The 57,671-nt window shown below is 46.7% G+C and carries 54 protein-coding genes (2 of these 54 cut by a window edge); 26 read left to right on the top strand and 28 right to left on the bottom strand.

All coding sequences use genetic code 11. The features are described from left to right. The 10 genes from ugpQ to K9N75_RS21250 all read right to left on the bottom strand — a co-directional run. On the bottom strand, window positions 1-336 hold the 5' portion of the coding sequence (gene ugpQ / locus K9N75_RS21205; RefSeq protein WP_008815656.1) for a glycerophosphodiester phosphodiesterase. It extends 408 nt beyond the left edge of the window; 336 of the gene's 744 nt are visible here — the first part of the coding sequence; it begins with the start codon at window positions 334-336; its stop codon lies off the left edge, out of view. Window positions 337-370: 34 nt separating this feature from the next. After that, on the bottom strand, window positions 371-1,447 hold the full coding sequence (locus tag K9N75_RS21210; protein ID WP_008815657.1) for a sn-glycerol-3-phosphate import ATP-binding protein UgpC: 1,077 nt from the start codon (window positions 1,445-1,447) through the stop codon (window positions 371-373). A 4-nt stretch (window positions 1,448-1,451) separates the two neighbouring features. Next, a complete protein-coding gene (gene ugpE, locus K9N75_RS21215) occupies window positions 1,452-2,297 on the bottom strand; it encodes a sn-glycerol-3-phosphate ABC transporter permease UgpE (protein ID WP_008815658.1) in 846 nt (281 codons plus the stop codon). After that, the gene (ugpA, locus tag K9N75_RS21220; RefSeq protein WP_008815659.1) at window positions 2,294-3,181 is read right to left on the bottom strand and encodes a sn-glycerol-3-phosphate ABC transporter permease UgpA; all 888 of its coding nucleotides are present in this window, start codon (window positions 3,179-3,181) and stop codon (window positions 2,294-2,296) included. The genes ugpE and ugpA overlap by 4 nt, the downstream gene beginning before the upstream one ends. Window positions 3,182-3,261: 80 nt before the next feature. Next, window positions 3,262-4,584: a sn-glycerol-3-phosphate ABC transporter substrate-binding protein UgpB gene (gene ugpB, locus K9N75_RS21225; RefSeq protein WP_008815660.1), complete on the bottom strand. Its 1,323-nt coding sequence runs from the start codon at window positions 4,582-4,584 to the stop codon at window positions 3,262-3,264. 275 nt (window positions 4,585-4,859) lie between these two features. Then, window positions 4,860-5,567: a high-affinity branched-chain amino acid ABC transporter ATP-binding protein LivF gene (gene livF, locus K9N75_RS21230; RefSeq protein ID WP_191278979.1), complete on the bottom strand. Its 708-nt coding sequence runs from the start codon at window positions 5,565-5,567 to the stop codon at window positions 4,860-4,862. A 45-nt stretch (window positions 5,568-5,612) separates the two neighbouring features. After that, complete coding sequence (gene livG, locus K9N75_RS21235) at window positions 5,613-6,383, bottom strand: high-affinity branched-chain amino acid ABC transporter ATP-binding protein LivG (RefSeq protein WP_004090666.1); 771 nt, start codon at window positions 6,381-6,383, stop codon at window positions 5,613-5,615. After that, window positions 6,380-7,651 (bottom strand): high-affinity branched-chain amino acid ABC transporter permease LivM, encoded by a 1,272-nt coding sequence (locus tag K9N75_RS21240; RefSeq protein WP_224452081.1) that lies wholly within the window; start codon window positions 7,649-7,651, stop codon window positions 6,380-6,382. The genes livG and K9N75_RS21240 overlap by 4 nt, the downstream gene beginning before the upstream one ends. Next, entirely contained in the window at window positions 7,648-8,574 is a 927-nt protein-coding gene (gene livH, locus K9N75_RS21245) for a high-affinity branched-chain amino acid ABC transporter permease LivH (RefSeq protein ID WP_004090669.1), read from the bottom strand. The genes K9N75_RS21240 and livH overlap by 4 nt, the downstream gene beginning before the upstream one ends. 297 nt (window positions 8,575-8,871) lie before the next feature. Next, window positions 8,872-9,984 carry a branched-chain amino acid ABC transporter substrate-binding protein gene (locus tag K9N75_RS21250; protein ID WP_008815663.1) on the bottom strand — a complete coding sequence of 371 codons (1,113 nt, stop codon included), beginning with the start codon at window positions 9,982-9,984 and terminating at the stop codon, window positions 8,872-8,874. 417 nt (window positions 9,985-10,401) lie between these two features. Here K9N75_RS21250 and panM point away from each other — a divergent pair, with 417 nt between their 5' ends. Next, window positions 10,402-10,815: an aspartate 1-decarboxylase autocleavage activator PanM gene (gene panM, locus K9N75_RS21255; RefSeq protein ID WP_008815664.1), complete on the top strand. Its 414-nt coding sequence runs from the start codon at window positions 10,402-10,404 to the stop codon at window positions 10,813-10,815. Between the two features lie 3 nt (window positions 10,816-10,818). On the opposite strand, the gene K9N75_RS21260 is transcribed toward panM, so the two are convergent. From K9N75_RS21260 to K9N75_RS21270, 3 genes are all read right to left on the bottom strand, one after another. Further along, entirely contained in the window at window positions 10,819-11,955 is a 1,137-nt protein-coding gene (locus tag K9N75_RS21260) for a glycerate kinase (RefSeq protein WP_008815665.1), read from the bottom strand. Window positions 11,956-11,965: 10 nt separating this feature from the next. Then, window positions 11,966-13,234, bottom strand: coding sequence for a GntP family permease (locus K9N75_RS21265; RefSeq protein WP_114445445.1), 1,269 nt, complete (start codon window positions 13,232-13,234; stop codon window positions 11,966-11,968). A gap of 154 nt (window positions 13,235-13,388) precedes the next feature. Next, window positions 13,389-14,516, bottom strand: a complete 1,128-nt coding sequence (locus tag K9N75_RS21270; protein WP_008815667.1) for a sugar diacid recognition domain-containing protein — start codon at window positions 14,514-14,516, stop codon at window positions 13,389-13,391. Between the two features lie 380 nt (window positions 14,517-14,896). Between K9N75_RS21270 and K9N75_RS21275 the strand changes: the two genes are divergently transcribed. The 11 genes from K9N75_RS21275 to K9N75_RS21325 all read left to right on the top strand — a co-directional run bounded on the left by K9N75_RS21275 (window position 14,897) and on the right by K9N75_RS21325 (window position 27,170). Further along, window positions 14,897-16,918, top strand: a complete 2,022-nt coding sequence (locus K9N75_RS21275; RefSeq protein WP_224452082.1) for a type VI secretion system Vgr family protein — start codon at window positions 14,897-14,899, stop codon at window positions 16,916-16,918. Between the two features lie 2 nt (window positions 16,919-16,920). Then, the gene (locus K9N75_RS21280) at window positions 16,921-17,202 is read left to right on the top strand and encodes a PAAR domain-containing protein (protein ID WP_004090690.1); all 282 of its coding nucleotides are present in this window, start codon (window positions 16,921-16,923) and stop codon (window positions 17,200-17,202) included. A 20-nt stretch (window positions 17,203-17,222) separates the two neighbouring features. Beyond that, window positions 17,223-18,539: a DUF4123 domain-containing protein gene (locus K9N75_RS21285; protein WP_224452083.1), complete on the top strand. Its 1,317-nt coding sequence runs from the start codon at window positions 17,223-17,225 to the stop codon at window positions 18,537-18,539. Beyond that, window positions 18,539-21,544, top strand: coding sequence for a toxin VasX (locus tag K9N75_RS21290; RefSeq protein ID WP_224452084.1), 3,006 nt, complete (start codon window positions 18,539-18,541; stop codon window positions 21,542-21,544). Before K9N75_RS21285 ends, K9N75_RS21290 begins: the two co-directional genes overlap by 1 nt. A gap of 1 nt (window position 21,545) precedes the next feature. Beyond that, window positions 21,546-22,526, top strand: a complete 981-nt coding sequence (locus K9N75_RS21295; RefSeq protein ID WP_224452085.1) for a hypothetical protein — start codon at window positions 21,546-21,548, stop codon at window positions 22,524-22,526. 1 nt (window position 22,527) lies between these two features. After that, window positions 22,528-23,457 carry a hypothetical protein gene (locus tag K9N75_RS21300; protein ID WP_224452086.1) on the top strand — a complete coding sequence of 310 codons (930 nt, stop codon included), beginning with the start codon at window positions 22,528-22,530 and terminating at the stop codon, window positions 23,455-23,457. A gap of 1 nt (window position 23,458) precedes the next feature. After that, window positions 23,459-24,439, top strand: a complete 981-nt coding sequence (locus K9N75_RS21305) for a hypothetical protein (protein WP_224452087.1) — start codon at window positions 23,459-23,461, stop codon at window positions 24,437-24,439. Next, window positions 24,436-25,179: a hypothetical protein gene (locus K9N75_RS21310; protein WP_224452088.1), complete on the top strand. Its 744-nt coding sequence runs from the start codon at window positions 24,436-24,438 to the stop codon at window positions 25,177-25,179. The genes K9N75_RS21305 and K9N75_RS21310 overlap by 4 nt, the downstream gene beginning before the upstream one ends. A gap of 92 nt (window positions 25,180-25,271) precedes the next feature. Continuing rightward, window positions 25,272-25,589, top strand: a complete 318-nt coding sequence (locus tag K9N75_RS21315; protein WP_156518146.1) for a hypothetical protein — start codon at window positions 25,272-25,274, stop codon at window positions 25,587-25,589. Window positions 25,590-25,669: 80 nt separating this feature from the next. After that, window positions 25,670-26,242 (top strand): hypothetical protein, encoded by a 573-nt coding sequence (locus K9N75_RS21320; RefSeq protein ID WP_224452089.1) that lies wholly within the window; start codon window positions 25,670-25,672, stop codon window positions 26,240-26,242. 1 nt (window position 26,243) lies between these two features. Beyond that, the gene (locus tag K9N75_RS21325; protein ID WP_224452090.1) at window positions 26,244-27,170 is read left to right on the top strand and encodes a hypothetical protein; all 927 of its coding nucleotides are present in this window, start codon (window positions 26,244-26,246) and stop codon (window positions 27,168-27,170) included. 93 nt (window positions 27,171-27,263) lie between these two features. On the opposite strand, the gene rpoH is transcribed toward K9N75_RS21325, so the two are convergent. From rpoH to ftsY, 4 genes are all read right to left on the bottom strand, one after another. Next, complete coding sequence (gene rpoH / locus K9N75_RS21330) at window positions 27,264-28,115, bottom strand: RNA polymerase sigma factor RpoH (RefSeq protein ID WP_004090699.1); 852 nt, start codon at window positions 28,113-28,115, stop codon at window positions 27,264-27,266. A 277-nt stretch (window positions 28,116-28,392) separates the two neighbouring features. After that, complete coding sequence (gene ftsX / locus K9N75_RS21335; protein WP_224452091.1) at window positions 28,393-29,370, bottom strand: permease-like cell division protein FtsX; 978 nt, start codon at window positions 29,368-29,370, stop codon at window positions 28,393-28,395. Next, complete coding sequence (gene ftsE, locus K9N75_RS21340) at window positions 29,363-30,031, bottom strand: cell division ATP-binding protein FtsE (protein ID WP_004090701.1); 669 nt, start codon at window positions 30,029-30,031, stop codon at window positions 29,363-29,365. Before ftsE ends, ftsX begins: the two co-directional genes overlap by 8 nt. A gap of 5 nt (window positions 30,032-30,036) precedes the next feature. Beyond that, window positions 30,037-31,848, bottom strand: a complete 1,812-nt coding sequence (ftsY, locus tag K9N75_RS21345; RefSeq protein ID WP_096080136.1) for a signal recognition particle-docking protein FtsY — start codon at window positions 31,846-31,848, stop codon at window positions 30,037-30,039. A 210-nt stretch (window positions 31,849-32,058) separates the two neighbouring features. On the opposite strand from ftsY, the gene rsmD reads away from it, so the two are divergent. Together rsmD and K9N75_RS21355 are read left to right on the top strand one after the other, a co-directional pair. Beyond that, a complete protein-coding gene (gene rsmD / locus K9N75_RS21350) occupies window positions 32,059-32,640 on the top strand; it encodes a 16S rRNA (guanine(966)-N(2))-methyltransferase (protein WP_008815670.1) in 582 nt (193 codons plus the stop codon). A 15-nt stretch (window positions 32,641-32,655) separates the two neighbouring features. Then, the gene (locus K9N75_RS21355; RefSeq protein ID WP_004090705.1) at window positions 32,656-32,928 is read left to right on the top strand and encodes a DUF1145 family protein; all 273 of its coding nucleotides are present in this window, start codon (window positions 32,656-32,658) and stop codon (window positions 32,926-32,928) included. Window positions 32,929-32,967: 39 nt separating this feature from the next. On the opposite strand, the gene K9N75_RS21360 is transcribed toward K9N75_RS21355, so the two are convergent. Continuing rightward, window positions 32,968-33,327 (bottom strand): DUF2500 domain-containing protein, encoded by a 360-nt coding sequence (locus tag K9N75_RS21360; RefSeq protein ID WP_008815671.1) that lies wholly within the window; start codon window positions 33,325-33,327, stop codon window positions 32,968-32,970. Beyond that, complete coding sequence (locus tag K9N75_RS21365) at window positions 33,324-33,644, bottom strand: DUF1820 family protein (protein ID WP_224452092.1); 321 nt, start codon at window positions 33,642-33,644, stop codon at window positions 33,324-33,326. The genes K9N75_RS21360 and K9N75_RS21365 overlap by 4 nt, the downstream gene beginning before the upstream one ends. Window positions 33,645-33,926: 282 nt before the next feature. Between K9N75_RS21365 and K9N75_RS21370 the strand changes: the two genes are divergently transcribed. Then, the gene (locus tag K9N75_RS21370) at window positions 33,927-34,553 is read left to right on the top strand and encodes a lysoplasmalogenase (RefSeq protein ID WP_035502535.1); all 627 of its coding nucleotides are present in this window, start codon (window positions 33,927-33,929) and stop codon (window positions 34,551-34,553) included. A gap of 197 nt (window positions 34,554-34,750) precedes the next feature. Here the strand turns inward: K9N75_RS21370 and dsdA are convergent, their stop codons facing one another. Further along, on the bottom strand, window positions 34,751-36,082 hold the full coding sequence (dsdA, locus tag K9N75_RS21375; RefSeq protein WP_224452093.1) for a D-serine ammonia-lyase: 1,332 nt from the start codon (window positions 36,080-36,082) through the stop codon (window positions 34,751-34,753). Window positions 36,083-36,094: 12 nt separating this feature from the next. After that, window positions 36,095-37,432 (bottom strand): D-serine transporter DsdX, encoded by a 1,338-nt coding sequence (gene dsdX, locus K9N75_RS21380; RefSeq protein WP_039186129.1) that lies wholly within the window; start codon window positions 37,430-37,432, stop codon window positions 36,095-36,097. Between the two features lie 223 nt (window positions 37,433-37,655). On the opposite strand from dsdX, the gene dsdC reads away from it, so the two are divergent. Beyond that, window positions 37,656-38,603, top strand: a complete 948-nt coding sequence (dsdC, locus tag K9N75_RS21385) for a DNA-binding transcriptional regulator DsdC (protein WP_008815676.1) — start codon at window positions 37,656-37,658, stop codon at window positions 38,601-38,603. On the opposite strand, the gene yiiM is transcribed toward dsdC, so the two are convergent. Beyond that, on the bottom strand, window positions 38,600-39,271 hold the full coding sequence (gene yiiM / locus K9N75_RS21390; protein WP_039186130.1) for a 6-hydroxyaminopurine reductase: 672 nt from the start codon (window positions 39,269-39,271) through the stop codon (window positions 38,600-38,602). The two genes, dsdC and yiiM, sit on opposite strands and share 4 nt — an antisense overlap. A gap of 127 nt (window positions 39,272-39,398) precedes the next feature. Further along, window positions 39,399-40,025 carry a superoxide dismutase [Mn] gene (gene sodA, locus K9N75_RS21395; protein ID WP_166713612.1) on the bottom strand — a complete coding sequence of 209 codons (627 nt, stop codon included), beginning with the start codon at window positions 40,023-40,025 and terminating at the stop codon, window positions 39,399-39,401. A 569-nt stretch (window positions 40,026-40,594) separates the two neighbouring features. Between sodA and K9N75_RS21400 the strand changes: the two genes are divergently transcribed. Next, window positions 40,595-41,488 carry a DUF2167 domain-containing protein gene (locus tag K9N75_RS21400; protein ID WP_224452094.1) on the top strand — a complete coding sequence of 298 codons (894 nt, stop codon included), beginning with the start codon at window positions 40,595-40,597 and terminating at the stop codon, window positions 41,486-41,488. A 175-nt stretch (window positions 41,489-41,663) separates the two neighbouring features. On the opposite strand, the gene fdhD is transcribed toward K9N75_RS21400, so the two are convergent. Further along, the gene (gene fdhD, locus K9N75_RS21405) at window positions 41,664-42,470 is read right to left on the bottom strand and encodes a formate dehydrogenase accessory sulfurtransferase FdhD (RefSeq protein WP_040012421.1); all 807 of its coding nucleotides are present in this window, start codon (window positions 42,468-42,470) and stop codon (window positions 41,664-41,666) included. Window positions 42,471-42,763: 293 nt separating this feature from the next. Here fdhD and fdnG point away from each other — a divergent pair, with 293 nt between their 5' ends. The 8 genes from fdnG (at window position 42,764) to ghrB (ending at window position 52,879) form a co-directional block, all read left to right on the top strand. Beyond that, a complete protein-coding gene (fdnG, locus tag K9N75_RS21410; RefSeq protein WP_105375229.1) occupies window positions 42,764-45,814 on the top strand; it encodes a formate dehydrogenase-N subunit alpha in 3,051 nt (1,016 codons plus the stop codon). Between the two features lie 12 nt (window positions 45,815-45,826). Further along, window positions 45,827-46,765: a formate dehydrogenase subunit beta gene (gene fdxH / locus K9N75_RS21415; RefSeq protein WP_004090733.1), complete on the top strand. Its 939-nt coding sequence runs from the start codon at window positions 45,827-45,829 to the stop codon at window positions 46,763-46,765. Then, window positions 46,762-47,394 (top strand): formate dehydrogenase cytochrome b556 subunit, encoded by a 633-nt coding sequence (gene fdoI / locus K9N75_RS21420; RefSeq protein ID WP_008815682.1) that lies wholly within the window; start codon window positions 46,762-46,764, stop codon window positions 47,392-47,394. The genes fdxH and fdoI overlap by 4 nt, the downstream gene beginning before the upstream one ends. A 234-nt stretch (window positions 47,395-47,628) precedes the next feature. After that, entirely contained in the window at window positions 47,629-48,558 is a 930-nt protein-coding gene (gene fdhE, locus K9N75_RS21425; RefSeq protein WP_008815683.1) for a formate dehydrogenase accessory protein FdhE, read from the top strand. A gap of 288 nt (window positions 48,559-48,846) precedes the next feature. Further along, window positions 48,847-49,599 carry a sugar phosphate isomerase/epimerase family protein gene (locus tag K9N75_RS21430; protein ID WP_064572436.1) on the top strand — a complete coding sequence of 251 codons (753 nt, stop codon included), beginning with the start codon at window positions 48,847-48,849 and terminating at the stop codon, window positions 49,597-49,599. A 1-nt stretch (window position 49,600) separates the two neighbouring features. After that, complete coding sequence (locus K9N75_RS21435; protein WP_224452095.1) at window positions 49,601-50,542, top strand: sugar kinase; 942 nt, start codon at window positions 49,601-49,603, stop codon at window positions 50,540-50,542. 63 nt (window positions 50,543-50,605) lie between these two features. Beyond that, on the top strand, window positions 50,606-51,901 hold the full coding sequence (locus K9N75_RS21440; protein WP_004090740.1) for an MFS transporter: 1,296 nt from the start codon (window positions 50,606-50,608) through the stop codon (window positions 51,899-51,901). Window positions 51,902-51,904: 3 nt separating this feature from the next. Continuing rightward, the gene (gene ghrB, locus K9N75_RS21445; protein WP_224452633.1) at window positions 51,905-52,879 is read left to right on the top strand and encodes a glyoxylate/hydroxypyruvate reductase GhrB; all 975 of its coding nucleotides are present in this window, start codon (window positions 51,905-51,907) and stop codon (window positions 52,877-52,879) included. 132 nt (window positions 52,880-53,011) lie between these two features. Here ghrB and hemN read toward each other — a convergent pair whose 3' ends face one another. Both hemN and yihI read right to left on the bottom strand, forming a co-directional pair. Continuing rightward, a complete protein-coding gene (gene hemN / locus K9N75_RS21450) occupies window positions 53,012-54,385 on the bottom strand; it encodes an oxygen-independent coproporphyrinogen III oxidase (protein ID WP_008815687.1) in 1,374 nt (457 codons plus the stop codon). Window positions 54,386-54,567: 182 nt separating this feature from the next. Continuing rightward, complete coding sequence (yihI, locus tag K9N75_RS21455) at window positions 54,568-55,107, bottom strand: Der GTPase-activating protein YihI (RefSeq protein ID WP_008815688.1); 540 nt, start codon at window positions 55,105-55,107, stop codon at window positions 54,568-54,570. A 750-nt stretch (window positions 55,108-55,857) separates the two neighbouring features. Here yihI and yihA point away from each other — a divergent pair. Next, window positions 55,858-56,508 carry a ribosome biogenesis GTP-binding protein YihA/YsxC gene (gene yihA, locus K9N75_RS21460; protein WP_008815689.1) on the top strand — a complete coding sequence of 217 codons (651 nt, stop codon included), beginning with the start codon at window positions 55,858-55,860 and terminating at the stop codon, window positions 56,506-56,508. A 233-nt stretch (window positions 56,509-56,741) separates the two neighbouring features. On the opposite strand, the gene spfP is transcribed toward yihA, so the two are convergent. Further along, window positions 56,742-56,789 (bottom strand): small protein SpfP, encoded by a 48-nt coding sequence (gene spfP / locus K9N75_RS22905; protein ID WP_071892919.1) that lies wholly within the window; start codon window positions 56,787-56,789, stop codon window positions 56,742-56,744. Between the two features lie 163 nt (window positions 56,790-56,952). Further along, window positions 56,953-57,671, bottom strand: partial view of a DNA polymerase I gene (polA, locus tag K9N75_RS21465; RefSeq protein ID WP_130974511.1) — the 3' portion only. 2,083 nt of this gene lie beyond the right edge of the window; only the last 719 of its 2,802 coding nucleotides appear in the window; its start codon lies off the right edge, out of view; it ends in the stop codon at window positions 56,953-56,955.

Genomic DNA, 57,671 nt, shown 5'->3' on the forward strand with positions numbered 1-57,671 from the left:
CGCTGATAAGCCAAGCTCAAGGCAACGATCGGCCACCTGAGAAAGCAGAGGCAATGGTTCATCGCGAAACTCTCGCCCATACCATCCTCCCGCATCTAGGCTGACCAGTTTTTCCCACGGTAAATCGCCAGCAACGCCCCAACCATTGGTGGTGCGTTCTAGGTTGTCATCATGTAATAGAAAAATCTCACCGTCAGCACTCAACTTAGCATCAAACTCAATCATTTTATGGCCATACTCAGCGCCAATATCAATAGCCGCTAACGTATTTTCTGGTGCTAATTTACCACCGCCACGGTGGGCAACGATTTTTGGATAAGGCCATTTTATTGTCATGTTTTACTCCGCTACCGAGGGCTTCACTGCTCGCTTATGGTTCAATACGTAAGCCCGTCGTTATATCGAAAAAGTGTAGATTTTCATGAGGTAGCACGACCTGTAGAGAACAACCTAACTCAGGTAAATCCTGATGCGGTAATCGCAGAATCACACCATGATCCCCCCAGCGACTATGCGCCAAGTTATCAGCGCCCAATAGCTCGAGTTGATTAACCATAAACTCGCTTCCGGACTCATGCTCTGCCGCTCGACGCAGGTGCTCAGGGCGAATACCTAGCGTGAGCGTTTGACCCGCTAATGCAGAGATCGGCTGTTCGAAGCGTAGCTGTGGACCATCGTTAATCTGAAAAAACAGGCCATCTGTACTAATACAACCATCCAGCAGATTCATCGCGGGAGCGCCCATAAAGCCCGCCACAAAACGACTAGCAGGACGATGGTAGATCTCCGTTGGTGTTCCAATCTGCTCAGCAACGCCCTTATTTAGCACAATGACGCGCTGCGCTAAGGTCATCGCCTCTACCTGATCGTGAGTCACATACAGGCTGGTCGTTTTTAGACGACGGTGCAACTGCTGTAACTCAAGTCTCATCTGAACGCGCAGTTTTGCATCAAGGTTGGACAAAGGCTCATCAAACAAAAACACCGCGGGCTCGCGCACGATAGCACGCCCCATCGCCACCCGCTGACGCTGCCCGCCGGACAACTCACTAGGCTTGCGATTAAGCAGCGTCTGTAACTCCAAAATGGCTGCGACTTCCTCCACTTTGGCACGGATAAGTTCTTTGCCCAGCCCGCGAATCTTCAGCCCATAAGCCATATTGTCGAACACGCTCATGTGCGGATAAAGTGCATAGTTTTGAAACACCATTGCTACGCCACGATCTTTAGGCTCTTTGTGAGTTACACGGTCATCACCAATATAAATATCACCACTCGTCGTTTCTTCTAGGCCAGCAACCATGCGGAGTAAGGTCGATTTACCACAGCCGGACGGCCCCACCATAACGATAAACTCACCGTCGGCAACATCCAGATCGATACCTTTAATAATTGCGTTTTTGCCGTCATAGCTTTTGCTGACGGTCTGTAATTTTAAACGTGCCATTGTATTATTTCTCGCTATCAACCAGACCGCGGACGAACCAACGCTGCATCCCTAAGACCACCAGCAATGGCGGTAACAGAGTCATCAGCAGTGCGGCCATCACCAGTTGCCACTGCGTTGCGCTTTCTCCGCTTGAGATGGCGCTTTTAATCCCAGCTACCGCCGTTCCCATCGCCGGATCGCTCGTGATCAGCAATGGCCATAAATATTGGTTCCAACCATAAATAAACGTAATCACAAACAACGCCGCTAAATTCGTTTTAGACAGTGGGAATACCACATCGCGGAAAAACCGCATTGGACCAGCACCGTCAATGCGAGCGGCCTCCAACAGTTCATGCGGCAGCGTCATAAAGAACTGACGGAATAGGAACGTTGCCGTAGCCGAAGCCATGAGCGGCAGAGTGAGTCCAGTATAACTATCCATCAGGTTTAAATTTGCCATCACCTCAACGGTAGGAAATATACGGACCTCAACGGGCAGCATCAGGGTAATGAATATCAGCCAAAAGAATAAGTTACGTAATGGAAAGCGAAAGTAGACAATCGCAAACGCCGATAACATCGACACCGCAATTTTCCCAACAGTAATCACCAACGCCATAATAAAGCTATTCATTAACTGAATACCAAATGGCGCACCTGCGCTACCAACCCCTTGCTGCCAAACCTGCGTTATGTTGTGCCAGAGCTGGGAGCCTGGAATGAGCGTCATCGGCACATCAAAGACCTGTTGCTTATCCAGCGTTGCTGCCACAAACGCCACATACAGCGGAAACAAAATCACGATCACACCCAAAATCAGCATAATATGGCAGAACATATCCAAGCCTTTACGGTTCTCAATCATTGATAACGTACCTTACGCTCAACATAGCGGAACTGAATCATAGTTAATGCAACCACAATCAACATCAATACGACCGACTGTGCCGCCGAACTGGAAAGATCTAGCCCCGCAAAACCTTCACGATAGATTTTATAAATCAGCGTAGTGGTCGATTGTCCCGGTCCACCGCCGGTTGCTGCATCGATAACCGGAAACGTATCGAAAAACGCATAGACCAAATTGACCACCAGCAGGAAGAAACTCACTGGAGAAATCAGGGGAAGGACAATATGAAAGAAACGCCGAATCGGCCCTGCGCCATCAATGGCAGCAGCCTCAAGCAGCGACTTGGGGACTGACTGTAACGCCGCAAGGAAAAACAGGAAATTGTAGCTCACCTGTTTCCAGACTGAAGCCAGAACTACCAGAAACATCGCCTGTCCGCTATTTTGAGCATGGTTCCAGCTATAGCCCATCACACCGAGAAAGTGCGAAACCAAACCCAGCCCAGGGTTAAAGAGAAACATCCACAGCACAGCAGCGATTGTGGGAGCCACGGCATAGGGCAGAATGAACAAAGTTTGATAGAAACGGCGGCCCCGTAAAATATGATTTACCAACGCCGCAAAAAATAGCGACAGTACTAGGCCAAAAAATGTCACCAAACCGCTAAACCACAACGTGGTGCGAAACGCGCTTAAGTAGTAGGGATCATGCCATAGAGTGATAAAATTCTGCCAACCAACAAACTCGCTGGAAAGACCAAAAGGATCGAGGCTCTGCACCGAATACCACAGTGCTTCGCCTGCGGGCCACAAGAAGAAAATGGCGGTGATCAAAAGCTGTGGAGCAACCAGCGCATAGGGCAACCAGCTGCGTTTAAATGCGGGAGTTCGGGAACTCATAACACCTCAAATTTGCTACAGAGTACAAATACCTCACCAACCGCCCTTTGGGTTGAACGGCTGGAGAGGTAGAACCGATATTACTTAGCTGATTTTTCGAAACGCTCTAGCAGTTGATTGCCACGCGATACCGCTTCATCCAGCGCTTGCTGTGGCGTTTTCTTACCTGTCCATACGCCTTCCAACTCTTCATCCACCACGGTACGAATTTGCGGCATATTGCCTAGGCGAACACCTTTAGTGAAGGCTAATGGCGGCTTATTTAGCATTTGGCGAGTCGCAACGTCAGCGCCCGGATTTTTGTCGTAAAAACCCTGCTGTTTAGTCAACTCATAGGCTGCGGTCGTAATGGGCAGGTAGCCCGTTTTCTGGTGCCACTCAGCGGCAATTTCTGGTTTAGCCAAGAACTGGAAGAACTCAGCTACGCCCTTGTAGGTTTCAGGTTTTTTACCGTTCATCACCCACAGACTAGCCCCACCGATAATTGCATTTTGCGGGGCATTTTTAGCATCAGCGTCATACGGCATGAAAGCCACGCCATAGTTGAATTTTGCATACTGTTTGATATTGGCCAGCGAGCCAGAAGAGCCCGTCATCATGCCGCAGTCACCGTTATAGAATTTAGCGGTTGGCTCATCCTTACGGCCAAAGTAGCTAAAATCGCCTTTTTTGAGCATGTCTGACAGCAGCTGAATATGCTTAACCTGTAATGGCTGGTTAAACTCTAAACGCGCTGACGGGCCACCAAATCCGTTGTTTTCGGTAGCAAAAGGAACACCATTCCACGCACTAAAGTTTTCTAACTGCACCCAGCCTTGCCAACCTGACGCATAGCCACAACTCATACCGCTTGCGCGTAGCTTAGCCGCATCGGTAGCCAGCTCCTGCCAAGTTTTTGGTGGCTCATCAGGATTTAAACCCGCTTTCTTAAAGGCATCTTTGTTGTAATACAGAACGGGTGTAGAACTGTTGAACGGCTGGGAAAGGAGTTGGCCCGTGGCGTTGTCGGCGTAGTAGCCCGCCACAGTGGGAACAAACTGGGATTCATCAAAAGGGATACCGGCCTCTTTAAATACCTGATACACAGGCTTCACGGCCTGTTTAGCTTGCATCATGGTTGCAGTGCCGACCTCATACACCTGCAAAATAGCGGGCGCCTTACCCGCACGGAAAGCGGCAATACCCGCAGCGAGACTTTGTTCATAATCACCTTTATAGACAGGTACAATTTTGTACTCATCTTGTGATTGGTTAAAACGCTGCGCGAGACTATCAACTTCCGTACCTAGCTCGGCTTCCATCGAATGCCAAAATGGAATTTCAGTCACCGCTAATGCAGGTGCACTGAAGCAAAATATCACTGCTAAACTGCACATGCTGCGCTTTATTGTCATATTCATCATGCCAAATCCCCGTCAAATGAGTGTTATCACCGTAAACGTTGAGTGATAAAGAACGTCTTATTTTCGGGATGTACCATGACATGCGCGTATGACAGAAAAATAACCAGCAGATGAAGGAATTATGACGAAAGAATGACGCAGGGCACGCGACGCGTTAGTTAGATAAAGAAACTATAGCGGCCTAAATATCAGCGAGTTAGGAAGGGATACAAAACATTATCTCCCATTGAATTATCACAAATAGTGGCATCCATGCCGCTATCGTCATGACAGGCTTAACCGCCTAAATAAGCACTACGCACTGCGCTATTAGCCAGAAGAGCTGCCCCGCTATCTTCCAGCACAACATGACCGTTCTCCAACACATAGCCTCGATCCGCCAACTTAAGCGCCTGATTGGCATTTTGCTCTACGAGAAAGATCGTCATGCCTTCTTCGCGCAGCTGTTGGATGGTATCGAAAATTTGCAGAATGATGATAGGCGCCAGCCCCAGAGACGGCTCATCCAGCAGTAATAACTTAGGCTGACTCATCAGAGCGCGACCTATCGCTAGCATCTGCTGTTCTCCGCCGGACATGGTTCCTGCGCGCTGAACACGACGCTCATGCAAGCGGGGAAATAAATCGTAAACTCGAGCGATACGCTCTTGATACTGATGACGATCGGCGAAAAATCCCCCCATCGCCAAATTTTCTTCCACGGTCATACGCGAAAATACGCGGCGGCCTTCCGGCACAATAGCAATCGCCTCACGCATGATGCGTGCGGTTTGCCAATCGGTAATATCCTGCCCAAGAAAGTGGATACGGCCTGCGGTAGCTCGAGGTTCGCCGCATAGCGTTCCCAGCAGCGTGGTTTTTCCAGCGCCGTTAGCACCAATCAGCGTCACAATTTCACCCTGCTGAATATGGATGCTAACGTTATGCAGCGCCTGAATTTTTCCGTAGTGGGCTGAGACGTTTTCTAATGTCAGCATGAACATGGCCCTCGTTCAACATGACAACGGGAGTAGTTAAATAGCATAGATTTACGCCTCTCCTAGATAAGCACGGATAACATCAGGATTATTGCGTACCTCTTCCGGCGAGCCTTGCGCCAACGGCGTCCCCTGATTAACCACGTAAATCCGATCGGAAATATCCATCACCAGCTTCATATCGTGTTCAATCAACAGCACCGAAACCTGATGATGACGGCGTAAGTCAGCGATGAGTTCGTTGAGTTCATCGGTTTCTTTTGGATTAAGACCGGCCGCTGGCTCGTCTAGCATCAGCAGCTCAGGCCGTGTCACCATGCACCGTGCAATCTCCAATCGCCGCTGCTGACCATAGGCCAAATTACCCGCCTGACGATTGGCAAACTCCAACAATCCAACACGCTCTAACCATACCGCGGCACGTTCCAATGCATCGGCTTCCGCGCGGCGGAATTTAGGCGTTTTCAGTAGACCGGCAAACACACCGCTTTTGAGATGCTGATGCTGCGCCACCAACAGGTTTTCCACTACCGTCATCTCTTTGAAGAGGCGTACATGTTGGAAAGTGCGCACCACCCCCATACGAGCGATTTGCTGCCCTGCAAGCCCAGCTAATTCGCGATCGCGCAGTTTTATCGAGCCACTTGTCGGGCGATAGAAACCGGTCAGACAGTTAAATACCGTCGTTTTTCCCGCCCCGTTAGGGCCGATAAGAGAGACGATTTCCCCCTGATTGAGTATCAGAGCTACATTATTCACGGCGAGGAGGCCGCCAAACCGCATACAGAGATTGTTCACCAGCAACAGAGGTTGTGTGCTCATACCTGCCCTCCTTTGCGTGTGGCAAATTTCAGCTTAGGGCGTTTCATCGGCAGTAATCCTTGCGGACGCCAAATCATCATCAGCACCATTAATGCGCCCAGTAATAACATGCTGTATTCATTCAGATCACGCATCAGTTCGCGAGAAACTACCAAAATAACCGCAGCAAGAATCACCGCAAACTGTGACCCCATACCACCAAGCACGACAATCGCCAGTACAAAAGCCGATTCGACAAAAGTGAAAGATTCTGGGCTAACAAACCCTTGTCGTGCAGCAAACAACGTTCCAGCAAAACCGGCAAACGCCGCACTGATGGTGAATGCCGTCAGCTTGATACGCGTTGGGCTTAGGCCTAATGAACGGCAGGCAATTTCGTCTTCTCGTAACGCTTCCCACGCCCGCCCAAGCGGCATGCGCAGTAACCGGTTAATCACAAACAGCGTGATAACCACCAGCAACAGCGCCACCAAATACAAGAAGATGATGCGATCGCTTGGGTCGTATTTGAGGCCAAAGAATTCGTGGAATGAGCCCCATCCTCCGTCACGTACACTACGGTTGAATTCCAAGCCAAAGAAAGTAGGTTTTGGAATTTGGCTAATACCGTTGGGTCCGCCGGTAATTTCCGTATTATTCAGCAGCAGGATACGTACAATTTCACCAAAACCGAGCGTCACAATGGCCAAATAGTCACCACGCAGACGCAATACCGGAAAACCTAACAGTAGCCCAAAGGCGGCGGCAACAATGCCCGCAATTGGCAAGCTCTCCCAAAAACCAATTCCGTAATAATGGTTAAGCAACGCGTAGGTATAAGCACCGATGGCGTAGAAACCACCGTATCCCAGAACTAACAAGCCAGACAGGCCGACAACGACGTTTAGCCCCAGTCCAAGCATCACGTAGATAAGCGTCAGCGTGGCAATATCCACGGTTCCACGCGATACCACAAACGGCCACACCACTGCCGCAATAAGAATAAACATCAGCACCAGTTTTTGTTTTGGCGTTGAACCATCTAAGCTTGGCAGCACCAGAGTGGGACCTGACACTTTTTTCAGCCCCTGCTGAATCAGAGGACGCATCAATTGGAAGAAAAAGACCACCACACAGCCCGCAGCAATCCATTCCCAACGTATAGAATCTGCCATATTGACGACCAGATGGGTGCCATCTAGCCCGAGCTGGACGCCCATGATAAACGATGCCAACACGAACATGGTGATGGTCGAAATAATCGCATTAACCAGATTGAGCTGTTTCATACTTTCTCAACCTCCGGCCGCCCCAAGATACCGGTAGGCATCACCAGTAGCACCACAATCAGTAACGCAAATGACACGACATCTTTATATTCAGTGCTGAGGTAAGCGGAAGTCAGCGCTTCTGCTACGCCGAGGATCAATCCGCCGATCATCGCCCCAGGAATACTGCCGATCCCGCCTAATACCGCCGCAGTAAAGGCTTTCATCCCCGCCATAAAACCGATGTATGGATTGATAACGCCGTAGAACTGACCGAGCAGTACACCCGCCACAGCCGCCATTGCTGCACCAATAACAAAAGTAAGGGAGATCACGCGATCGGTGCTAATGCCGAGCAGACTCGCCATTTTCAGATCTTCTGCACAGGCACGGCAGGCGCGCCCCATCCTCGAATAGCGGATAAACAGCGTTAGCGCCAACATCGCAAGAAACGTTACGACCCAGATGATGATCTGCATAGTGGAAATACTGGCGGAGAAACCATTACTTTCACCTAATGTCCATTGCCCAGTCACTAGACGCGGCAATGCCAGATCGCGCGAGCCCTGCGTTAGGCTGACGTAGTTTTGCAAAAAAATGGACATTCCGATGGCAGAAATTAGCGCAATCAGACGCTTTGAAGAACGTACGGGCTTATAAGCAACGCGCTCAATACTCCAGCCGTAGGCGCTCGTGATCACAATAGCGACGATAAAAGCCGCGCCAATCAATAGCCAGCTAGCATCAATGCCCAGCATCATCAGCGCCGCAATAACAATAAAGGAGACATAGCTGCCGATCATATATACCTCGCCGTGGGCGAAGTTGATCATGCCGATAATGCCGTAAACCATGGTGTAACCAATGGCGATCAGCGCGTAGGTGCTCCCCAGCGTAACGCCGTTGAACATCTGCTGAATGAAATAGAGAAACTGTTCTGACATACCCTATCCTCATACCACATAAGGGCTTAGTGATGATGTTACAACGCTGTTCTAATCCCGCACGCCAAAACCTTGGAGTAAGGTTTCGTCCACCTATTTATCGCGCATTCATCGATAACTTAGGCGTATGGGCAAAGACCGCGCGCGAGTGGTCTCCGCACTCGCATGCTTTATTCGAGATGCCATTTTCGCTCTGGGTCAACATGCGCCATGTTTGGCACTTCCGACCCTCACGCCGACACAGCGTCGGCGTGGCGTATTCAACTAAGGCATCAACGAAAATAAGAACCGTCAGAACTATTTAACCGACGTAGATGAGCCGTCGGCATGCCATTCGAAAATACCGAATTCGAAGCCTTTCAGGTCGCCTTTATCATCCCAGCTCAATGGCCCCATAACGGTATCAACCGGCTGAGACTTCAGGTTTTTAATGATGTCAGCGGGTTCTTCGCTTTTGCTGCGCTCCATTCCGGTAGTCAGAGATTGCAATGCTGCGTAGGTGGTCCAAACAAATGGCCCTGTCGGATCCAGTTTTTTGGCTTTCAGCGAGTCTACGATAGCTTTGTTAGCGGGAACCTGATCGTAACGCTGTGGCAGCGTCACCAGCATGCCTTCAGATGCATCGCCCGCGATGTTAGATAGAGATGAGTTACCCACACCTTCTGGCCCCATAAATTTAGCTTTCAGACCCGCTTGTTTGGCCTGACGCAAAATCTGTCCCATTTCTGGGTAGTAGCCGCCGAAGTAGACAAAATCCACGTTATCTTTTTTCAGCTTCGCAACCAGCGTAGAGAAGTCTTTGTCGCCAGCGGTAATACCCTCAAACAGCACTGGTTTTACATTGGATTTCTCCAACGCATCTTTAACCGAACGTGCCAGACCTTCGCCATACTGCTGTTTATCATGCACCACGGCGATACGCTGTGGCTTAATGGTATTCAGGATATATTTCGCCGCGGTTGGCCCCTGATCGGAATCCAGCCCCGTCGTACGCATGATCAGTTTATAGCCACGCGTGGTCAGATCGGCATTGGTCGCCGCAGGCGTAATCATCAAAACGCCTTCATCTTCATAGATATCGGAAGCAGGCTGAGTCGAAGAGGAGCACAGGTGTCCGATAACATAACGGATACCGTCGTTAATCACTTTGTTGGCAACCGCGACTGCTTGTTTTGGATCACAGGCATCGTCATATTCCACACCAACTAGCTTATCGCCGTTCACGCCACCTTTGGCGTTGATATCCGCAATGGCCTGCTTAGCCCCGGTAAACTCCATATCGCCATACTGTGCAACCGGGCCAGACATCGCGCCAACAATCGCCACTTTAATGTCCTTCGCCATAACACTGCTGCTCATGGCTAACGCAATACAGCCAGTCAGAAAAACCTTACCCTTATTGATACTCATCTGCTCATCCCCGCCTGTCGTTGTGTTTATTGTGTTTGCTTTAGCGCGCAATCAAGCAACATATTATTAACAAATAACATTTTTACGCATAAGAAATAATGAATTATGTGATTGCACAGCAATATTTTCTAATAAGACTTTATTTTTCATATCATTAAACAGGAGATTTATTCTGCAAATCAAATCAGATAGCTAGAAACAAGCGGTGTAAACAGCACAAAAATCGGAGTAAAGCGGCAGAGTTTGTCACTAGGCAAGCACGTTCATCTGTTAAACAATTCATTTACTAATTTTTTACTCTGAAAATTGCAGATCGACAAAAATAATCAGCTCAAATTTTGTACACTAAAAGTTACACCGCCAATGAATACAGATCACTTACAATGCTTATCAATTATTCTCGGCAGAAGATAAAACATGAAACTGACTATTGAGCGCTTGATGGCCTTAAATCCAGACGATATTCGTGACTTGGGAAAAGTGTGGCCTGAACAGCAGCCGGAGATATGGCAGGCTTGGTTAGATGACGGTCATGCCCTATTTGCTGCACGTTTTAACGATCGGCTTCTAGGTGCAGTCAAGGTATGTGCCGATCGGCAAAAAGGATTCGCCACGCTACATGACCTGTGCGTGCGAGAAGTCACGCGCCGTCGAGGGGTTGGACTGTACTTAGTGGAAGATACGATGCGCCAACTACCAGAAATTAATGTCTGGCAGCTGGCGGCGAGTGAAGTCCCTGGTGTTGGACTTGAAGAAATGAATGCGTTTATGGCCGCCTGTGGTTTTAATTTTTGTGAACTCAATAGCGGCGAACAAGGCTGGCAGAATTAAAAATCAGCCGCGCCCCATCTTCCAAACCGCCGCGACATTGCGTGCTGTAACACGCACGTTTTCGCGAGCGCCTTCTAGTGCTTCAGGCAACGTTTGGATGCGGTTTAGTACTGAAAATACCGCGTCCAAGCCATGCTGATGTACAACGCTATAATCTGGCGTCATGCCTCCAGCGATAGCGATAACCGGAATATCGTAACGCTTAGCGACTCGCGCCACTCCAACAGGCGTTTTTCCATGGATAGTTTGGCTATCGATACGCCCCTCACCGGTGATCACCAAGTCGGCCCCTTGTACCGCATCGGCCAGCTTTAATGCTTCGGTGACGATTTCAATGCCCGGCTGTAAGCGTGCGTTAAGCAAGCCAAACAGCGCCGCCCCCATACCACCTGCGGCACCCGCTCCAGCCACATTTAGCACCGATTTTCCGGTTGCCAGCTCGATCTTCTCACCATAATGCTGCAAAGCGGCATCTAGCAGTTTAACCCGCTCTGGCGTTGCGCCTTTTTGTGGGCCAAATACCGCCGACGCACCTTTCGCTCCGCACAGAGGGTTATCAACATCACAGGCCACCAAAATATCGGTCTGTGCTAAACGAGCATCCAATTGGCTAAGGTCAACGCTGGCTAACTGAGCAAGCGCCGCGCCACCAACATGAAGCTCTTTGCCATCGATATCATGAAAATGTGCGCCCAACGCCTGCATCATGCCCGCGCCGCCGTCATTGGTGGCGCTACCGCCAATACCGAGAATAATTTTGCGCGCCCCGTGATTAAGCGCCGCTAGAATCAGTTCTCCGGTACCAAAACTGGTGGTGACCAGCGGATTACGTTGCTCGGGCGCGACCAAATGCAACCCCGACGCGGCGGCCATTTCAATCACCGCTGTTTCACCATCGCCCATCCAGCCAAAGAAGCCATTAACCGGCAGCCCTAAAGGACCGGTTACATTCACATGCACTCGCTCTCCACCGGTCGCTGCAACCATTGATTCCACCGTGCCTTCACCCCCATCAGCCATCGGCAGCTTGATGTATTCAGCCTGCGGGAATATTTCGCTAAAACCCTGTTCAATCGCCTCGGCAACCTGCATCGCGCTAAGGCTTTCTTTAAATGAATCAGGAGCAATCACAATTTTCATGCGTACCTCGTTAACCCGCTAAATTAAACACACCAAACATCATGGTAGAAACAAAGGCGATCATCAGACCCACGGCGGTTTCATAAGGCAGCAGCTTCAAACGCTCATGCACCTGCATGTTGACGCTACCGCCGGTTGCGTGGAAGAAGCTGCCGTGTGGCATGTGGTCGAGTACCGTTGCGCCTGCGTGAATCATCGCCGCACCCGCCAGAGCCGAAATCCCCATACCAATCAGCGTGGAGCTAAATACTGCGGAAGCCACTGCGGTACCAGCAGTCGTGGATGCCGTCGCCATCGACATCAAGGCCCCTGAAATGGGGGCCAGCAGATACGAAGGCATACCAGAAGCCGTCAAGCCTGTAATCAGCACATCTTTCAGACCTGAATTAGCAATAATCCCCGCCAGCGTACCGGTGCCGAGCAGCATAATTGCTACCGGAGCCATACGCGATAAACCGGAAACCATGTACTGGTTAGTATGTTTCCATTGCCCCATAACCACCGCACCAATTAAGCCCCCCACAGGTAATGCAACTAATGGGTCAATGGCAATGCCAGCAATTGGACGTAGCGCCAACAGGATAATAGCGACTAAAGGAGCGGCGATCGCCGCGCCAAAGGCTGGCAGCGCAGCGTCATGTTTACCGACAACCAACTCATGAGCTTCAACTTTTGAGCCACGATGCTTCAGACGTTTAGCCAGAAAATAAGCCAGTACCAAACCAAACAGACCAGGGATAATGCCTGCCATCATCAATGAGGTTAAAGGTACATGGAAGCTATCTGCCGCCGCGATAGTGTTAGGGTTTGGCGACATCACGTTGCCCGCTTTACCGCCGCCAATCATCGCCAGCAGAATCGCCATTTTGGAAATATCAGCACGATGGGCAATCGCTAAAGCGATTGGAGAAACGGTGATAACCGCCACATCAATAAACACACCGACGGCGGTCAGCAGCATAGTCGCGACTGCCAGCGCCAACAGCGCACGCTTCTCGCCCACTTTACGTACAATAGTTTCAGCGATGGTATTCGCTGCGCCAGACTCAATCAGCACGCCCGCGAGAATACCTGCACCCAAAATACGTAATACGGCGTTGGTGATACCCTGAGCACCGGTGATCATAAGACTGATTGTTTGAATGAGGTCAGCTCCGCCAACCAAACCGCCCGCTAAAGCCCCAGCAATCATGCCGTAAGCAGGTGGAACCTTGCGTAAAATAAGCACGATGGATACAACCAGTGCCACTATTGCGCCTAGAGCAGAAACCGTTGTCATTATTCACTCCTGCCTTGATTCATTATTATTGTGAGATCGTCTAAGACGAATGTAGGTACAAGGAGGCATTATGAGGAGACAAAGAAAAATAGCTTGAGGCGAATCACCAGAAAATCGACGGTTAGAACCTGCATTTTTTGTAGGATGCTACAAATCAGCGATAAATCTGCATGCCAATATACAACTGAAGAATAGAGTTTAATTCATTGATTTTTAAAGATGTTATGTCTTCAATCTTCTGTAAGCGGTAGCGAAGGGTGTTAACGTGGATATGCAGCTGTTTTGACGTTTGAGACAGATCACAATTCTGTACAAAATAGCAGCGCAGAGTGTGACATAGAACACCCTTAGCATCAGCCTGACGTAATGCCTGCCACGCGAGCCCCAGTTCTTCGGCCTGCCAGCTGTCTGCAAATCCATTTAATAACACCGGTAAAAAATGGTCTCGATAATATAAAACGGCCTGATTCAGCTTTTGACGTTGCGCCATCTCCTGCAAAGCCTGAGCACTCAGGTAAGAACGGCGCACACCATCATCCCCAGCAAATAGGCCACCAACGTAGATATTTACATGAAAGCGCGACTGTAGTTGCACATGCAGTTTACGCAGACCTTTTTTGATTGCCGCATCATTATCGTCACTACGACTTATATTGAGCGGCAGCAAGACAACGATACGATCGAAGCCATGCATCATCACCAACGTCTCATGGTTATGGTTGCTGAGCGTTTCTAATAACTCACGCTGGCGAATATGTTCCTGCTCATGAAGGCTAACAATCAATGCAATCCGCGGTAAGGACAGATCTAATCCAAGATATGCCGCCATTGACGCCATCGATGCAACGCTACCGCGCTCCATAATCAGCTGAGAAGCGAGTTGCTCACGATAACGTTTTTCCCACTGGTTTTGCTCCAGCATTTCTGCCTGCTCAAGGATAAGCTCCGCAGCCATGCGAACAAGTTCAGCATACGCCTGCACTTTTTCTGGCTCGCCGGAAATCCCGATCACCCCCACCATTCTCTGCCGAAATATAATGGGCAAATTAATTCCCGGCTTCACGCCTTTAAGCCTGCTGGCCACTGCATCATCAATGATCACCATCCGATTCTCGGTGAGCGCCAAAACCGCCCCCTCATGGCGCTGATGCAAGCGGCTCGGGTCACCTGAAGCAATGATGACTCCGTGCTCGTTCATCACGTTCACAGAATAGTCAATGATGCTCATCGCACGAGAAACGATCTGACGCGCGGTATCTTCCTTAAGGTAACTGTTTGGCATGGGGCTTCATTGGTTAAGAGGGAACACAGATCAATGTAGCGGATAGTGTGGTCGCGATGCAAAGACTGAAATGATAAACACCGACTATAAATATTCATTATTTATATATTCTCAAAAGTCATTCGTTACCGAATTAATATCAACAACCAATCTATTATTTATATAAGTTAAATAATATTTTCGAGCAAAGTAATATATAAATAATTTTAAACAAATAAGAGCGTATTACTATCGATATCCTATCAAGATAAAGTAGTATTATTATCAGCAAGACAATACATATCACCGAATCCATATATATGGAAAACCTATCAATACAAAAAATAAATTAACAAAACAGGTTTAACACAGAATTAAAAAATGATTAAGGATATATTTTTATGGAAAAGACAGGGCTGTATTTTTCTTGCAAAATTGGCAACCTTCCTTCAGAAGCATTTGACGTTGCTGAATTCTTACTGGATGAAGGACTCTCCCAGCTATTCACGCTCACGCTAAAAGTCGTAAGCAAACGAGACGATTTTGACCCCGATGCCCAGCTTCTGCAAAAAGCCTCATTAACAGTCAAAGTTAACGATGTTGAACAGCGAACAATTACGGGTCTTGTGGCAGGTGTAGAACGGGGAGACTCTGGATTTAGACGCACATTTTACACATTGACGATCCGTCCTGAAGCGTGGGTGATGACGCTCAATCAAGATAGTCGAATCTATCACCAGCTCAATACACCTCAAATTTTGCAGCAATTGCTGCAAGATAATCACGTTGAGGCAAAGTGCACGCTGATAAAAGATAATCACCTACAGCGCGAATACGTGACACAAAAGCGTGAGTCTGCGGCTCATTTTTTTGATCGACTCGCTGCGGAAGAAGGGTTCGTATATTGGTTTGATGATGAGGGAATGTGTTATAGCGATAGCCTTTACGGAATGCTGGTTGACGCAACGGTAGCCTATAACCCTCATCCACAATCAGCAATTCAAGGCGACATTATTAATAAGCTACGCTTCGGCTCATTTGTACGCCCACGTGAAGCGATCCACAAAGACCGAAACTACCAAAACCCCAACGATCGACTCACCCACAGTGCGCTCTCTAAATCTCAAGGACTGCCAGGTTCTCCTCACACCGTTTTTGATAGCTACGGACGTTTTCAACATGATGCGGAAGCGGCGCCGATGGTTCGCTATCGCATAGAGCAATTGAGTTCAGACAGCAAAACGGGGATAGCTTCATCTAACTGCATAAAATTGATGCCGGGTAGGATCTTTCAGCTTACCGAGCATCCAGTGGAGACAATGAACGATCGCTGGCAGGTCGTCACGGTGACCCATCATGGCATGATGCCAGAATCGTTAGAGGAAGAAGACAGCGGTGAAGGTACAACGTTAACCAACGAACTCACTTTTATTTCAGCCCGTGATGAGTGGCGCGCCCCATATCACTACAAGCCACTCGCAGACGGGGATGAAGTCGCTGAAGTCGTTGGCCCCTTCAGCGAGGAAATTTATGTCAATGAGGACGGTGCAGTAAAAGTCCATTTTCACTGGAACCGATATGACAAAGCCGATGAGAAAGCATCGTGCTGGGTACGCGTTGCACAGGGTTGGAACGGTAGTGGTTATGGATTTTTAGCCACGCCACGCATTGGGCAAGAGGTGATCATTTCCTACCTCAATGGAGACATTGACCGCCCAATTATTACGGGTTGTACTTATAATGCATTAAACCGACCTCCACTTAATTTGCCTGCAGAAAAAACGCGCACTACGTTCAAAACTCAAACCCATAAGGGCAAAGGGTTTAATGAACTGCGCTTTGAAGACGATGCTGGGCGCGAAGAAATTTATATTCATGCCCAAAGAGATCAGCTGATAGAGATTAAGCATGATAAAACGCAAAAAATAGAACATGACGAAAGCCATACCGTTATGAACAATCGTAGCCACTACGTTGGCAAGGACGAGTCTCTACATATTGTCAAAGATCGATATATTCAAATTGATGCTAATCAATTTGAAACCGTTGAAAAAAATCTTATTACGAAAATTAATAATAACTGGGAAGAGAAAATTCACGCGACTCACAGCCAAAATGTAGGAAAAGATAAAGAGTGTACGGTCAATGGTAAATACACTACTGAGGTTGTGGAGGGTATTCATAGCCACACTAAAGTGCACACATTGCAAGCCAGTGAACGAGTGATGTTTAAAAGCAAAGGAGGAACGATCACTATCGATGGCAGCGGAATTACGCTGACAGGAAAAGTATCGATCAAAGGTGAATTAGACGTTATACCGGGCATCCCTGGTTCTGTCTCTTCTCTATCTGGAGCCGCAACCGATGGACAACCTACTGCGGAAGACTGTCGTGAAAAAGCCCGTCAAGAGCAGGAAGGTTAGTAATGCGCCCAATCATTTGCCAAAACGATAAAACCAGCACGGGTGGCAAAGTGCTGCAGGGTTCCCCAACCATGAAAATCAATGGTAAGCCAGTGGCGTTGGTTGGTATGCAGGCAACCTGCAACGCCTGCAAGAAAGGCATAGGAACCCTAGTTTCTGCAGGGCCATGCTTGGGCAAAGTCGATGGCGTCTACGTTATTTTAGCGGGTGATTATGTCGCCTGCGGCTGCCCACCTTTCAGCAATGTTGTAATACCAGGACAACACATCGGAACCATTGAATAATACACGGAGTTGGCCGACACATGGACGAAACGCTATTCGATAACATTGATGGTACTTTATGGGTCACCGAGTCTATTTTTGACACGCCTAATGTACCAAATGGTAAAAAACATGTGCAGTTCCGCGCGCCAACCTTAATTTATAACAAGGAACGACGCTATGTGGTGAATACATTATTTCATCATTTCACTCAGTTGGGGTTAATTAATGCCGACTATACCGAAATAGTCCCCTTTGATGTTTATCTAGAAAACAGTACACGTTATGAAAAGGACTTTATTTTAGCTGCGGTGAAATTAAATGATGAGAATCCAGTATTTATGGATCGCAGCTATTGTTTAGAACCGCTCCCTCACCAGAATGGCGATCTTCTCGATCGAAAAATACCTATAACATGTGTTCCATCCGAGGAAGGTTTAGAATCCGGTATCGGTCAGAGATTACAAGAACTGGTATTGGAACAAGGCGAAAACGACCTGCATAGTCACCTACGATGCTACGCCATTATTGATGCGGCAGTTTATCAACAAGATGGACGCTTTCTTATCCCCGATCTCATGGCATCCGGTCTTACTTGGCAGTGCCTATTTAAAGGTGAGTCAGAAACCGTAATGGAAAATATAGCTCCTTATTTAGTTGATATCACATCACATAACCACCAATGGGATTTTTTTCACCGCCGATTAATTTCGCAGTTAGTTGAGCAGCCTCTGGGAATATTAATTCGTAGCTATGCTGACTTTGGTACTGTTTTTCATCATCTGCGCAAATTTACCTATGTGAAAAACCCGGAAACTGAACGCTGGAGCTATTTTCGTTTTTACGATCCAAGAGCCTTCGGGACAATTATCAGTCTCATGGATTATGCTGCTCTGGCCTCATTTATGCGTTATTCACAATACATTATTTATCTTCAACCCAAGCAACATAGCGCGATCAACATCGTTACGATTTCCGACCCAATACGAGAGATAAAAGGCAGCTATTTTCGCTTAACCCAGCGTATGTGTAACTATTTCGCCCAGCAGGTCTATCAGGCATTTATTCAAAAAGTCGATTTATTCATCCAAAACTATATAGCTGAAAGATCTCAGATTAGTGAGGGTTTCCGCTCTTATTTTATCACTCAACATATTAACCGAGCCCTATGCTGGGGCTTCTCTTTGGAAAGAGCGGTTCTCTTATATGTTGCTGCACGCAGTATGACCTGCCTACCAGAACATGAGTGGGGCGAACTGGTTAAATCCCACACCTGCCGTTTTCCTCTTAGCCAAGAACTTAGAGCCAAAGATTTGTTTGGCCTTGTCTGGCACCTATCAGAAGCCAAGGTAATATAATGGACAATATGGATCAGGCCATGCAGGCCGCCGACGATAGAACTTCAGGATCAACAGAAGTCGGTACTTATGAATCCCCTTGCGATAGCGATGTGAAACCCATTTATCCGGTTCGCTATGCTTACGCCAATTTTTTTGAATCATCGCTACAGTATGCCCTTCCACCGAACGATATAAAAACAATGCTTTCAGCAACCTCATTAAGAGATGCCCTAGGTTACGTAGTGCGTCTGTTGCGCCCTGGCTGGATATATATTAAAGATGAAGACTTTGACACTTTTCATATTTTTAAATATGAGCAACAAGAAAAAACCACCAACGGCAAAAAGCAGTGCGTTGAGCGCTACCGAAAGTTCATTTTTAAAAATGGTAATAATGCACAGGATGGGTTAACCCCGAAGCTAGGCCCGCGAGGTGAAGGCTATTATTTCGCCTTCGTGCCTAAAAGAGTATCTAACATCAGTATCGTATATAGCGAACATGAGTGGCATGCAGATGTTATTGACGCAATAAATGGCGACAAACAGCTACGAAAAAAATCAATGCAGGAGATTAACTTAGATGCCAATGATGGCCCCTATTCTCTTGAAGCCACTGAGGCTAATTTCACTAGACTAATTGAAGATTATCGGCATAAACAGCAACGGGCTTTAATAGTACAGGATAAAGATCACCCTAATGATTTGAGCAGCATAGACATTGATATTCTAACTACTCGAGATTCTTACTGGATGGAGCCCAGCGATATCGCCAAAGAGATCCGTAGCAAACTTTGTTATGGCGAAAAATCGCGTATCGTGGTGCTGTTTGACCCTGTAGGCCGACAAAAAGAAATTGTGCAGGCGCACAATATTCTCATTCAATGGCAACAACAATTTCTGGCAGAAAACCACTATCCATTGACTATTGGTGGATTTGTTGAGCAATTAAAAAGCAGTGATAACGAAGATATTCAAAAGGCGGTAAAAAACGGAATTGATCAGGATAGCTGGAATAACTATTGGCTGAAAATGAAGCAAGAGCTAGATAGCTATCAAGAACGTCAGCGCATGTTTGCCAAGCTGTATGAACAATTTATGATGAGCCCGTTTGTGACCAACTGCGTGGGCGGCCTTGACTCGTATTTTAAATATTTTTTCGCTACTGCACCAAGCCCAAAAACGCAGCAGGATGAATTCAACAAGCTAGCGGATATTGCCAGCGAATTGTTTGTTGCCGTTGCCGATTCTGAGCCTGGTAAAAACGCGCTAGAAAACATTATGTCCGAAGCAGCGGAGAGCCAACGCTCATTTAGTGATGAACATAACGTCTGGGGCGTGCTGTGGAATACACTAGTCCCCGTATTGACTGAACCGCAGGAACAAATCAGTTGGGCGGATAAAAGTGTAAAAGCCGTAGACAAGATTTTACACGGACTGGCCTCTATTTTAGGTTCGGCCATGTATGGTGATACTTGGCTTGCTCGCACGACATCAACCTTATCTAAAGCCGCAATGCAGCAAATTAAAACACATATTCCTAGATTGCTACACGTGATGGGGATCGAGATCCTTCAGGAAGAAGAACTATTTACCCACGAGCAGCTCAATCAGTTGGCAGAAAGAATTAAACAAAACAGGGCAAGCTTTAACAAGGAAGCGACAGGAACTGGAGTCATAGAGCATGGCAAAATCACTCACGGTAACTTGCCAATTTCGAACAAATTATTTGACTGGGAACATGCGTTGCCTGATGCCAATGACCCTCTACGATTTAGGCTTCCTCGCGTGGGTGTTATAGCTCCTCAGGGGAACAAATTCAGCTTTGAACGCAGTATTGGCAATGCCATAGTGGCTCCCAGCACACTATTCATGTTATTTGATACTGGCTTTTCTGGCCTTTCCGCATTTGGTAACTGCATGGTACTGAGCAGCTTAGTTGCTCAAACCTCTGAGTATGAAAAAGCCGATCCGCTGGCTCGCGGCAACGTGATATACACCCTGACTAAAGCCGCCACCGCCATGACGTCACTAACGCTCGATGTGCTGAACGTTTCTAAAAACGTCGCTAACTTAATATCCACCAAAACAGCTCACTCATTGGCACCTAAACTCGGCGAATATGCGTTAGCTTTATCAGGCGAGGTCATAACAAAAAGCGTGACTGGAGCCTTAGCGCTGGTGAATTTTCTTAGCGCAGTAGTTTCAGCCATGGAAACCCGCGATGCTTATCAGCAAGGGAATACGGGGTTAGCCGTCAGCAACAGTATACTCACCCTCGCGTTCACTATTTTCGGCGGTATTGCTCTTGCAATGCTAATGGAATTGACGGCCCCAGTCTGGTTAACAGCCCTTGGTTTTACTATCACTAATTTAGTTGCCATTGGATTTATACTTCTTATTGGAGGGGCGCTCGCGGTGATATTTACAACTCGAACAGCATTAGAGAATATTTTATATAATTGTTTTTGGGGAATTGGAAAGAAATATGGCTATTGGAATGAAAAAAGAAAAGGCATATCTTACCAGATAAAGCAAATTACTGACCCATCAAAAATAGAACTGATTATCAACAGGTTTTATATTGAACAGCAGGAGTTTATTAATTTCTTCTCCGCACCTGTATTAGATATCGTAGGAAAAGCTAAAGGTTTTAAAATTTCTTATGATGAAACAGTTTTCTATACTTTTAAATTGCCAAATTTTGAAACTGGGTTGTCTGATGTAAGGTATTGTTTTTACGCTATTTTACCCATAACGGATATTTATAAATCGGAAAGACGACCAGATGAAAAACTTAATAAATTATTTGACATGGCTAAAAAAAGTGCAATATCTAAGATAACAATAAAAGATGGCATACCAACTATAGCAGTGCCCATGGAAGCTCGCCAAATTTATGCATCACAACTCGAGTGGTACTATATGCCGTCAAAAGAAGTCATTGTGCCAATGAGGTTCCTGAATAGCAAAGGAGTGCTTAACACTGAATATACCATTGGCATGATTGATGAGAAGGTAAGATAGTATGAATAATAATACGGATGGAAGTAAAAAGCTTGCAAACCATGACCACTATCTACTAATTGACGAACAAGATACATTGTTAACACGACATATAAAAACTAAAGATTCAGAAGAGTTACATAGCATTAATTATTTGCAAAAAATAGATAGCCGGAATTGTTTTTTTTGTTCTGGGGTACAACGCTTAAGAGTAGTTATAATACTACCTTTTCTTATTATTCTTTCTATTAACTTATTTCAGTTTATAAATGATATATATACTGACTGGAAACAATGTGAAGAACAACTAACTTCTGAAATCTCACATTACATTAAATATACAGCAGAAAATAATCTCAACCTTAGCAATCAAGAAAGACAATCGATTAATGAAAGAGTTTCAGAGTTACGCTTATTCATCGGCAATGACTCAAGCATGGATTTCAATAGCTATCTATATTATAGGTATGATATATATTCATATGGGAGTGGCTATTTTTGGATAGATATAATACATATTATTTATTATATCATTTTTTTCCCGTTATATTTTTATGCATTCTTTCTAATAAAACTAAAAGCTCCACTAATTCTAATTCGTGATCGGCAGCTCTTTATGACATGGGAAAAAGATAAAGCCTATATAGCGCGTTATTCTCAAGTCGGTGTAATAGAAAATTCTAGCAGCGTTGCCATAATTCTTTATGGCTTAAACAATCAACAATTACTCGTAAAAAAGAAATTCCTCTTACACTCTAGCCCTTTGCTTATCCTTAGTACTGAAAAAAAACAGAAAGACACCCTAGCCTTTATCGCCAAATATATGGTCTGGGGACTATCAGCTGTTGCCGCTACCGACTATGAACGCAATATGCCTTACTATTTGCGCAAAGATAAAAAACCGGCTGATTTTGAGCAGCAGGCTGATCAGATTCTTGCTGTGCTAGATAAACTCAAGTCACCACGCGAGTTAAATACTCTTACAGATATAAAAGGAAATTGAAATGTACCACAGCCCAAAATGGTTCCATTTCACTAAAAATCTTGAGTCATCATTATTAGCAGAAGAAGAGTCTACATTGTTATCAATCCAGACTAAAACCAAAGATATCAATAGCCTAAGTGCTATGATGTATCTGCAGTATATAGACTATAAAATTTGCATGTTCCGAAGTGGCTTGCAAATGATCAGATGGATAATATTCATTCCTTGGTTTCTAGGGTTATTGATTAGCGCCACGAATTTCACTAGTGACTTTAATGAAAGTTGGGTAAGAAATGAGGCGGATATTATTTATGCAATTGACAATTTTGACAATGTCGAATATGTAAATGAATTAAAAGAAATTATAGGTGATGATAAAAAATTAAACTTTAACGAATATCTTTATTATAGATATAATGAGTTTGCTTATGGGGGGGAATATTTAACTGGCGATATAGTTATGGTTCTCTTCCATACCATAACCATTCCCCTTTGTTTCTACGCCGCATTTCTTACTAAACGTAAAGCACCACTAGCTCTCGTACGCGATCGACAACTCTTTATGACATGGATAAACGGCAAAGCCTTCGTTGCACGTTATTCACAGGTGGGTGTAGTGGAAACTCCGCAGGCAGTATCTTTAATCTTATATGGGTTAGATAATAAAAAAAACATTATCAAAACAGCCTTTGTGCTGCCAACCAACCCTACGATCATTCTCAGCTCCGAGCAAGGCCGTAAAAATATATTGGCATTTATCACCAAATACATGCTCTGGGGACAATCTGCGGTTGCCTCTACCGACTATGAACGCAATATACCTTACTATTTTCGCAAAGATAAAAAGCCGGATGATTTTGAGCAGCAGGTGAGCGATGTGCTTGCTGTGCTAGATAAACTCAAGTCACCACGTGAGTTAAATACGCTTACAGATATAAAAGGAAATTGAAATGTACCACAGCCCAAAATGGTTTCATTTAACTAAAAATCTTGAGTCATCATTATTAGCTGAGGAGAAAGAAACATTGCTGACTCGTCATCTTAAGATAAAAGATATTAATAGTTTACATGGTTTTTTTTCTTTACAAAAAATAGATAGGCATAATTGTTTTTTCCGCTCTGGTTTACAACTCTTAAGATGGATTTTTTTCATTCCTATGTTGATAGTATTATTAGTTAATTTAGTATCATTTTATCATGCTTTTCAGAATAGCTGGATTCATGTTGAAAGAGAGATTTTATCCACTATAAATGAAATAGATACTAGGTCTTATCCCTCAGAAAATGGCTTTGGCGTTTTTTTTAACAAAGAAGAAGATCAAGAATTTAGAAAGGAACAGATTAGCTATATAGGGAATGATAAAAAAATGGAGTTAGGGGAATACATGTACTTTAGATACAATATTTATGCATACGGATATGAGTATTTTTGTACAGATATAATATATGCTATTTATTATATTATTTTTATCCCACTATGTTTTTATCTCTCTTTTCTAATAAAGCGTAAAGCCCCACTAATACTTGTTCGCAACCGACAGCTCTTTATGACATGGATAAACGGCAAAGCCTTCGTTGCGCGTTATTCACAGGTGGGTGTGGTGGAAACTCCGCAGGCGGTATCTTTAATCCTATATGGGCTAGATGATAAGAAAAACATTATCAAAACAGCTTTTGTTTTGCCGACTAATCCAACCATTATCATTAGCACCAAGCAAGGCCGTAAAAATATATTGGCATTTATCACCAAATACATGCTCTGGGGACAATCAGCTGTTGCCTCTACCGACTATGAACGCAATATGCCTTACTATTTGCGCAAAGATAAAAAACCGGCTGATTTTGAGCAGCAGGTGAGCGATGTGCTTGCTGTGCTAGATAAACTCAAGTCACCACGTGAGTTAAATACGCTTACGGACAAGAGCAAATGAGTTATCTGAAACGTCAGCACATGCTCATCAAACTAGCAGATATTTTCAGCGAATTATTTGTTGCCGTAGCCGACTCTGAGCTCGGTAAAATTACTCACGGAAACTTACCCATTTCGAACAAATTGTTTGACTGGGAACATGCGTTGCCTGATGCCAATGACCCTCTAAGATTTAGGCTTCCTCGCGTGGGCGTTATAGCTCCTCAGGGGAACAAATTCAGCTTTGAACGCAGTATTGGCAATGCCATAGTGGCTCCCCGCGCACTATTCATGTTATTTGATACTGGCCTCTCCACATTGGGCAATTACACCATACTGAGCAGCTTCGTTGCTCGAATCTATGAATATAAAAAAAATGAAATTGAAAAAATAGAATCTCGATTACTATTAGAGTTACAAGAATTTATCAACTTATTTTCCATGCCAAAACTAGACATAATAGGTAAGCCAAAAGACTTTAAATTCTCATATGATGAAATAGTTTTTTATACTTTTGAATTACCAACTTTTGAACCTGGGTTATCAGATATCCAATATTGTTTTTACACTCAGCATCCATTGAAATACATTTATAACTCTGAAAGACGTCCAGACGAAAGGCTCAATAAATTATTTAATATAGCTAAAAAAGATGCAATACGTAAAATGACCACAAAAGATGGCGTACAAACTATAGCCATACCCATAGAAGTTCACCAGATTTATGCATCACAACTCGAATGTGTACTATATACCATTTAAAGAAATCATTGTTCCAATGAGAATATTAAATGATAAAGGAGAGCTTAATTCTGAATATACTATTGGTATGATCAATGAGGACGTTAAGTAAAATGAATAATAAATCAATAGAAACTGATAAAAATAAACCTGAAAGTTACCTTCTTATCAAGAATCAAGATGATTTGTTAACTAGACATATGAAAGTAAAAAATAGCAATGAATTACACGATATCATCTCCTTGCTAAAAATAAATAATCGCAAATGTCACTTTCATTTAGAAATACAAAGTACAATATTAATCATGACCATTCCTTTATTATTATATGTAATATTTAATTTTATCTCTTTCACAATTTCATTTCATAATGACTGGGATAGAGTTGAAAAATATACTGTGGAAAAAATATTATATTTTGAAAAAAAATAAAATCACATACTGAAAATGATGAGTCCATAGATCAGCTATCTATCAGGATAGATGAATTAAAAAAAAATGTAAATAACGATATGAAAATGGATTTTCAGGAGTATATTCAATATCGTTACAATAACTATTCACACTCTACCGAGGTTTATGTCACTGATATATTAATCACGACCTTTAGCTTTCTTACAACCATCCTATTTTTTTATATTTCGTTTATTTTAAAACGAAAGGCACCATTGATTTTAACTCGAGAAAAACAACTTTTCATAACATGGATTAAAGGCCGTGCCTATGTTGCACGTTATTCACAAATCGGGGTGTTTGAAACAAAAATCAATGTATCTTTGATTCTTTATAGTCTAGATAGACAACATAAAATAATAAAAACACTATTTCCTCTACATACCAGTCGCACTATTTTATTTAGCTCAGAAAAAAAACGTAAAGATATTCTCGCCTTTATCACTAAGTACATGGTTTGGGGACAATCTGCAGTCGCCTCCATTGACTATGAGCGTGATACCCCCTTCTATTTGCGTAGAGATAAAAAACCTAACGACTTTGAACAACAAGTGATCGATGTGCTTGCCGCACTAGATAAACTCGACTCCCCATGTGAGTTAAATACGCTAACAGATAAAAAGGGAGTATAAGATGTACCACAGCCCAAAATGGTTTCATTTAACTAAAAATCTTGAGTCATCATTATTAGCGGAAGAGGAGTCTAAGTTATTATCACTCCAAACAAAAACTAAAGACATCGATAGTCTTAGTGCTATGGTATCTTTACAAGATATCAGCAGCAATGTTTGCATGTTTCGAAGTGGCCTGCAAATGCTTAGATGGATAATACTCATACCTTGGTTTATCTGCTTGTGTTTAAGTGCTATTTATTTCTTCAGTGATTTTAAAAATGATTGGAATAAGTGCGAAAAAAGAATTATTTATATGATTGAAAACTTTGATGCTAGTATTGATACTAATTCCGATGTTGTTGATTTTTTTAAAAAGCAAAATAAATATATAGGTAATGATAAGGTACTAAGCCTAAATGAATATCTTTATTATAGATATAATGAATATGAGTATGGGGGAGAGTATTTAACTAGCGATATAATTCATACCATTTACTATATTATATTTATTCCACTGAGTTTATATCTATCTTTTATAATAAAGCGTAAAGCCCCACTAATACTTGTTCGCAACCGACAACTCTTTATGACATGGATAAACGGCAAAGCCTTCGTTGCACGTTATTCACAGGTGGGTGTGGTGGAAACTCCGCAGGCGATATCTTTAATCCTATATGGGCTAGATGATAAGAAAAACATTATCAAAACAGCTTTTGTTTTGCCGACTAATCCAACCATTATCATTAGCACCAAGCAAGGCCGTAAAAATATATTGGCGTTCATCAGCAAATACATGGTTTGGGGACAATCTGCGGTTGCCTCTACCGACTATGAACGTGATATGCCTTACTATTTTCGCAAAGATAAAAAGCCGGATGATTTTGAGCAGTTGGTGAGCAACGTGCTTGCCGCGCTAGATAAGCAAGATCTTCTAAAAATTGAGTAGTCGCTCCTTTTTACCTCATCGCACACTAAAAAAAGCACAAAAAAGGCGATGCCGAGCATCGCCTTTAATCGGAAACTACGTTATCGATGAAGCTTAGGCTTCAATCGCCGCACGCAGTTTTTTCATTGCGTTCTTTTCAAGCTGACGCACACGCTCTGCAGAAACACCGTATTGATCGGCCAATTCTTGCAACGTTGCTTTGTTGTCGTCGTCTAACCAGCGAGCACGGATGATGTGCTGACTACGTTCGTCCAGACCTTCCATCGCCAAAGTCAGTTTGTCAGCGGCGTGGCTGTCCCAGTTGTCATCTTCGATATCGTTGGCGAAATCAGAAGATTTATCCTGTAAGAACAGCACTGGTGCTGCTGGTGAACTCTCATCATCGTCGTTAGACATGTCAAAAGCCATGTCCTGAGCAGCCATACGAGATTCCATTTCCAGCACGTCTTTTTCAGACACACCCAGCTCACGCGCAACCAGTTCGACTTCGTCCTGATTGAACCAGCCTAAACGCTGCTTGGTTTTACGCAGGTTGAAGAACAGCTTACGCTGTGCTTTGGTTGTTGCGACTTTCACGATACGCCAGTTACGCAGCACGTACTCATGGATCTCGGCTTTAATCCAGTGAACCGCAAAGGACACCAGACGCACGCCCATTTCTGGGTTAAAGCGGCGCACAGCTTTCATCAGGCCGATGTTACCTTCCTGAATCAGGTCTGCCTGTGGCAGCCCGTAGCCGGCATAGTTACGGGCAACATGAACAACAAAGCGCAGGTGCGACAGAATCAGCTGTTTTGCTGCATCCAAGTCACCCTCGTAATGCAGTCGTTCACCCAGTTCTTTCTCTTCCTCTGCCGTCAGCATCGGATAGGTGTTGGCTGCACGTACGTAAGCTTCCAAGCTACCTTGAGGAACTAAGGTTAAAGTTTGCATCTCTTTGGTCATTCAAACCCTCTCAATATTCTATCCAGTCGTACCAGCAACGCCGAAACCATTCTAAAAAACATCGGCGTAAACACTAACACGATTCTGCAAATTTTGACCGTGAATCATCCCACAAGTTCAATGTTGCGTGCATAAAAATAGCACAATTCTACAACGAATATGAACACGGTGGGAAAGTGATGGGGGGAGTATAGGATGGAGAACCGGTATCGGGTTTAACCAGAATGGCTCTTCCCCCGTCAGCAACTCAACGAGGGAAGAGTATAGCACTATTTCACTACTGTGGTGTAAATCGGCGTAAATGTTGTACGGTTGCCAACCATGCGGCAACCCAGCCAATCATGGCGGAAACCAGCACCAGCAGCAGGCATTCGTCCCAGCCTAAGCCATGCAGCACGAAAGTTGTACCAAATACAGAGGCGACTTTGGCTACTGCGGAGCCAAGTTGCCACACCATCGCCTGCGACAGAATCAGAGAAAGAATAGCGCCGCTAAACCCTAGCAACGCACCGCCGTTGAGGAATGGCCTGAGAATGAAACCGTCGGTTGCACCAATCAGTTTCATCACATTAATGGTATCTCGACGACTGAAGATGCTCAGACGCACACTGTTACCAATCACCAAGAACACCGCAACAATCATCAGTATCCCGATCATTGCCGCCACTTGACCAACCAGTCCGGTTAACGCCGCTAAACGCGCAAACCAGCTATCATCCATGCGAACTTCATCAATACCTTTCACCGCCGCAACGCGATCGCGCAGCGTATTCAGGGTTTCACTACTTTCAAAGTTCATCTTAGGTGTAATGATAGCAACCGCTGGCAGTGGGTTTTCTTCCAACATATCCAGCGCGCCACCGAAGCCGGACCAATTACGGAACTCGCCCAGCGCTTCTTCACGAGAGAGATAGTTAACCTTATCTACGCCCTCTTCGCCTTTCAGCACCGTCATGACCTGCTCAGCAGCATCGTCATCCAGCGCTTTATCCAGATAAACCGTTAATTGCGGCGTTGGATACCACTGGGCAGCAGCCTCACTGACGTTTTTGTATACCAGATAGCATACGCTTGGCAGCGTCAGAGAGATGGCAATAACCATCACCGTGAGCAGAGTTGCTAGCGGTTGGCGCATCATATCCGCCAGCGTGTTAATCCACGCATAGCGCCATTGTTCACGCCAACCACCGCGCAGAGCCTTGGCTTTATCTGGCGTTTTTGCTCGCGTGGCCGAGCGATTTGGAGCCTTAGCCATGCGAAATACCTCCGTCCATACGCCCCTGACTGAGAGTCAGCATGCGATAGCGACGACGTGCAATCAGTCCCATATCATGGGTAGCCATCAGCACCGTCACGCCAACACGGTTAAACTCTTCAAACAGACGCAGAATGCCTTCCGACAGCGCCTCATCCAAGTTCCCCGTTGGCTCGTCAGCAAGTAGAACAGCGGGTTTATTCACCACCGCACGCGCAATGCCTACGCGCTGCTGTTCACCACCAGAGAGCTGAATCGGGAAGTTTTTCGCTTTATCCAACAATCCGACTTTATCCAACGCCGCCGAAACACGACGACGAATGTCTTCACTGCTAGCACCAGAAATAATCAACGGCATCGACACATTGTCATATACCGTGCGATCCATCAGTAGATGATGATCTTGGAAAATCATGCCAATCTGGCGACGCAAAAACGGCACTTCGCTGTTACGCAAGCGGCTAATGTCATGGCCACCAAAAAGAATGTGTCCTGCGCTTGGGCGCTCAATGCCACATATCAACTTCAGCAGGGTACTTTTCCCTGCGCCTGAGTGGCCGGTGAGAAACGCCATTTCACCCTGACGCAGATGAAAATCTACGCCCTGCAGAGCCTGACGCCCACCCAGATACGCTTTACTGACCTGTTCGAAGCGAATCATCCGTATTAATCCTCACGGGCAAAAAGTGCCTCAATAAAATCGTCGGCCTTGAATGGCCGTAAATCTTCGATACCTTCACCAACCCCAATGTAGCGGATTGGAATGCCAAACTGATCGGCCACAGCAAAGATCACCCCACCTTTCGCCGTTCCATCCAGCTTGGTTAACGTAATACCGGTCAGGCCGACAGCTTCGTTAAACAACTTCGCTTGGCTAACGGCATTTTGTCCGGTGCTCGCATCAATCGTCAGCATAACCTCATGTGGCGCATCTTCGTCCAACTTTTTCATTACGCGTACGATTTTCTTCAACTCTTCCATCAGATGCGCTTTATTCTGCAAGCGCCCTGCGGTATCGGCCAGCAACACATCAACATTACGAGCTTTAGCCGCCTGAATAGCATCAAAAATGACTGAAGCAGAATCCGCACCGGTATGCTGTGCAATCACGGGAATATTATTACGCTCACCCCATACCTGTAGCTGTTCAACCGCTGCCGCACGGAAAGTATCTCCCGCAGCCAACATGACAGATTTACCTTCGGCCTGGAACTGGCGGGCCAGCTTACCAATGGTAGTCGTTTTACCGACGCCGTTCACACCGACCATTAAAATAACGAATGGTGTACGACCACTGACGTCGAGCGGCTTATCGACCGTGCTTAAGATCTCGCCCATCTCTTCTTTCAGCTTACCGTAAAGCGACTCGGCATCTTTCAGCTCTTTACGGCTGGCATGTTCTGTCAGGGATTTAATGATTTTGCTGGTTGTTTCCACACCCACATCGGCGATCAACAGTTGTTCTTCCAACTCTTCAAACAGATCGTCGTCGATTTTCTTGCCACGGAACAAGCCGAAAAATCCGGAACCCAGATTCTGTTTGGTTTTCAGCAGGCTACGCTTTAGGCGAGCGAAGAAGCCCTCTTTGGTCGGGCGTTCTTGTTCATGCTGAACGACAGGCCGTGCATCGGCTTGCGTGTCCTCAACGTTAGGCTCTTCAACGTCATCGGTATCCAGATCGACCACTTCTTCCGAGCGGGCAATCTCGGCAATCACGTCGATTGATTCAGGTTCTGGCTCAACGATTGTTGGTTCTGGCTTAATGACATCGTCTTCTGCAATTTCCTGCTCGACCAGCTCTTCGATATAAGGCTCGTCGATAACGGGTTCCTGATGGACGTGTGGATGCGCCGCTTCAGTCAGCGTAATAACCTGTTCAGCAAAGACTTCGGCATCATGCTCAAGATGCTCACCTCCGTGGTGGGCTTCATGATGACTTTCCAGTGGTTCACTGGCATGAATGATGTTTTCAGCCGTAACCTCCGCAGAAGTTGGTGTACGCTGAGGCTCAGGGACCTCTTCGACTATTTCTGGCTCTTCATGATGTGCACGAGTGAGCTCAACAACCTGCTCTGCAAAAACTTCCGCATCTTGTGCATCAGCGCGATGTTCATGGCTAGTGGCTAAATGCTCGGTGGTTTCCACCAGTTCGTCAGCTAAAACCTTAGAAGAGGTTTCATGAGGAACATGTGGCTCTGCGTGAGGTAGATTTTCAGCAGCATGCTCTGGCGCAACGGAGGCGTCCCACTCACCCGGCGTTTCAACAGAATCAGCATGGTCAGATTCACGCTCAGGCAGTTTGTCATCCAGTTGTTCTGGCGCAGTTTTATGCTCTGATGACGCATCGGCTTGATGTTGTTTGGTTTCTTCTGCTTCTGGTGGTGTTTGCTGTATGTCTTCTTGCGCCTTTTCTGGCTGCTCTTCCTGACGACCAAACCCTAACCAGGAGAAAAAACCACGTTTTTTATCTTTTGCCATAGTGCGACTGCTCTCCCGCCTGAAATTCAAAAAATCGTTAATAAAATGCTATTGGTTAAGTTTACCACTTAACCCCTTATCGCAACATGCATGCCGAAGGGTTTCAAGTGGCATTTCCATCAATAAACGGTTACCTTGCAGTGCAATAATGAAGATCAGACTGTTATGACGTCTTCTCATCTCGCAACCTAAACAAAAAACACCGCATTCATGGCAAAGAAACCAGCATCCCAATCCAGCGGACAAATCCGCATTATTGGCGGCTTATGGCGTGGCCGAAAGCTTCCAGTTCCAGATAGCCCGGGCCTGCGCCCGACAACCGATCGCGTACGTGAAACTCTATTTAACTGGCTGGCTCCGGTGATAAACGATGCGCGTTGTCTCGACTGTTTTTCCGGCAGCGGGGCGTTAGGCTTTGAGGCTGTATCGCGCTACGCCGCACACGCAACGTTGCTGGAGGCCGATCGTATGGTTGCCGCTCAGTTGAAAAAGAATGTAGCGTTAATTAATACCGATAAAGTCACGGTGCAAAACACCGATGCGCTAAAATGGTTATCACAGCCCGGTACGCCATATCAGGTCGTTTTTCTCGATCCGCCTTTTCGTAAAGGGCTATTAGCGGAAACCATTACTCTGTTAGAAAACAACGGCTGGCTGGCTGAAGATGCATCCATCTACGTAGAGGCTGAAGTAGAAAGCGCCGCTGCGGACGTCCCCGCTAACTGGACTCTGCACCGCGAGAAAGTCGCCGGTCAGGTTGCTTATCGCTTATATTTGCGCAGCGCGCCATAATTCGAGGAATCAACAATGGGAATTAATATTGGCCGCTTGCTGATGCTGTGCGTATGGGGATTTATGCTGGTTAACATCGTTCACCCGTATACGCGCCCACTTAACATTTTTATGAATGTCGCGCTGGTGTTCATGGTTCTGATGCACGGCTTGCAGGTCACTATGCTGAAAACGACGCTGACCAAAGATCAGCCTAAAATCAGTAAATGGCAGGAAGTACGAATCTTCTTGTTTGGGGTTTTTGAACTGCTGGCCTGGCAGAAGAAAAATACACCACCGAAAAAATAATCAGTCCGAATTCACCTCCCCAAACTCGGGGAGGTGACGCTATTTTACATCGGCTTCAAAACCAACAAAACGTGTGCCCTGCGTGCTGAGTTTCCCCACAGCACCTTTATCTATCTGATGATACGTCGTTTCCGGCACAATAAACTTCAGCTCACTACCGCCAATCAATGGCTTAAAGTAAACCTCATAGCGCATATCCTCACCCGCGATCACTTCACGCTGGCGTGAGCGACGATTAGGCGCAGGGAATTCACGCTTGGCGCTGACTTCAACCTGCTGAGTATTGATCGGTGCGGCATCGTTGATGGCGTTCTGACGGCGTTGTTGCATAAAGCGCTGAGCGGCAAACACCACGATAACGGCAACGATCACAACAAATATCAGTGGTGGTTTACTCATGGTTTTTTGCTTGGCAGGTAAGGGAAAGTCGTTACATTATCGCCAAGGTCTGAGATCCGAGCGCTACCGCGTTCTGTAACGGCATCAATACGAATAACCGCTTGAACGGGGATAAAACTGCGTGAAACGCCAGAAAACTCGCTTTTCAGCTTTTCTTCTGAAGGATCGACTAATACGGCGCTTTGAGTATCAAAAACAAAATCAGCGATTTCGATAAATCCGAAAAGATTGCTTTGTACAAGTTCACGCACATAAAGCTGATAGTTTTTACCGTTATTCATAAATTGAATACGGTATAAGGGCTGTTGACCAGACATGACGTTCCTCATCACTGCCAGTGGGCAATTCTCGTTTTAAGACTTCATCAACGTAAAAACCGATGACGTAATACCGTGTATAACGTCATCAGTACAGCGGCTTAAAATAACATGAAGTTGTTTACACTTCATCCGCACAGCCTTCAACTAAAGGGATTGTCGCTGCCAGCCGTGATCCCCTACACTCAGATGATAAGTGACGATTTATTTGATTTTATACTTCATGCAACTAAACACGTAGAGCGTTATATAATTTAACTAGCTAATTAAAAAGGATAAATGATGAGTTGGGCATTTCTCGCAGTCTTCTTTTCTGGTTGGCTTTTTGTCGATGCCAGCTACCGTGGTCCCCGCTGGCAACGCTGGGTATTTAAACCAGTCACTTTACTTCTGCTGCTGTTGTTAGCTTGGAGCGCCCCAAATATTCAGGCAAATGGCTATCTGATACTGCTCGGTTTGCTAGCGACTCTGGCGGCTGATGCCTTGCTATTGCTGCCTCGTGAACGCGTGCTCTATGCCATCGGCGCTTTTTTTCTGTCCCACTTGCTGTACACCATCAGCTTTGCCAGCGCATTAACAGTATCGTTTTATCTGCCAATGCTGGCTGTACTCATCATTATCGGACTGGCGCTAACGGCAACTATCTGGACACGCTTAGAAGACATGCGCTGGCCGGTGGTGACTTATATCGCGATGACGCTGTTGATGGTTTGGATGGCGGGAGATCAATACTTTGCTCGCGGTACTGATTTTGGCTTCTCACTGTTGGTGGGAGCTTCATTGCTGTTGCTGTCAAACGTGGTGTGGCTCATTAACCGCTACCGTTTCTCCTTCCGTGCTGCCGACGCCATCATTGCTGCCAGCTATTTTGGCGGGCATTTCCTGATTGTTCGTTCGCTGTATTTGTAAAATCATTAAAAACACAAAAACGGGGCAAAATGCCTAATGCCGGTCACTTAAGCGTGATTTTAGGGGAAATACACCGATGGGGTCGTAGCAGCTTTAGCTGCCGGAGCGCCCCGCGGTGTGCTAGCCCCGTGTATCTCGCTCTCTTAAACGATCAGCATTAGGCAAAATGCCCCGTTGTTTTTATCTCGAACTAAAAACTAGATTTTTGCCGCCGCAAGGTACTTCGCCATTTCTTCGGTAGGCACCATGCCGCCACCGGTAGCCCACACGAGATGGGTGGCATTTTGCATTTTTTGCTTATCCAATGCATGAGCGTTCAGGTACTCAGTACTACCGCAAACCCGCACCGCCCCTGGCATCCCCGCCAACGCTGATGGCTCAAGCTGAATCCCTTGCTGTTGATTCAGAATCCCCAGCAAGTTATACATTTCTTGATCGCTTAAGGTGTAGAAACCGTCGAGCAAGCGCTCCATCGCACGGCCAACAAAACCAGATGCGCGGCCTACGGCTAAACCATCAGCTGCAGTGATATTATCTATACCAATATCCTGTACCGAAATTTCGTCGTGTAAGCCGGTATGGATACCCAGCAACATACACGGTGAATGTGTCGGCTCTGCGAAGAAACAGTGCACATGGTCGCCAAATGCCAGTTTCAAGCCAAATGCAACGCCGCCAGGCCCACCGCCGACACCACAAGGAAGATAAACAAACAATGGATGCTCTGCATCAACCCGAATCTCCATCTCGGTAAACTGTTGGCGCAAGCGTCCACCAGCCACGGCATAGCCTAAAAATAACGTGCGGGAATTTTCATCATCGATGAAGAAACAGCGCGGATCTGACTCAGCTTCTTTGCGACCTTGAGCTACCGCGACACCGTAATCCTGCGCATATTCCACGACGCTCACACCGTGATCGCGTAGCTTTTGCTTTTTCCACGCCCGTGCATCCGCAGACATATGAACACTAACGCTAAAGCCCAATTTAGCGCTCATGATGCCAATCGACATACCTAGATTACCCGTCGATCCAACGGCAATGCTGTACTGGCTAAAGAATTGGCGGAACTTATCAGAGTACAGCACGCTGTAGTCATCCGTTTCAGAGAGCATTCCTGCCTCAATTGCTAATTTTTCGGCATGAGTAAGCACCTCATAAATTCCACCTCGAGCCTTTATCGAGCCAGAAATCGGTAGATGGCTGTCCTTTTTCAACATGAGTTGACCCGCAATCTTCTGCTGGTAACGCTGTTCTAACGCTTGTTGCATCGCAGGAATCGCCACAACATCAGACTCAATAATACCCTGCGTTTTTTGCGTTTCAGGGAACGCCAAGCACAGATAAGGCGCAAATCGTTTAAGCCGGGCTTCAGCCTGTGTTACATCGTCTTGCGTTAAGCCAACATAAGGGAGCCCCTCTGCTAGCGTGGTCGTTTTTGGGTTAAACCATGTCACTTCATCTAAATTAATCAGCTGTTTTACCAATGGATATTGTTCAACCAAATTTTCAATTTCAAACGTATTCATAAATATTCTCGATTAAACGATATAAGAGAGCAGGAAAGTCGTTGCTAATGCGATCAGTGACGCGATGAAGGTCGCCACCGTGTAATATTTGAATGTCTCACTGAGCGTAGCCCCACAGTATTGCTTAACCAGCCAAAACAGTGAGTCGGTGACAATCGTGCAACCAATGGCACCGGAGCCAATCGCTAGAGTGATGATCTCAGGACTCACGTCGGGATAAAGCGGCAGTACCGGAGCAACAATTGCCGTTGCTCCCATCATCGCAACCGTAGCCGACCCCACCGCCGCATGCAAAATGATGGCGACCAGCCAAGCTAAAAGGATTGGATGCATATGCATATTGGAGAGCAGCACTGCCAGCGTATCCGCTAACCCACTCGCTTTAAGGATGCCGTTAAAGGCACCACCCGCGCCGATAATGAGCAAAATATTGGCTATGGAGGAGAAACCATCTTCGGTCTTACTCAGCAGCTTGCTCATGCTCATATGCTGGCGAATACCCAACACGTAATACGCAACAAATGCGGCAATGAACATCGCGGTGATTGGGTTACCGATAAACTCAAAGAAGTTATACAGCGCTGAACCTTTCGCCATATTTAATTCAGCAGCCGTTTTTATCAGCATCAACACAATGGGCAGCAGCACAGTAAACAGCGTTGCGCCGAGTGAGGGTAAATCTTCCTCTTTGCGCACTTCCAACTCGGAAAACGCAGCAGGAACTTGTTTAAACGGCAGACGATGGCCGAGAAATTTCAAGAATAGTGGTCCACCAATCAGCGATGCGACCAAGCCAACAAAGAGGCCATACACGATGACAGTGCCAATATCTGCGCCTAAAGCATTAGTGACATATAGCGCTGCCGGATGCGGAGGCACAACGCAATGTACTGCCATCAAGGCGGTACACAGCGGAATAGCCAGTTTCAGCAGCGAAGTATTCGTCTTCTTCGCGATAGAAAATGCCAGAGGAATCAGTAACACCACGCCCACTTCGACAAACAGCGTAATACCGCATACCAAACCCACTAAAACCATAATGACATCAGGTGATAGCCAACGGCACTTCTGGAGCGTAATACCTATACGCTCAGCGGCTCCAGAAACCTCCATCATTTTGCCAAGAATTGTCCCCAGACCGATGACGGCGGCCAGAAATCCTAACGTGCCTCCAATTCCACCTTCAATGGCGTTAACCATTTCCAGCGGATTCATTCCCATTAATACGCCAACGTAAAAGCTGGCCAGTAATAATGCGAGGAAGGGGTGAATCTTAAACTTAACGATGGTTAATATTATTATAATGATGCTTGTTAATAGCGTTCCGACTACCCAAATTTGCGAGTCCATTTCCAACCTCACCCTGTAATAAATCTCCTCTCTATTGGATAAGAAGTGAACACGCCTGACAAACGATGAAAATCATCATTCACATGAACCAGATTGAATCAAAGCAGTGATATAGCTCAAGTTCAGCTATTAATATTTGGTTTGGGTCACATTAGATCATCCACAGACGCTCGTTTGTCCCTCAAGTCAGATATGCTATACCCCTAAAAATAGGGGGGTAGTTATGAATATCGGCCAAAAATACATCACACGTAACAAACTGCTAAACGGCTACCAACTATCAAAGCTCTATACGTTTGAAGTCGCTGCACGGCATGAATCTTTTGCATTAGCGGCCGAAGAACTTTCCATTAGCCCAAGTGCTGTGAGTCACCGGATCAACCAGTTAGAAGAAGAGCTCGGGTTCAAGCTGTTTCAACGGTTTCATCGCCGAATTGCGCTTACGCCCGACGGTGAACGCGTATTCTGGGCATTAAAATCATCACTCAGCTATCTCAATCAAGAAATTTTAGAGATCAAAAGTCAGGAATTATCAGGCACGCTGACAGTCTATTCACGCCCCTCAATTGCACAGTGCTGGTTAGTTCCCAAACTGGCTGATTTTGCACAGAAATATCCGGCGATTAGCTTAAATATATTAACCGGCAACGAAATGGTGAACTTCAGCGGCGCAGGCATCGATCTCGCGATTTATTTCGATGATAAGCCACCCGAAAAACTGGCATGCCAGCATCTCATGAATGAGTCGATGGTTCCGGTTTGTAGCCCTGAATATGCTGAGCGCCACGATCTGGTCGGCAAACCTTTCAATCTGCGTCAGTGCACGCTACTACACGATCGCCAGGCATGGAGTTACGATTCTGATCAAAGTGAATGGCACTCTTGGGCACAGCATTTTAAGGTTGATATCGCCGAAGATCAGCGCAGTATGGGATTCGATCGCTCAGATTTGGCTGTCATCGCCGCAATGAATCATGTGGGGATAGCGATGGGGCGTAAAAAACTGGTCAATAAGAGACTGGCGACAAAAGAGCTCATCACTCCCTTCCCTGAGTTTGAAATGCAGTGCGAGCAACGCTACTACATTTCAACGCTTTCAGAACGCCAGTGGCCAAAAATTAATGCTTTCATTCAGTGGCTTAAAATCATGGCCGAAGCCAACGAAGGTTAAGCCCCTAAGAGTCGCCGATTCATATCTTCAATCTTGCCGCTGAGCACTCGCATTTGTAGCGTTTTGCTCCAGCTTGCGGAGATACCCGCAGCACACATGAGGCGGCGGTACTCTTCCTCGTCAAACGGCATATGGAAGCAGATGGAAATAGCTTCTGCCACACTAATACCACTATTACGCGATACCAACTCTAGCGGCTGATCTTCACTTACAACCCCTTCGCCCACAATACGATACAGCCAACCACAACGCCCTGTTTCCTGCATCTGCACGGAAAATTCCTCAATATCCATGTGATAATTGAGTTTGTAGCAAGGAGAACGTGGCTGCGTGACCTGAATAAATGCGTCGCCCCAGCGATAAATATCACCGATAAACACGTTTTCTTCAGTCATGCCCTCAGTGGAGATGTTTTCCCCCAAGGCAGGGGCGCAAAACTGCTCTGCCTGTTGTGGATACTGCTGACGCCAGAAATGATAATGTTCGCGCGGGTAGTGGCACAACGCGCGATCGGGCCCGCCATGCACTTTTTTCTCTGCCTGCTCATCGCCATCCAGCCCCAGCCGGTGAAGCATCACGCCGCCCGTGATCTGACGTTTACCTATAGCGCTGGGCTTACTGCCCTCATAAGGAACGATGGTGCCGACATAAATAGTTGGATAGTGCATGTTGAGCTCCCAAAGCAGATTCTATTGAGAAAATGGCTATGGCAGTACTATACCGTGCTACTCGAGTTTAAAAACAAAAAAGCGTGGGTTTCCCCACGCTCTGATAGTGACTGTCTTTAACAGACTCTTATTTTTTCGCTTCAGCGAAGCGTTTTGCCGCTTCATCCCAGTTCACTACGCTCCAGAAAGCTTTGATGTAATCTGGACGACGGTTTTGATATTTCAGGTAATAAGCATGTTCCCATACGTCCAGACCCGCAATTGGGTAACCAGAAGCACCAGAAACGGCTTCGCCCATTAGCGGACTGTCCTGATTCGCAGTAGAAACCACGGCCAGTTTACCGTCATCTTTTAACACCAACCACGCCCAGCCGGAGCCAAAACGAGTTGCTGCTGCTTTCTCAAATTCTTCTTTAAATTTGTCAACGCTGCCAAAATCGCGCTCGATAGCCGCTTTAAAATCGCCTTTCAGCTCAGTTCCAAGTTTCAGTCCTTTCCAGAAGAAACTGTGGTTAGCGTGGCCGCCCGCGTTATTGCGTAACGCAGTGCGTTTTTCGGTCGGCACTTTGTCGAGCTGAGCAATCAACTCTTCGGCGGTCAGTTTTGCCAATTCAGGCAACGATTCCAGTGCAGCATTGGCGTTATTAACATAAGCCTGATGGTGTTTGCTGTGATGGATTTCCATCGTTTGCTTATCGAAGTGAGGCTCTAGTGCATCATAGGCGTACGGTAGGGATGGCAGGGTATAGCTCATATTCATCTTCTCCAGATTTCCAAGGAGCAAAACATCCGCTCCGGTTAAGCAGTCTGGTCATTATAGTTGATTAAATGATATTGAAAATGATTATCAATTACCTGCTGGCGATGTGGTTTTTGAGAAATCGGTAGCTTAAGCTTGCGCTACTTCAGCGTTAGCGCGGTTTTCAGCCTCATTTTGAGGTCAGGTTTTTATTCATTGTTTTTACCGATTGTTGTGATTGTCGCTAGCACATAGAAACTCTGTGCGCACTCCTACAACTCATAAGCACAAAAGCGAAGATGTGTTCCCACTGAAAATAATGGTTCTATTTTTCTTTAAAAATTATTTTCAAGAATGAGCTGATTTAATATCTAGCATGATAAAAATGCTTCTTACAGAAAGAATAAACACGTCAAAATAAATTCATAACGCTGATGAAAGTCAACATGACAAAACCAATTAAGCACCTGTAAAACATTATTATGCCACAGATTAATTTTATCGAGATAGCATAAGTGGTATATTTTGAGCTATAAGATTTATAGCATATCTATTATCAACAGCTCAAACTTAACGGACTAAAAATGGCCCACATACTATCAAGGAAGTATTCAAAGGCATTGACTAAAATCGCTTTAATCATTGGGCTATTATCGACTTGTGCTCATGCTGAGCTAACCTCTAATCTCAAAAACCTTGAAAGAAAATTACACTATCAGCAAGGTACTATAAATTTACTAAATGGAAATATCATAATTAATACAGGTGATAAATTTCGTTATCTATCACCTCAAGACAGTGAAAAGGTTTTAGTTGATGGTTGGGGAAACCCGCCCAGCGGTGAACTGGGACTTGGCATGCTAGTTCCCGTCGATTTATCTCCACTTGAGGAGAGAGGCTGGGGCGCTGAGATCACATTTGAGGATGATGCCTACATCTCCGATGACGATGCCAAAACTATTGATTATGATAAAGTCCTCAAGGATATGCAGCAGCAAACCTCAGTTGGAAATATAGAAAGACAACATCAGGGTTATGACCCGATATATCTATTAGGTTGGGCAGAAGCGCCTCACTACGATCAAAGCTCACATATTATTTATTGGGCACAACGTTTAAGCCTGAACCCTACTGCTTCGGATGAAGCAGTCAACTATTATATCAGAAACCTTGGTCGTAAAGGTGTATTGAGCATTAACATTATTGCCGACAAAAAAGATTTACCCGCAGTGAAAAAATCAGCACCAGATTTATTAAAAGTAGCCTCATTTACTGAGGGAAACCGTTATGAAGACCATCATTTTTGGGATACAACATCCTCTTATTCTCTCGCAGCATTAGTTGCTGGCGGCGCTGCGGTCACAGCTAAAAAAGCGGGTCTAATTGGCTTAATTATAATATTCTTGAAGAAATTCTTCGTTGTAATCCTCGCCGCGGTAGCGGGATTATGGAAAGCTATTTCCGGCAAGAAAAAATAAAACGACGTGGCGGGTAAGATAATGGCTTATCCGCCAACAGTTAAATACATCCCGTCATCGCTTATCCCCTAAAATGGTTGAGTTGCATTGAGGCGGCAAGTGATTAGGTTAAGCGAACGCAGCCAACAAAAAGGCAACTTGAAGCATGACAGGAATATATTTCCCTGCAACAAACCTACCGCAACCTTTGTGGATGCGTGAACACCGTTCCACGACCTGGTTTACTGAATCCCACCAGCGTTAAATTACATTTATCAGCGACATCAATTGCTAGGGTCGTTGCCGCAGAGACGGCAAACAAAATCTCCACACCGCACATCGCTGCTTTTTGCACCATCTCGTAGCTGGCCCGGCTCGAAACCAATACAGCTCCTTGTGTCCACGGCTGCTTAGCACGGATACCCAGCAGTTTATCTAACGCCACATGACGACCAATATCTTCACAACCGCCCTGTAACTCACCGAGCGGATCAATCCAAGCAGCGGCGTGAGTACAACCTGTTAAATCACCAATGTGCTGCACGCTGCGCAACTGGCGTAAAGCGTTATCCAAATTTTCTAGGTCAAAAGTTTGGGTAAATGGCAACGGCTCTAGCGGACGAACAACGTCGGTAATCTGTTCCACGCCGCACACTCCGCAGCCAGTGCGCCCCGCCATCGAACGCCGACGCTCTTTTAGCGACATAAAACAGCGACTAGAGAGTTCGATCTGCACTTCAACGCCGTTACATGCCGGAACGACATCCATACCGTAAATATCCTGTGGCGTACGGATAATCCCTTCAGAAAGTGAAAAGCCTAGAGCGAACGCCTCAAAATCCTTTGGTGATGCCATCATCACTACGTGGGATATACCGTTATAAACCAGCGCTACGGGTACCTCTTCTGCAACCCAATCAGACTGTGAAGTGTGCAGTTGCCCACGTTGTTGCACCATTGTTTGGCGAACACCATTAACCGGATTATTATTTAAGAAACTCATCTTATTCACGTCTTTGATACCTACCTGTAACAACCACAGGATTCATGTGGTAGTATTTAAGCACAAAGTAACTTCGCACGCCCCCAAGAGTGAGCAAGTTAGCAAAGTTTGACCCTAAAAAGTCATACCGAGAAACCTCAGCGCAAACTATGGAACCTCGGGTTTAATGATTTATTTGTAAACAAACCAAGAAAACAAACTTTTTGAAGCAATGTGATACTCGATAGCTTTCAAGCCATACCTATCTTGCAGGTAACTTGGAAGGTAAAGGGTAGATACGTAAGGAGATCTCCATGCAGGTCAGCAGAAGACAGTTCTTTAAGATCTGCGCTGGCGGTATGGCAGGCACCACGGCCGCTGCGTTGGGCTTTGCTCCAGCGGTAGCACTCGCGGAAACTCGGCAGTATAAACTGCTACGCGCACGCGAAACCCGTAATACCTGTACATACTGTTCTGTCGGCTGTGGGTTGTTGATGTACAGCCTCGGTGACGGCGCAAAGAACGCAAAAGAAAGTATTTTCCACATTGAAGGTGACCCTGATCATCCGGTAAACCGTGGAGCCTTGTGCCCTAAAGGTGCCGGTCTGGTGGACTTCATCCACAGTGAATCACGTCTGAAATACCCAGAATATCGCGCTCCTGGCTCAGATAAATGGCAGCGCCTCACTTGGGACGATGCTTTTGATCGCATCGCCAAGCTGATGAAAGAAGACCGCGATGCCAACTTCATTCCAACCAACGAGCAAGGCACGACGGTTAACCGTTGGCTCTCTACCGGTATGTTGTGTGCATCAGCTTCCAGCAACGAAACAGGTTATTTAACCCAAAAATTTAGTCGCGCCCTCGGCATGCTTGCCGTGGATAACCAAGCGCGTGTCTGACACGGACCAACGGTAGCAAGTCTTGCTCCAACATTTGGTCGCGGTGCGATGACAAACCATTGGGTGGATATTAAAAATGCCAACCTGATTGTGGTCATGGGTGGTAACGCCGCTGAAGCGCATCCCGTCGGATTCCGCTGGGCGATGGAAGCCAAGATCCACAACAAAGCCAAGCTGATCGTTATCGATCCACGTTTTACCCGAACCGCTTCGGTGGCTGACTTCTACACGCCGATCCGCTCCGGTACCGACATTGCATTCCTGTCGGGCGTTTTGCTGTATCTGATCAGCAACAACAAGATCAACGCTGAGTACGTTAAAAACTACACCAACGCTAGCCTGCTAGTGCGTGAAGACTATGCCTTCGACGACGGTTTATTCAGCGGCTATAACGAAGAAAAACGTACCTACGATAAAACAACGTGGAACTATCAGCTCGACGAGAATGGTTTCGCTAAACGTGATGACACTCTGCAAGATCCACGCTGCGTGTGGAATATGTTGCGTGAGCACGTCAGCCGTTACACACCGGAAGTCGTCGAGAATATCTGTGGGACGCCTAAAGCCGATTTCCTAACAGTGTGTGAATATATTGCTGAAACCAGCGCCGTGGATAAAACCGCGTCGTTCCTGTATGCCTTGGGCTGGACACAACACTCTGTTGGCGCACAGAACATCCGTACTATGGCGATGATCCAGCTACTGCTCGGCAACATGGGTATGGCTGGCGGTGGTGTTAACGCGCTACGCGGACACTCTAACATTCAGGGTCTAACCGACTTAGGTCTTCTGTCTACCAGCTTACCGGGATATCTGAATCTGCCGTCTGAAAAACAGACCGATCTGGAAACCTATCTGGCTGCCACCACACCAAAACCAACGCTACCGGGTCAGGTGAACTACTGGGGTAATACGCCTAAGTTCTTCGTCAGCCTGATGAAATCTTTCTATGGTGATAAAGCGCAGAAAGAAAATAACTGGGGCTTTGACTGGTTACCGAAGTGGGATAAAGGCTACGACGTACTCCAGTACTTCGAAATGATGTCGCAAGGTAAAGTAAATGGCTATCTATGTCAGGGCTTTAACCCAGTTGCCTCGTTCCCTAATAAAAACAAAGTGGTGCAATCGCTTTCCAAGCTGAAATTCTTGGTGACGATCGATCCGCTGAATACAGAAACATCAACCTTCTGGCAGAACCACGACGAATTTAACGACGTTGATCCGTCGCAGATTCAAACAGAAGTCTTCCGCCTGCCATCGACCTGCTTTGCTGAAGAAAACGGTTCTATCGTTAACTCCGGCCGTTGGCTGCAATGGCACTGGAAAGGCGCGGACGCCCCAGGGGAAGCCCTGAACGACGGTGAAATTCTGGCGGGTATCTTCCTACGCCTGCGAGAAATGTATGCCAAAGAGGGGGGAGCTTTGCCAGAGCAGGTGCTGAATATGACGTGGGATTACCTCACGCCAGAAAATCCAGCACCAGAAGAAGTAGCGAGAGAAAACAACGGTAAAGCCTTAGCCGATTTGGTTGACCCAACCACCGGCGCCGTTTTGGTGAAAAAAGGCCAGCAACTTAGCTCCTTTGCTCAGTTACGCGACGACGGCACCACGTCAAGTGGTTGCTGGATCTTTGCCGGTAGCTGGACGCCAGAGGGTAACCAGATGGCGCGTCGTGATAATAGCGATCCGTCCGGTTTAGGTAATACTTTAGGCTGGGCGTGGGCATGGCCACTTAACCGCCGTATTCTGTATAACCGTGCGTCGGCAGACCCATCGGGTAAACCGTGGGATCCCAAACGCCAGTTGCTGGAGTGGGACGGTGCGAAGTGGTCTGGTATTGATATTCCTGACTACAGTACCGCAGCACCCAACAGCGGCGTTGGTCCATTCATCATGCAGCCTGAAGGGATGGGACGCCTATTTGCCATTGATAAAATGGCTGAAGGCCCATTCCCTGAACACTATGAGCCGTTCGAAACACCGTTGGGAACTAACCCACTGCATCCAAACGTGGTGTCTAACCCTGCTGCACGTGTGTTTAAAGACGATCTGGCTGCCATGGGGAAAGCTGATAAATTCCCATACGTGGGCACAACCTATCGTCTGACTGAGCATTTCCACTACTGGACCAAGCACGCTCTGCTGAATGCCATTCTTCAGCCTGAGCAGTTCGTTGAAATTGGTGAAAAACTGGCAGAGAAGAAAGGCATCAAGCATGGCGATACGGTGAAGGTCAGCTCTAACCGCGGCTACATTAAGGCCAAGGCCGTGGTGACGAAGCGTATCCGCACGCTGAAGGTGGATGGCAAAGACATCGATACTATCGGTATTCCAATCCACTGGGGCTATCAAGGCGTGGCGAAGAAGGGCTTTATCGCCAACACGTTGACGCCGTTTGTCGGTGATGCCAATACGCAAACGCCTGAATTCAAGGCGTTCCTGGTTAATGTGGAAAAGGTGTAACGGAGACGCATTATGGCTTATCAATCTCAGGACATAATCCGGCGCTCTGCCACCAATTCTCTGACGCCGCCTCCCGAGGCGCGTAATCATCAGGAAGAAGTGGCGAAGCTGATTGACGTTACCACCTGCATCGGCTGTAAAGCCTGTCAGGTGGGCTGCTCAGAGTGGAACGATATTCGCGATGAAGTGGGTCATAACGTCGGCGTGTATGATAACCCCGCCGATTTAACCGCTAAATCGTGGACGGTGATGCGTTTTTCTGAAGTTGAGGAAAACGGCAAGCTGGAATGGCTCATTCGTAAGGATGGCTGTATGCACTGCGCGGACCCAGGCTGTCTGAAAGCCTGCCCGTCCGAAGGTGCAATTATCCAGTACGCTAACGGCATCGTCGATTTCCAGTCAGAGCACTGTATTGGCTGTGGCTACTGTATCGCTGGTTGCCCCTTTGACGTACCGCGCATGAACAAGGAAGACAATCGGGTATACAAATGTACCCTATGCGTTGACCGCGTTGCCGTTGGTCAAGAACCCGCCTGCGTGAAAACCTGTCCAACGGGCGCGATTCATTTCGGTACCAAAGAAGCAATGAAAGAGCTGGCTGCAGGGCGTATCAACGAACTGCATACTCGTGGCTTCGCCAACGCGGGTCTATACGATCCTGCCGGCGTCGGCGGTACTCACGTCATGTACGTTCTACATCATGCTGACAAACCGGAACTGTATCACGGCTTGCCGAAAGACCCGACCATCAGCCCAACGGTTCAGTTCTGGAAAGGCATCTGGAAACCATTGGCTGCCGTCGGTTTTGCTGCCACTTTCGCGGCGAGTATCTTCCACTACGTCGGCGTAGGTCCAAACCGCGTACACGACGAAGAAGAGGGAGAGATCGACGGCAAGGTGGATGATATCAAACCAGAAGTCGACCAGCATGAGAAGGAGGAGCGCAAATGAGGAAGGAAAAGCCGATTCAGCGTTACTCAGCGCCAGAGCGTATTAACCACTGGATTGTGGCATTCTGCTTTATTGTCGTGTCAATCAGCGGCCTCGGGTTCTTTTTCCCGTCGTTTAACTGGCTGATGTACATTATGGGCACGCCGCAGCTCGCGCGTATCCTACATCCGTTCTTTGGTGTAGTGATGTTTGCTTCGTTCCTGATCATGTTCTTCCGCTATTGGAAACATAATCTCATCAACCGTGAAGACATCACATGGGCGAAAAACATTCATAAGATTGCGATGAATGAAGAAGTCGGTGATACCGGTCGCTATAACTTTGGACAGAAGTGTGTGTTTTGGGCCGCTATCGGCAGCCTGATTCTACTTTTAGCCAGCGGCGTAGTGATTTGGCGTCCTTATTTCGCCGATGCGTTCTCCATTCCAGTGATCCGCGTGGCGCTGATGGTGCATTCATTCGCCGCAGTGCTGCTGATTGTTGTTATTATGGTTCACATCTATGCAGCTCTGTGGGTGAAAGGCACGATCACGGCGATGGTCGAAGGCTGGGTGCCCGCTGCGTGGGCCAAAAAACACCATCCGCGCTGGTATCGAGAGGTGCGAGCTAAAGAACAAGAGCGGAAATGAACCTCTATTTCTGACATCATGACGTTCACGTTTTTTGCTATAGGTTAGGAAAGCCACGCAGGCAGGACGTCTGCGTGGAGTTTGGGGCTCACACGAGAGCCCCTTTTCGAACACCTTCAGCTAAATCGGTATATGAAAGCCGTAACTGACAGGCGAGCGAAGCCTTACTTAAACCTTAATAAACAAACCACTCATCGGTTACTAGAGCGACTAACTCAACACTGGATTTCATCAATGAGCATTAAAATCGTCCCAAAAGAACAGCTAGGCGCAGAGCGTGAAAAGACAGGTGGCTTGGATAATATTCCACCCGTACTTTTCGCTAACCTGAAAAGCCTCTATTCCCGCCGCGCAGAACGTTTACGTCAGCTCGCGGAAAATAATCCTCTGGGCGATTACCTTAATTTTGCGGCGGCGATTGCTGAAGCGCAGCAAAAAGCGCTACACGACAATCCGCTAACGCTCGATCTCACCCAAACGCTGACCAATGCCGCCGCGTTAGGCAAGCCACCGTTGGATACCTCGATTTTCCCGCGTTCACATCACTGGCACACGCTGCTACAGGCACTGATTGCCGAGTTGATGCCTGATGCTCCGGAGCATATTCAGCCCGTACTGGAAAACTTGGCCAAGACGTCTGATTCCGAATTAGAAATCATGGCAAAAGATCTGTTTGCCGGTAATTTCGGCGTTGTCGGAAGCGACAAAGCTCCGTTTATCTGGGCGGCGCTGTCGCTTTATTGGGCACAGATGGCGACACAAATGCCAGGCAAAGCCAAGGCAGAATATGGCGAAAATCGTCAATACTGCCCCGTGTGCGGCAGTATGCCTGTTGCCAGCGTTATCCACATGGGTACAACTAACGGACTGCGCTATCTGCACTGCAACCTGTGCGAAAGCGAATGGCATGTAGTTCGTGTGAAGTGCACCAACTGCGAACAAACCCGCGATTTAAACTACTGGTCGCTGGACAGTGAGAATGCCGCTGTGAAAGCAGAAAGCTGCGGTGATTGTGGTACTTACCTGAAGATGGTCTATCAGGAAAAAGATCCAAAAGTGGAGCCCGTTGCAGACGACTTAGCAACGTTAGTGCTCGACGCTAAAATGGAAGAAGAAGGTTTCGGACGCAGTAGCATCAATCCTTTCCTATTCCCTGGAGAGTAATTACCTCTTGGTTCAAAAGCCTGCCCAATCTGCGGTGGGCTTTTTTATGAGTTTAAAACGCTTTCCAAAGCCAAAGTGCGTAAAAAATAGCGACTACCTCTGCTTTGATAAACGAAGTCTCCTTACATTTTGCAATGACAATCCCACATCGGTCACACTTCTGAATTCCCCCCGAACCAATATGTGACCACTGTCATACATCATCATTTTTCCACTTTTTTATGGAACCGGTTCCAAATATCTTGGCGTTATTGAATTGATGATGAATTAATCGTCATTGGAGTGAATATGAAAAGAGAAATCGTCGTGGTCACTGCCGCTTACGGCTGGGACAAAGTCAATGAGCTGGGCGGGCAGGCTAATCTATTGCCGATTATTGCGGAGTCTGGCGCAGACGGCGTAGAAATCCGCCGTGAACTATTATCGCAGGCAGAGTTGCAAACGTTAGGTGATCTCACGAAGCAGATTGCCCGTCATCAACTCTTTGCCGTGTACTCCGTGCCTGAAGGTCTTTTTACTCCAGACGGTTTGCTGAATCCTGCTCTTGAGCAACGCCTTCATGAAGCCATCGAGCTAAATGCCCGTTTGGTCAAATTCTCCCTTGGGCACTATCAGCCCGGCTATGACTTTACCGCGCTAAACGCCTTACTCAAAAAATACGATGTTCCGCTGGTCGTTGAAAACGACCAAACGGCAGACTGCGGCACTCTTTCACCTCTGAATGCTTTCTTTGCCGCCGTGCAAGATTGCCACTCACCGATACGCATGACCTTTGATATGGCCAACTGGGATTGGGTGAATGAAGATGCCGAGATCGCTGCGCAAAAACTGGCGCATATGGTGCACTACGTGCATGTAAAAGCGGCTGAAAAACGAGTCCAAGGCTGGTGCGCGGTCGAATTGGATAATAGTGATGGTCGCTGGAAACCTCTGCTGTCACAGCTTCCTAATCAAGTCATGCGCGGTATTGAATTCCCTTTAGAAGGCGATGATTTGACTGCAATCACTCGCCACTACGTTAATTTATTGAGAGCGAACTGATATGAAAACTTCACAGCTAGACGTGATCACCTATGGCGAAGCAATGACAATGTTCGTCGCCAATGAGACCGGTGAACTGGATCAGGCAATGCAGTTTACTAAGCGTATCGCAGGAGCGGAGCTAAATGTCTCCATTGGTTTATCTCGTCTTGGCATGAATGTTGGATGGGTGAGCCGCGTGGGTGATGACTCCTTTGGTCACTTTACTCTAGCTACTCTGGAGCAAGAGGGGATCGACCACCAATGCGTTATCGTCGATCAGCGCTTCCCAACCGGTTTTCAGCTGAAATCTAAAGCAGAAAATGGAACCGATCCCAAGGTGGAATACTTCCGCAAAGGCTCTGCGGCTAGCCATCTTTCGGTTCATGACTTCGATCGCACTTACTTTTCTCAAGCCCGCCATTTGCACCTTAGCGGCGTAGCGGCAGCCCTTTCAACTGACTCGTTAGAACTGGCGAATCACGCCGCCAAAGAGATGCGCGCAATGGGCAAAACTATCTCCTTTGACCCAAACTTACGTCCAGTGCTATGGCCGAGTCAGCAAGTGATGTGTGAAAAGCTCAATGCGTTAGCATTTCAAGCAGATTGGGTTTTGCCTGGGCTAAAAGAAGGACAAATTCTGACAGGCAAACAGACGCCGGAAGACATTGCTGATTTTTACCTTAGCCGCGGTGTAAAAGCCGTCATCATCAAATTAGGGCCAGATGGCGCATGGTTTAAAACCGCCGATGGCCACCAGCAACACGTAGCCGCTGTTCGCGTTGAGAACGTCATTGATACCGTAGGCGCTGGTGACGGTTTTGCTGTTGGTGTGATCAGTGCGCTGTTAGAAGGTAAAGCCCTACCAGAGGCCGTTATGCGCGGCAATAAAATCGGGGCACTGGCCGTACAGGCCATTGGTGATAGCGAAGGTTTACCAACCCGAGCTCAGCTCGGCGAATAACACATCCACCTCTGGGCCCTACATCCCAAGGATGTATCTAAATCATACTGAAGGATTATAACCATGAGCAAATCAACGATTGCCCCGAAGCGCTGGTGGTACATCATGCCGGTGATTTTTATCACTTACAGCATGGCTTATCTTGATCGCGCGAACTTCAGCTTTGCCTCTGCCGCAGGAATTAACGAAGACCTTGGTATCACCAAAGGAATGGCCTCCCTGCTGGGTGCGCTGTTCTTCCTCGGCTACTTTTTCTTTCAAATACCTGGTGCAATCTATGCCGAACGACGCAGCGTGCGCAAACTGGTATTTTGGTGCTTAATTCTGTGGGGGATGTGCGCCACCTTAACCGGTCTGGTTAGTAATATTCCGGCACTGGCCGCAATTCGTTTTGCCCTCGGCGTCGTCGAGGCGGCGGTCATGCCAGCCATGCTTATCTATATCAGTAACTGGTTTACCAAAGCCGAACGTTCCAGAGCTAATACCTTCCTCATTTTAGGCAATCCGGTCACGGTTTTGTGGATGTCAGTAGTGTCTGGCTATCTAATCCATGCCTATGGCTGGCGCGAAATGTTCATATTTGAAGGATTCCCTGCGGTCATTTGGGCATTCTGCTGGTGGGTATTGGTTAAAGACAAACCAGAGCAAGTGGGCTGGTTGAGCGAATCAGAAAAAGCCGCTCTGCAGGCTAAATTGTTAGAAGAACAGCAAGGCATTAAGGCCGTACGTAACTATGGCGAAGCTTTCCGTTCGCGGAACGTCATTATCCTGTGTGCTCAATATTTTGCCTGGAGCATCGGCGTGTACGGGTTTGTTCTGTGGTTACCGTCAATTCTACGCCACGGTTCTGACATGGGAATGGTTGAAGCAGGATGGCTCTCTGCGGTGCCTTATTTAGCGGCAACGATTGCAATGATCGTGGTGTCTTGGGCATCTGACAAAATGCAAAATCGCAAACTCTTTGTATGGCCTTTACTGCTCATTGGCGCATTGGCATTTATCGGTTCTTACCTAGTAGGCGCTAACCATTTCTGGTGGTCTTATACGCTGCTGGTCATTGCCGGAGCCGCGATGTATGCGCCTTATGGTCCGTTCTTCGCCATCATTCCAGAAATGCTACCACGCAACGTTTCAGGTGGTGCAATGGCATTAATTAACAGCATGGGCGCGCTGGGCTCTTTCTTTGGCTCATGGTTCGTCGGTTATCTGAATGGCTCAACCGGATCGCCAGCCGCATCCTACGTATTCATGGCCGGTGCGTTATTGGTTGCTGTGTGGCTAACGCTCATCGTGAAACCTTCAGACGCTCAAAAAAAAGTCGCTGTTAAATCAGCTCCTGCCGTTTCTCAGGGGAAATAAATGATGAAGCAATCTGTTGTTCTGTATAAAAAAATACCTACTGACCTGCAGCTACGCCTAGAGAAGTATTTTGATGTCCGATTCTTTGATGGAATCAATAATGCCAATCGCGCGGAGGTGATCAGAGCACTAGAAAGCGCCGATGGCATGATCGGCGCCAGTGTGCCGGTACGCACGGATTTGTTAGACCATGCGCCAAAGCTAAAAGCAATTTCTACTATTTCGGTAGGTTACGATCAGTTTGACGTAGACGATCTGACACGGCGTAAAATCGTATTAATGCATACCCCTACTGTTCTGACAGAAACCACGGCAGATACGGTATTTACGCTAATTCTGATGACCGCACGCCGTGCGTTGGAAATGGCCGAAATGGTGAAAGCAGGCAAATGGATACGCAGCATCGGCGTTGATAGCTATGGCGTCGACGTTCACCATAAAACCATAGGTATTCTGGGCATGGGGCGCATCGGATCAGCGTTAGCACGCCGTGCGCACGCCGGTTTTGGCATGAACGTTCTGTACTGGAACGATCGCCCCAATACGCAAGTCGAGCAGGAATTTAACGCACGTCGCTGTGAACTGGATGAACTGCTCGCGAAATCTGATTTCGTCTGTATCACGCTGCCCTACAGCGAACAAACACACAAGCTCATCAATACAGAGCGCTTAGCGAAGATGAAACCAAGTGCCATTCTGATCAACGGTGCTCGCGGTAAAATTGTCGATCAAACCGCTTTAATTAAGGCGTTGAAAAACGGCACGATTCGCGCTGCTGGCCTCGATGTATTTGAAGTAGAGCCTTTACCTGTTGATTCAGAGTTGCTGCAGTTACCTAACGTTGTTGCACTGCCTCACATTGGCTCAGCAACGGAAGAAACTCGCTATAATATGGCAGCCTGCGCAGTAGATAACTTGATAACAGCATTAACAGGGAAAGTGACGGAAAATAGCGTTAATGCCCATTTACTGACGTAATCACGCAGCGCTTTATCCGGGTGAGCCACGCCAACAGAACGTTGGCGTGGTGCTTGAGGCGGCCATGAATGCTCAACACCAAATCGTGCACAGACGTTATCTCACGAAAGCGACCTGGATAGTTCGCAGAACTTAAATCACTCGTGAAAACTGCTGCATTCTCGCTTGCTTACGTAGGTAGATATCAAAACACATACAGATATTACGGATCAGCAGGCGACCGCGAGGAGTGACTTCAATGCGGGTTGATGTAACGTCCACCAGCCCATCGTCAACCAGAGGCGCTAGCAGTTTTAAATCATCAGCGAAGTAATCAGCAAAGACGATCCCGTATTGTCTCTCTACGTGGGAATAGTCCAAACGGAAATTGCAGATAAGATTTTTAATCACATCACGGCGCAAGCAATCGTCTTCAGTCATGGAGATACCACGCCATAGCGCATGACCATGGTCTTGCACATCAGCGTAATACTCTTTTAGCACTTTGCGGTTCTGCGCATAACTATCCCCGATCATGCTTATCGCGGAAACGCCCAGCCCCAGCAGGTCGCTATCACCCTGCGTAGTGTAGCCTTGGAAATTGCGATGTAACTTGCCCTCTCGCTGCGCAATGGCTAGCTCATCGTTGGCATGAGCAAAGTGATCCATACCAATAAACTGATAACCGGAATCGGTGAGCATCGCGATAGTTTCTTGTAGGATGGATAGCTTACTGTCTGCTGACGGTAAGTCTTCATCTTTGATTTTGCGCTGGGCAGCAAACAGTTTCGGCATGTGCGCATAGTTAAATACGCTTAAGCGATCGGGGTTAAGCTCAGCCACTTTTTGTAGCGTGTAGCTAAAGCTTTCTGGCGTCTGTTTTGGTAAGCCATATATGAGGTCAATATTTGTCGATGTGAAACCAATCGCTTTAGCTCGGTTGATCAGATCGAAAATAAATTGCTCGTCCTGCTCACGGTTAACCAGCTTCTGAACTTCTTTATTGAAGTCCTGCACCCCCATACTCAGACGATTAAAACCCTCTTGGCGTAGGTGGTCGAGGACATCCAGCTCAATTTCTCGCGGATCAACCTCAATGGAAATCTCGGCATCCGGTAGAAAATCGAAAGCATCGCGCAACATGCGCATGAGGCGAGAAATCTGAGTTTTATCTAAATAGGTTGGAGTACCGCCGCCCCAATGCAGTTGAGAAACTTTACGACCAGCAAACATCGGCGCACGCTGGCTGATTTCTAATGCCAGTTTATCGAGATATTCATCTGCTTTGTGTGTTTGGCGGGTAACGATTTTATTACAGCCACAGAAGTAACACAGCTTATGGCAAAAAGGGATATGAACGTAAAGCGAGAGCGCACGTTCAGGATAACGAGCTACAGCATGAGCAAACTCAGCCTCAGTAAAGCTTTCGCTGAATTCTAATGCTGTAGGATATGAGGTATAACGCGGCCCAGAATAGTTATATTTTTGAATCAGGGCCAGATCCCAGACTATCGCCTGTTCCGACATGCTTACTCCTTCCGATGATTTCGCCTGCCAGACCGGTGACGAGGAAGTCGTGAAAACTGGCGGGTCATGGCAGCTTGCCGCCAGCGTTGTTTACGCCGCGACAGCCACCATAGTTTACCTAATAACCACAACAGATAACACGTAAGCAGTAAGGCTATTATCAGTATTAGCCACATTGGCGATTAAAATACGTCTTTCGGGTTACCGCGCTTGAGCAGTTTAACGATGTCTTCTTTCGGCTCTTCTTCATCGACTTCATCATCTTCGTCGCCAAGCTCGATGCCTAATTCTTCCATCAGCTCATCAATGCGATCCAGCATGTTGTCGACGTAGGTCTGCTCTTCTTTATTCAGCTCTTCGCCATCATCCAAGCGGATCAGAAGCGCGTCCAAACGCGGATCGTTTTCTAACTGGGTCAGCTCTTCTTCTGGTGAAAGCCGTTTTTTCACTTCGGGCTTAGGTGCTTTTGCCTTTGGCTTTTTCACTTCAGTAGCTACCAGCGGCACTGGTACTTTGCTACCAATACGCGGATCGATAGCCTTTGCAGAATCAGTGGTCTTCTTGTTTGCAGTTTCAGGATTTGCACGACCACCAGATTTATTACCGCGGTGCTTCTTCTGGCGCTTGCGCGCGCGGGCTTCCAGATCAAGCTCAACACGGGTTTTTCTTTTTTGTTTTGGCGCTGAAGTTTTAGCTTTCGGCGTTTTATTGGCAGGACTCATTAGCGTGTACTCACAGAGAGATAAATCGAGTAGAGAAATATTAGCGAGCTCAGGTTAACTCCTGAAACGCCGGTCTCCGACACCCGAAAAACAGGCGTTTAAACTGGGGGGCGGACAGTGCGCACACCCTACCAGAAAGCACGCAAAGAAAAAAGGCGACAGCCTAAACTGTCGCCTTAATTCTAGCCTTCAAATGAAGGATATTCACGCATCTCAATCCCTGAATGCACTCAACGTCCCGGTTTTTCCCTTTGCCGTTTTGCTCCTTGCACCCTCTTCCTGAGGCTCTTGTCCTTATTGCGCCAATCCTAGCGCTAAACTCTTCCTGAGTTGGTGTGATCCATTCAGATATATATCCTATATATCTTCGCTAAATCCTTTAGCGTGAATCCTTTCGCTCACTACGCACCCCTGCGCTCCCTGAGATTCGTCTTCCTGACGAAGTTTTCCGTACCGCCATCCTTTGCGTTGATAGATACTTTAAAGAAATGGCTGCTCTAAACAAGGGACTACAGCCCAAGTTACAGCGTGAGCAAGATCACGTAATTTTGTAATCATATGATTCTATTAATTTAATAAATTCAGTCTCATAACTGAAAACGTCATTGCCCGAAAGATAAATAGCCAATGTCTCACAAGGCTGTAAGCCTCGAGCTTACATCAGATAAACAGCGGTTTTATGCGCTCTTTGCGGCTGTTGCAGTTATAATCCCCACCAGATACCGCCATGTTTTAATGGAGACGAACGTTTTGAACCGTAAAACTTATAATTATCATGTGACTCACTTCGTCACCAGTGCCCCTGATATTCGCGCATTACCTGCTGATATTGGCATCGAAGTAGCATTTGCTGGCCGCTCTAACGCAGGCAAATCCAGTGCTCTGAATACGCTAACTAACCAAAAAGGCTTGGCACGTACCAGTAAAACACCTGGTCGTACTCAGTTGATCAACTTGTTTGAAGTCACCGACGGTGTACGCCTCGTTGACTTACCGGGTTATGGTTATGCCGAAGTGCCGGAAGAAATGAAGCGTAAATGGCAGAAAGCGTTGGGTGAATACCTGCAAAAACGTAATTGCCTGAAGGGATTAGTGGTTTTGATGGATATCCGCCATCCGCTGAAAGATCTCGATCAGCAGATGATTCAATGGGCCGTTGACGTTAACCTGCCAGTCATGTTGCTGCTAACCAAGGCCGATAAATTGGCGTCTGGCGCACGTAAAGCCCAATTGAATATGGTGCGTGAAGCCGTACTACCATTTATGGGCGATATTCAGGTTGAAACATTCTCTTCCCTGAAAAAATTTGGGGTAGATAAATTGAGTGAAAAACTGAATACATGGTTTAGCGAGATCGAACCAGAAACGCTGTCTGAAGAAGAGGAAGAAAGCGGAGAATAACGGCTAGATTCCAGATAAATAGGGTCGCTCTGGCTAATGCTGATCGTTTAAGAGATCGAGATACACGGGGCTAGTACACCGCGGGGCGCTCCGGCAGCTAAAGCTGCTACGACCCCATCGGTGTACTTCCCCTAAAATCGCGCTTAAGTGACCGGCATTAGTCGCTCTGGCGGCCCTTTTTTGTTTAGACAAAAAAAAACGCCCCAGTCATAAAAGACTGGGGCGGCTAATATTCAGCCAAATCCGATTACGTGAAGTAAAAGGTCTGAAAGATAGAACATCTTACCTCTGTACCCTACGTCTGTAACTCTACAACATTTTAAGGCAGGGTAAAACCTTTTTTGTAGCTTACTTACACAAATGCGTTCAATTTAGCGGCATATTCTTGGTTTTAAGCGCTGTTTTATGTAGTTAAATTACATAAATAGCTTAATTAACCATCATCTAGTGAGCTTGATCCCAATTTTCCCCCGTACCGACATCCACTTTCAGCGGAACCGCCAATTCTAGGCTTTGTTCCATCAATTCGCGGACTTTTTCTACGGTTTGCTCAATCACGGATTCATGCACTTCAAACACCAATTCATCGTGCACCTGCATAATCATGCGGACCAATGGCTCTTTTTGCTGCAGCAGCCATGCATCAACAGAAATCATGGCGCGCTTGATGATATCGGCTGCAGTTCCCTGCATAGGAGCATTGATTGCTGCCCGCTCAGCTCCCTTACGGCGCATACCGTTGCGAGAATGGATCTCTGGTAGATAGAGACGGCGACCGTCTAGCGTCTCAACATAGCCCTGCTCAGCGGCCTGCTGACGGGTACGCTCCATATACTCAAGCACACCAGGATAGCGTTCAAAATAGAGATCCATATAGCGCTGTGCTTCACCACGTGCAATATTCAACTGGCGAGCTAAACCAAATGCGCTCATGCCGTAAATTAGACCAAAGTTGATAGCTTTTGCGCTACGGCGCTGTTCACTCGTCACATCTTCTAATTTCAGCCCAAACACCTCTGCCGCCGTTGCGCGGTGAATATCTTTACCAGCAGCAAACGCAGTCAGTAGACCTTTATCACCAGACAAATGAGCCATGATGCGGAGTTCAATCTGTGAATAGTCGGCGGCGACAATCTTATAGCCTTGCGGTGCAATAAAGGCCT

This window comes from Hafnia paralvei (assembly GCF_020150375.1).
GTDB lineage: Bacteria > Pseudomonadota > Gammaproteobacteria > Enterobacterales > Enterobacteriaceae > Hafnia > Hafnia paralvei.

Coding starts and splice junctions, on each gene's coding strand:
- K9N75_RS21210 (WP_008815657.1), bottom strand. CDS start 1,447: ATGGCACGTTTAAAATTACAGACCGTCAGCAAAAGCTATGACGGCAAA.
- livG (WP_004090666.1), bottom strand. CDS start 6,383: ATGAGCACACAACCTCTGTTGCTGGTGAACAATCTCTGTATGCGGTTT.
- K9N75_RS21360 (WP_008815671.1), bottom strand. CDS start 33,327: ATGAGTAAACCACCACTGATATTTGTTGTGATCGTTGCCGTTATCGTG.
- K9N75_RS21250 (WP_008815663.1), bottom strand. CDS start 9,984: ATGAGTATCAATAAGGGTAAGGTTTTTCTGACTGGCTGTATTGCGTTA.
- livF (WP_191278979.1), bottom strand. CDS start 5,567: ATGTTCATGCTGACATTAGAAAACGTCTCAGCCCACTACGGAAAAATT.
- fdhD (WP_040012421.1), bottom strand. CDS start 42,470: ATGAGTTTCTTAAATAATAATCCGGTTAATGGTGTTCGCCAAACAATG.
- rsmD (WP_008815670.1), top strand. CDS start 32,059: ATGGCAAAGAAACCAGCATCCCAATCCAGCGGACAAATCCGCATTATT.
- K9N75_RS21435 (WP_224452095.1), top strand. CDS start 49,601: ATGAAAACTTCACAGCTAGACGTGATCACCTATGGCGAAGCAATGACA.
- hemN (WP_008815687.1), bottom strand. CDS start 54,385: ATGTCGGAACAGGCGATAGTCTGGGATCTGGCCCTGATTCAAAAATAT.
- ugpB (WP_008815660.1), bottom strand. CDS start 4,584: ATGATGAATATGACAATAAAGCGCAGCATGTGCAGTTTAGCAGTGATA.
- ghrB (WP_224452633.1), top strand. CDS start 51,905: ATGAAGCAATCTGTTGTTCTGTATAAAAAAATACCTACTGACCTGCAG.
- ugpA (WP_008815659.1), bottom strand. CDS start 3,181: ATGAGTTCCCGAACTCCCGCATTTAAACGCAGCTGGTTGCCCTATGCG.
- K9N75_RS21430 (WP_064572436.1), top strand. CDS start 48,847: ATGAAAAGAGAAATCGTCGTGGTCACTGCCGCTTACGGCTGGGACAAA.
- K9N75_RS21315 (WP_156518146.1), top strand. CDS start 25,272: ATGAATAATAAATCAATAGAAACTGATAAAAATAAACCTGAAAGTTAC.
- K9N75_RS21325 (WP_224452090.1), top strand. CDS start 26,244: ATGTACCACAGCCCAAAATGGTTTCATTTAACTAAAAATCTTGAGTCA.
- K9N75_RS21400 (WP_224452094.1), top strand. CDS start 40,595: ATGGCCCACATACTATCAAGGAAGTATTCAAAGGCATTGACTAAAATC.
- sodA (WP_166713612.1), bottom strand. CDS start 40,025: ATGAGCTATACCCTGCCATCCCTACCGTACGCCTATGATGCACTAGAG.
- yiiM (WP_039186130.1), bottom strand. CDS start 39,271: ATGCACTATCCAACTATTTATGTCGGCACCATCGTTCCTTATGAGGGC.
- K9N75_RS21260 (WP_008815665.1), bottom strand. CDS start 11,955: ATGAAAATTGTGATTGCTCCTGATTCATTTAAAGAAAGCCTTAGCGCG.
- K9N75_RS21290 (WP_224452084.1), top strand. CDS start 18,539: ATGGACAATATGGATCAGGCCATGCAGGCCGCCGACGATAGAACTTCA.
- K9N75_RS21285 (WP_224452083.1), top strand. CDS start 17,223: ATGGACGAAACGCTATTCGATAACATTGATGGTACTTTATGGGTCACC.
- K9N75_RS21300 (WP_224452086.1), top strand. CDS start 22,528: ATGTACCACAGCCCAAAATGGTTCCATTTCACTAAAAATCTTGAGTCA.
- ftsE (WP_004090701.1), bottom strand. CDS start 30,031: ATGATTCGCTTCGAACAGGTCAGTAAAGCGTATCTGGGTGGGCGTCAG.
- panM (WP_008815664.1), top strand. CDS start 10,402: ATGAAACTGACTATTGAGCGCTTGATGGCCTTAAATCCAGACGATATT.
- K9N75_RS21370 (WP_035502535.1), top strand. CDS start 33,927: ATGAGTTGGGCATTTCTCGCAGTCTTCTTTTCTGGTTGGCTTTTTGTC.
- ftsX (WP_224452091.1), bottom strand. CDS start 29,370: ATGGCTAAGGCTCCAAATCGCTCGGCCACGCGAGCAAAAACGCCAGAT.
- K9N75_RS21270 (WP_008815667.1), bottom strand. CDS start 14,516: ATGCCAAACAGTTACCTTAAGGAAGATACCGCGCGTCAGATCGTTTCT.
- K9N75_RS21355 (WP_004090705.1), top strand. CDS start 32,656: ATGGGAATTAATATTGGCCGCTTGCTGATGCTGTGCGTATGGGGATTT.
- livH (WP_004090669.1), bottom strand. CDS start 8,574: ATGTCAGAACAGTTTCTCTATTTCATTCAGCAGATGTTCAACGGCGTT.
- K9N75_RS21365 (WP_224452092.1), bottom strand. CDS start 33,644: ATGTCTGGTCAACAGCCCTTATACCGTATTCAATTTATGAATAACGGT.
- rpoH (WP_004090699.1), bottom strand. CDS start 28,115: ATGACCAAAGAGATGCAAACTTTAACCTTAGTTCCTCAAGGTAGCTTG.
- K9N75_RS21320 (WP_224452089.1), top strand. CDS start 25,670: ATGAAAATGGATTTTCAGGAGTATATTCAATATCGTTACAATAACTAT.
- dsdA (WP_224452093.1), bottom strand. CDS start 36,082: ATGAATACGTTTGAAATTGAAAATTTGGTTGAACAATATCCATTGGTA.
- ftsY (WP_096080136.1), bottom strand. CDS start 31,848: ATGGCAAAAGATAAAAAACGTGGTTTTTTCTCCTGGTTAGGGTTTGGT.
- K9N75_RS21275 (WP_224452082.1), top strand. CDS start 14,897: ATGGAAAAGACAGGGCTGTATTTTTCTTGCAAAATTGGCAACCTTCCT.
- ugpE (WP_008815658.1), bottom strand. CDS start 2,297: ATGATTGAGAACCGTAAAGGCTTGGATATGTTCTGCCATATTATGCTG.
- K9N75_RS21280 (WP_004090690.1), top strand. CDS start 16,921: ATGCGCCCAATCATTTGCCAAAACGATAAAACCAGCACGGGTGGCAAA.
- dsdX (WP_039186129.1), bottom strand. CDS start 37,432: ATGGACTCGCAAATTTGGGTAGTCGGAACGCTATTAACAAGCATCATT.
- K9N75_RS21305 (WP_224452087.1), top strand. CDS start 23,459: ATGTACCACAGCCCAAAATGGTTTCATTTAACTAAAAATCTTGAGTCA.
- K9N75_RS21295 (WP_224452085.1), top strand. CDS start 21,546: ATGAATAATAATACGGATGGAAGTAAAAAGCTTGCAAACCATGACCAC.
- K9N75_RS21265 (WP_114445445.1), bottom strand. CDS start 13,234: ATGACAACGGTTTCTGCTCTAGGCGCAATAGTGGCACTGGTTGTATCC.
- K9N75_RS21240 (WP_224452081.1), bottom strand. CDS start 7,651: ATGAAACAGCTCAATCTGGTTAATGCGATTATTTCGACCATCACCATG.
- fdxH (WP_004090733.1), top strand. CDS start 45,827: ATGGCTTATCAATCTCAGGACATAATCCGGCGCTCTGCCACCAATTCT.
- fdhE (WP_008815683.1), top strand. CDS start 47,629: ATGAGCATTAAAATCGTCCCAAAAGAACAGCTAGGCGCAGAGCGTGAA.
- yihI (WP_008815688.1), bottom strand. CDS start 55,107: ATGAGTCCTGCCAATAAAACGCCGAAAGCTAAAACTTCAGCGCCAAAA.
- dsdC (WP_008815676.1), top strand. CDS start 37,656: ATGAATATCGGCCAAAAATACATCACACGTAACAAACTGCTAAACGGC.
- K9N75_RS21310 (WP_224452088.1), top strand. CDS start 24,436: ATGAGTTATCTGAAACGTCAGCACATGCTCATCAAACTAGCAGATATT.
- K9N75_RS21440 (WP_004090740.1), top strand. CDS start 50,606: ATGAGCAAATCAACGATTGCCCCGAAGCGCTGGTGGTACATCATGCCG.
- fdoI (WP_008815682.1), top strand. CDS start 46,762: ATGAGGAAGGAAAAGCCGATTCAGCGTTACTCAGCGCCAGAGCGTATT.